Source organism: Acinetobacter sp. YH12046, assembly GCF_013419905.1.
GTDB lineage: Bacteria > Pseudomonadota > Gammaproteobacteria > Pseudomonadales > Moraxellaceae > Acinetobacter.
The window spans coordinates 1-47670 of the sequence record NZ_VOZF01000023.1; the positions used below are offsets into that span (position 1 = coordinate 1).

The window sequence follows — 47670 nt, forward strand, 5'->3', positions numbered from 1 at the left end:
GCCTATTTAAGTGATGTGCTGAAAAGGTTGCCGACACATAAAGTGACTCAGATTGAAGAATTGCTACCACACCGCTGGAAACCTAAATCGAATTAAAAAATAGGCATGGGGTTCAGCGGACGCTTACGTGCTACAGCTCTATCTTGTCAATCAATGGTCAGCTGCAGAAAAACCTCAATTGCTTTTAAAGGCTTTGCAGCATTCTCATAGTCTGGTGACGGCACGTATCAACGGTCGGCTGGTCGGCTTGGGAAATGCGATTTCAGATGGTTATCTGGTGGTGTATTTCCCACATTTATTGGTTCACCCGGAGGTGCAGCGACAGGGTATTGGTCGTCTGATCATGCAAGAAATGCTGCAACGTTATTCAGGATTTCATCAGAAAATTCTGGTGGCTGATCAGCATGCCACTGAATTTTATAAAGCTCTAGGTTTTGAGCGTGCAGGGCATACACAAGCGATGTGGATTTATCAAGGAACGGATCATTGAGTTGTCTTGCCAATAATACCGTCCATATTTTTTCTAGCTTTTAATAGATTTTATCATAGCCTTCAGGACGGGTCTTAAAGCGACGGTGGAACCACATATATTGCGTCGGTGCAATGCGCAACTGGCGTTCAATAATCAGATTTACCCGGGTTGCATCATCGACTTCATCCGCACTTGGCAGGTTCTCTACCGCAGGCTCGATCAACACACAGTAGCATGGATCTTTAATATCACCAGTTCGATAAAAATAGAGTGGAATGGCAGCGGCTTTGGTCATTTTTAATAAGCGACGATGTGCAGTGACTGTGGCTGCAGGTACTCCAAAAAAGGGTGCCATCACACCCTGTTTTAAACCAAAATCCTGATCCGGACTGTACCAGATAGCATGGCCATTTTTCAGGTTACGCACCAGACCGCGCATATCATCATGGTCAATCTGGTTGGCATAAATGGTGGCACGGCAGCGGTAAATCAGCATATCGAGCAAGGGATTATTTTGTGGTCGATACACCACGTCCGGCTCAAAATACTGTGCACATAAATAACCACCAGCATCCAGCAAAGTCGAGTGGGTACCGAGCAATAAAGCCCCTTTACCTTCTGCCTGAGCCTGCTGGATATGTTCCAGCCCTTCAATCTGTACCCGGCCTTTAAACCATTTTGGACAGTACCAGGCATTCAAGGTCTCAAATACACCGAGCATCTGGTCAATAAAGACCATACGAGCATTGTCCTGAACTTCTTGAGCTGACCATTCAGGGAAACAAACTTCCAGATTGCGAAGCGTGGTTTCACGGCGAGATTTCAAATATTTAAATGCCATCTGGCCAAGTAGACGTGCCAGACGATGCTGAATCGCCCAAGGTAAGATGGCCAGAATCATCAGAAATACAATACCCACCCAGATACCCCAGTATTGCGGCAACAGGAATGACCATTGAAATTCACCGGGTTTGTATTCTGGCGTTCGACTCATAAATTCAATATTTGAAATCAAAGATGTCAGCAGTGTAGCAGAAGAGCTTTTTGAAATAAAAAACTGCAAAATAAAAAAGCACCTGTACGAATACAGATGCTTAGTGACTAGGCGATTTAAAGATTAGCCTTTGGTCATATTTTCCAGTTGGTCCCAACGTTCCATTTTTTCCAGCAAAATCTCATCAATTTCGCCTAAACGTTCAGAGGCCTTGGTCGCTGCTGCTGCATCTGTGACAAACCACGAGCCATCCGCCAGTTTGTCAGAAAGTTCAGCTTGTTCTTTTTCCAGTGCTTCAATTTCAGCCGGTAACATTTCCAGTTCACGCTGATCTTTGTAGCTGAGTTTTTTCTTCGGAGCCGATGCTACAGGTGTAACTGCTGCTTCAGCTTTGGCCTGAGCTTTTTTGACAGCCATTTTCTGGTCAACCACAGTTTGATCTGGACGTTGTTCCAGATAATCCTGATAGCCACCGACATATTCATCAATATTGCCTTTGCCATCAAAGACCCAGGTTGATGTGACGACATTGTCCATAAAAGCACGGTCATGCGAGATCAGTAGCAGGGTGCCTTTGTATTCCGCCAGCATTTCTTCCAGCAGTTCTAGCGTCACCATATCCAGATCGTTGGTCGGTTCGTCCATCACGATCAGGTTGGATGGTTTCAGTAATAGTTTGGCGAGCAGAATACGGTTGCGTTCACCACCTGAAAGGGCTTTAACTGGCGTACGGGCACGTTCTGGGGAGAACAGGAAGTCTTGTAAATAGCTATAGATATGACGACGTTGGCCATTCACATCGACATGATCTGAACCTTCCGAAACGTTATCTTTAACTGATTTTTCCAGATCCAGCACATTACGTAGCTGGTCAAAATAAGCAATTTCCAACTGGGTACCGGTTTTGACTGTACCGCCATGCTCGATTTCTCCCAGAATGGCTTTGATTAGTGTAGTTTTACCGACACCATTATCACCCACCAGACCAATACGGTCACCACGCATTACCAGCGCCGAGAAGTCATTGATGATCGGTGCATTGTCACTAAACTTCACGCTCAGATGTTCAATCTCGAACACCACTTTGCCTGAACGCTGTGCTTCCTGAGTCGACATGTTGACTTTGCCTTGCTGGAAGCGGCGTGCTTTAGACTCTTCACGCAATTCTTTCAGAGCACGGACACGACCTTCGTTACGGGTACGACGTGCTTTAATGCCTTGACGAATCCAGGCTTCTTCTTCAGCGAGTTTTTTCTCGAACAGGGCATTCTGTTTTTCTTCTGCTTCCAGCTGCTGAGCTTTTAGGTCGAGGTAACGTGAATAGTTGCCTTCATAGCTACGCAAAATACCACGGTCCAGCTCGACAATACGGGTCGCAATACTGTCCACAAAGGCACGGTCATGCGAAATAAACAGTAAGGTCAGGTTGTTCTGCTCGAGCAGGAATTTTTCCAGCCACTCGATACTTTCGACATCCAGATGGTTGGTCGGTTCGTCGAGTAACAGCACATCAGGTTGGGTGAGCAGGGCACGTGCCAACAGGACACGGCGTTTACGACCGCCAGATAAATCGGCCAGATCCGCTTCAGGATCCAGTCCCATTTTACTTAGGATTGAATTAACCTTAGTTTCTAAAGCCCAGCCATCCAGCTGATCCATCTGATGCTGCAAATGTCCCATGCGGTCACAGGCTTCCATATCACCGAGCACGCAAGCTTCACTGGCTTCATGGTAAGCACGCAACACTTCTGAAGCTTCACCAGCGCCGTCGGCAACAATATCTGCAACCTTGCCGGAATCCATTGGCACGTCTTGGGCCAGCATGGAAATGGTGATGCCATTTTGTAACGAAACTTCACCACTATCCGGGAGTAAACTTCCTTCAATCAGTTTAAGTAAGGTAGACTTACCCTCACCATTACGGCCAATCAAACATACTCGTTCACCGCGTTCCAAATTAAAGTTGGCGCCGTCGAGCAAGGCAGGTCCGCCAAATGCCAGTTGGACATCCCTTAAAGTAATATAGGCCATAATGTTAATGTTTCCTGAAATCCCAAATGAGGACTTAAAATGACTAAACAACAAAATCTAAATGATCAGGCGTCATTTTCCGCACCCATTGAAGATTTGCAAGTGCGAATTGCATTTTTAGATGATTTAGTTGAACAGCTGAATCAGCAGGTCACTCGCCAGAATCTGGAAATTGCCGATTTAAAAAAACAAATGCAGTTGTTATATCAACGTGTTGAGTCTGCAGATTTGTCCGAAGGGATTGATGCTTTTGATCCGGTCACCAACCGTCCACCGCATTATTAATTTACAAATAATTTTTAAAAAGAAAACAAAAAGAAAGCCCTCCAGTCGTGAGGGTTTTCTTTTAAGTAGGTGAAGCTCGATAAACCTAAACCAAGTCGCCACTTTTACTTCGTCCAAGATGATCTTTAAAATCTAAATATCGTCATGGAAGGAGGAAACTATTTGACCTTTCACACACTTCCTACTCTAATAGTATTTTTCTAGCTCAGTTTTTAATCTTGCCTTATGCGCCAAAAAGTTGTCCTTCTTGATCTCGAAAATAACTTTCCTACAGCCAAACTGTTACGTGACATTGTTGAACATTATCCGACCTTGTATTTGTTTAACTGTGCCGGAAAATTCGAGTTTGCTCTAGAAGAACTGACTGAGTTGGCGAGCTGGATCAGCAGTGGACAAATTATCATTCTGGATGTCCCGGAAGCAGAGCATAAGGAATATGAATATGCCGTGATTGTGGGCCAGTTGATGGCTTTGCTGGAAGCAGATACTCAGGTCGAGCTGATCTCTGCGATGGATAGCAGTGAAATGCTAATGCAGATGCTACAGGCTTCAGATATTGATTGCAGCCTGATTCAGGTGTTGCCAGAGGATGCATCAACAGAGACTCAAGATAAACCCAAAATCCAGTTGCCAAGTATTGAAGCCATTAAAGCTAAACCGGCTTTGCAGCTGGTGAAAAAATATTGTGATGCGCTCGGCAAGATGAGTGGTAAACCGACCACGCTCGAAACCTTAAAAAATTCTGTCACCAATATTCTGCAAGTTTTACCAGGCAAAGCCCAGCATGTAGTTGGCATGCTGATTAATCTGAAAATAGTCAAACGTTATGACGAGCAAATCAGTTTCCGTAAAAAAGTGCTGAAACAGTGGGTGCAGCTGGATCTCAATGAACATGTACCCATTGAAAAACCAGCTTTGAATCAGGTGGTCTCGAAGCTTAATCCTGAAGAGCCTGTTGTTGAACCTGCTCAATCTCTAATCCAGTCTGCCCAGCAAGGCCTGTTCAAAAACTTTAATAAAATTGATCCGGTACAGCTCGAAGTTGCACGCAAGCTGCGCGAATTACAGGGAAATAAGCCTAAAGATATTTATGAATTACGTGATTTGCTCGAGCAGTTATTTCCAAAATCCGATGTCCGTCTTTTACTTAAAGAGTTGATTGAAAAAGGATATATTTATTGGAATGGTCACGAAGTGTTATATAGTCATGAGATGTTTCTAAATTAGAATAATCTCATGAGGGCATATGAAAAAAATACTGTTATTGGATATTGAAAACTTACCTAAAACTGAAACAGAGCTCCTTCAATATCTTGCCCAATATCAATATGTTTATCTGGTCTATGCCAAAACGCCCATGGGGTTTAGTCTGGATGGTGTCGTCAGGCTTGCACCTGCAATCAGTGCAGGAAAACTAAAAGTCCTGAAGATGCCTAAAATAGGTAAAGACGCTGCTGATTTTGGCCTATGTTTTATTGCTGGACAGCTTTCTACCCAATATAAAAGCTCTGAAGTTTGCTTCGAGATTATGTCGAATGACTTTTCTATGGAATATGTGGCGGACTTACTTAAAATTGCCAAATTTCAGGCTAAAGTTATTTCAGCTAAACCATTAGTCAATCCAAATATTGCTCAGCAAATAAAAGCAGAAATAGACATTCAAAAACTGATTTTTCAATACTGCTCCAATTTAGTGAGAAGTAACTTTTCTAAGCCTGCAAAAGTAGAAACTTTAATCAACTCGCTTAAAGCCAATTTAAAAGTGGAAGAAAAATATGCTCAGCTTTTAGTAGATGAATTAATTAGAATAAAAATTATTAAAAATCAGTCTGGTAAGCTTCAATATCAGACTGCAGCAATTGAAAAATTTTATAAACAGCATTTAGCTACCGTCGAAACCGTCGAAACCGTCGAAACCGTCGAAACCGTCGAAACCGTCGAAACCGTCGAAACCGTCGAAACCGTCGAAACCGTCGAAACCGTCGAAACCGTCGAAACCGTCGAAACCGTCGAAACTCAAGATGAAGTGACTGAAAGAAAATTAAGTCATTTACGTCTGCGCCTGATGCCTTATCTCAATGTTTTTGCAGAACGTCGGCCTAAATTTATTGCCAGTTTCGAGGCGTTACTAGAGCGATGCGTGCCTAAGGAAGAGGTACGAGAATCACTCGATTTACTCATCAAACATCAGCTAATACAGTTAAATAAACGGGAAATTATTTATAGTCCGCAGCTGCTGGGAAATTAAATTTATCCAGCGGTGCTTGCCTTTTATAGCGGGCTTATGCAAATCTAATATAAGAACATAAAGGTTGAACTATGGAAAATACCGGAATCTGGGTGGCAGTTGTCATCATCGTTTTCGTACTGGGGTCTATTTTTGGTCTGCGTGTGAGTCCTAGAGAAAAGGCATTAGGACTTATGCGTGATAAAGCCCGCAAGATGGGCTTACATCCACGTCTGGTGGTTGCACCGGACTGGACCAACATTCCCAAGGCGACTGAAAGTCGTGCCAGTATGGTGGCCTATTATAGTGTGCTGCTTCCAGATGCCCGTTTACCGCTGATGCGTGCCCGCGTGGTTGATAACAAACTTGAACTGGTGTATGGGGATGACAAATTTAAAGATTTTCCCATTGCATTAAAGGGCATTTATGCTATTGATATGCAGGCAAACTGTGTAGGACTCTATTGGGATGAAGAATCTGATCTTAGAGCCACACAACTTGATGACATCAAGGCACTATTACATTCTTTGGCTGAACTTTAATTTTAGAAATAAACAGGATTAAACGGTTAATATGGCGAACGCTCCTCGGTCCACATCAAAAAGCAGCACGGCGAAGTCTTCCGACGCTGGAAGTAAACGTGCCTTGGTGATTGTGGAGTCGCCTGCAAAAGCGAAAACAATCAACAAGTATCTCGGTTCAAACTACATCGTGAAATCCTCGGTGGGTCATGTGCGTGACTTGCCAACGGGCGGCTCTGCGAAAACTGCAGAGAAAAAACCGGTGACCCGAACCAAGCTGACTGAAGCAGAAAAAGCGGAAAAATCACAGCAGGCGTTGATTAACCGGATGGGTGTCGATCCAGAACATGACTGGAAAGCCAAATATGAAGTCCTTCCGGGCAAGGAAGGCGTAGTCGCTGAACTGAAAAAACTGGCATCGCAAGTCGATGAAGTGTATCTCGCAACGGATTTGGACCGTGAAGGGGAAGCGATTGCCTGGCATTTAAAAGAAGTGATCGGCGGCGATGATTCACGCTATCAACGTGTGGTCTTTAACGAAATTACCAAAAATGCCATTCAGGAAGCGTTTAAACAGCCCTCACGTCTAGATACCAATAAGGTCAATGCCCAGCAGGCACGCCGTTTCCTGGATCGTGTCGTCGGCTTCATGATTTCGCCACTGCTATGGGAAAAAATTGCCCGTGGTCTGTCTGCGGGGCGTGTACAGTCTGTCGCTGTAAAGCTGGTCGTGGAACGCGAACGTGAAATTCGTAAGTTCATTCCTGAAGAATACTGGCAGGTTTTTGCAGATACCAAATCCAAGAAAGATGATATTCGTCTGGAAGCGGTCAAGCAAAATGGCAAGACTTTAAAGCTGCATAATAAAGCTGAAACAGATGCTTTACTGAATCTGATTAAAGACGCTGAATATAAAGTTATTAGCCGTGAAGATAAGCCGACCAAGGTGAATCCAAGTGCGCCGTATATCACGTCTACCTTGCAACAGGCCGCAAGTACCCGTCTAGGTTTCTCGGTAAAGAAAACCATGATGCTGGCACAGCGCCTGTATGAAGCTGGTTTCATTACCTATATGCGTACTGACTCCACCTTCCTGAGTGATGATGCAGTCAATATGGTGCGTGGTCATATCGAGTCTGAATATGGCGAGAAATATCTGCCAGCCAAGCCGAACCGTTATGGTAATAAAGCTGGTGCGCAGGAAGCCCATGAGGCCATTCGTCCATCCAATGTGGCATTGAAAGGCGATAGTCTGGCTGGAGTGGAACGTGATGCACAGCGTCTGTATGACCTGATCTGGCGTCAATTTGTAGCTTGTCAGATGACACCAGCAGAATATTTATCATCGACTATTTTAGTGGATGCGAATGGTGTTGAACTGAAAGCCAAAGGTCGTACTCTGGTATTTGATGGTTTCACCAAAGTTCGTGGCCAGAACAAATCTGATGATGATGTACTGTTGCCTGCTGTGAAAGTTGGTGAAGTGCTGAAGCTGGAAAAACTAGATCCATCTCAACATTTTACCAAACCACCGGCACGTTTTACTGAAGCATCATTGGTAAAAGAGCTTGAGAAAAAAGGTATTGGTCGTCCTTCGACTTATGCTGCCATTATCTCGACCATTCAGGATCGTGGTTACGTAAAACTGGAGAACCGTCGTCTCTTTGCTGAGAAGATGGGTGAGATCGTCACCGATCGTCTGGATGAAAGCTTCAATAACCTGATGAACTATGACTTTACTGCAGACCTTGAAGGTCAGCTGGATAAAGTGGCAGATGGTGAGCGTAACTGGAAAGATCTGTTAGACAGCTTCTATGGTGACTTCAAAAAACGTCTGACCAATGCTCAGGGTGAAAACGGCATGCGCCGCAATCAGCCTGTCGAAGTTGAAGCAGTCCATTGTAAAGAATGTGACCGTCCGATGCAGATCCGTACCGGAACAACGGGTGTATTCCTGGGCTGTTCAGGTTATAACCTGCCACCGAAAGAACGTTGCAAAGGTACATTGAACCTGACTCCGGTTGAATCTCTGGCTGCACTGTCTGATGATGATGCAGCAGAAACTGCTGACCTGATGTCGAAAAAACGTTGTCCAGTCTGTGGCACTGCAATGGACAGCTATGTGATTGATGGCGGCCGTAAACTGCATATCTGTGGTAATAACCCGGACTGTACAGGTTATGAGCTGGAAGAAGGCGAATTCAAGATTAAGGGTTATGATGGCCCAACCATTCCATGTGATAAATGTGATGGTGAAATGCAGCTGAAAACTGGCCGTTTTGGTCCATATTTTGCCTGTACCAGCTGTGAGAATACCCGTAAAGTCTTGAAGAATGGTCAACCTGCGCCTCCGCGTGTTGATCCGATCAAGATGGAACACTTACGTTCAACCAAGCATGATGATTTCTTTGTTCTGCGTGATGGTGCCGCCGGTCTGTTCCTGGCCGCGAGCAAGTTCCCGAAAGTCCGTGAAACTCGCGCACCGAAGGTTGCAGAACTGCGTACTGTGGCGGATCAGCTAGATCCAAAATATCAGTTTATTTTGCAGGCACCAGATGTGGATCCTGAAGGAAATCCAACCTTAGTGAAATTCAGCCGTAAGAACCAGTCTCAATATATTGGTTCGGAAACCCCTGAAGGCAAGCAAACCAAATGGTCGCTGGTCTATCAGGATGGCAAATGGGTTGAGGCCTAAGCTATAAGACATCAAGAAAATGCTGACGAAAGTCGGCATTTTTTTATGACGGACTATTTTTGATCAATATAGTTCTAGGATATTCTAGGCGTTAAATAATAAAAGATTAAAGTAGGAATCATGCATGACTTGGCTAGATAAATTCCTGTTCTTAAGTATTGGATTAGGATCTATCCTCTATTTCATGCTTGGAAAGATTAATGAAATGGGTATTCCTATGGATCGGGGAATGCTGATGATTCTGGTGATTATTATGTCACTGGTTAGTTTGAGCTGTGTTTTATATCTGCGCTCTGAAGATCAAAAAACGAAACAAAAATAAAATTTAAATTAACTCTCTATTGGCGTGTTCATATGTGGAAAAAGATCCGAATCCTGATTTTATTGATGATTTTGTTTGTGGTGGCAGTAAATGCTTATCGAGATCAGAATCAGGACTGGAACAAACCAATCTTTGTTCTGTTGCATCCGATCAATGCAGATGGATTGGCGACCACACAGCAATATATCCAGCAATTGTCTGTTCAGGATCTAAAAGGAACACAAGAATATCTGGAAAAAGCGGCCCAGCAGTACCGTGGACAGCCCACTTATTTTTATTTTAATCTGGGGCGTGAACTTAAAGAATTGCCGCCTAAAGTGCCGGAGCAGGCCTCACTCATCGATACCGTTTTATGGAGTTTGAAATTCCGTTTTTATGCCTGGAAACAGCATCAAAGTACTGATGGTTCACCTAGTGTGACTTTATATTTAAATTATTATGATCCTGCACAAACCAAGCAATTAAGGCATTCAACTGCCTTGCAAAAAGGCCGGATTGGATCAGTCAATTTATTTGCCTCCAAAAAACAGGCTGAACAGAATAAAATTGTCTTGGTACATGAGTTGCTGCATGCTTTTGGGGCCTCGGACAAATATGATTTAGCGACAGGACAGCCGCTTTATCCGGTGGGTTATGCATTTCCAGATCAGCAACCTTTGTTTCCGCAAGCCAAAGCAGAGCTGATGGCAGGTCATATTCCCACTTCTCAAACGACCAGCAAAATGCCAGATGCTTTAGAGCAGACATTAATTAATGCGATCACAGCCATTGAACTTGGGTGGAAAGAATAACAACCTCCTTGTCACTGACCCCATAGCTGTTGCCAGCTTGAAGTCATGACATGAAAGTTGCATTTTTTATACAGTATGGTCAATTAAATCGCTTAAGATAAATTAAACGAACAGCATCAAGAAGAATAAAAATGAAAACAGTAGGTAATGACCTTGTATTCGATTCCTTACATCGAAACCGGAAATGGTATCTGCTCTTTGGTATCTTGCTGGTTATTTTTGGTTTGATCTTATTGGCGACCTTACCTGTGGCAACCTTATCTGCAGTATTTATATTTGGCGTGCTGATGATGGTCGGTGGGGTCTTACATATTATCGCATCCTTCAAGATTTTTGAGGGCGGTATGCGCTGGTTCTGGGCCTTATTTGGCCTGCTGTATTTAGTCGCCGGATATTTTGCTTTTACCACACCCGTGCAAACCGCGATCGTTCTAACCAATGTTCTGGCCATTATCCTGATTATTGCAGGAGTCATCCGCTTAATAAATGCCTTTGTATTCCGGCCAATGGCGGGATGGGGCTGGATCCTGTTTTCCGGCATACTGACTCTCCTGGCCGGAATCATGATCTTGCGGACACCAGATGCTCCGTTCTGGGTGTTGGGCTTGTTTCTAGCCGTTGATATTTTATTTCAGGGTATTAACTACCTGATGCTTGCTTCCTATATTCGCCGTGAGGTTCCGAAAAGTTCATCTAAGGTTTAATCCTTTGTTTTAAGAGCATTATATACACTCTTTTTGATACTGTAGAGATACCAAAAAGAGTGATCGTCGCTATATGTCAAAAATCTTTGTTCTTGCACCAGATGCCTTTAAAGAAAGTATGAGTGCTCAACAGGCATGTGGAGCAATGCAGCGGGGTATCCAGAAAGTCATTCCGGATGCCTGTATCATACAGGTACCGATGGCTGATGGTGGTGAAGGAACTGTCGATGCGCTAATTTCAAGCCTAAGGGGACAGCAAATTCCATGTGAAGTGACCGGGCCACTGTTTGAGCAACGTATTCATACCTATTGGGGTTTAATGGACGCAGGTCAAACCGCCGTGATTGAAATGGCCAAGGCCAATGGCATTCATTTATTACCACCTTCACAGCGTAATCCGATGTTCACGTCAACCTATGGCACAGGAGAGATGATTAAACAGGCATTGGATCTGGGAGTGAAAAAAATCATCATTGGGCTGGGTGGCAGTATTACCAATGATGCTGGTGCAGGGATGGCTCAGGCACTGGGCGTGCGGTTTTTAAATCATGTAGGTGAGCCAATTCAGGTCTGTGGTGGAAACTTAGATCTGGTCAAATCAATGGATTTATCTGGACTGGATCCACGTTTAGCAGATACTGAAATAATCATTGCATCAGATGTCAATAATCCGCTGTGTGGACCACATGGTGCATCGATAATCTTTGGCCCACAGAAAGGGGCAATGCCGGAAATGGTCAAGCAACTGGATCAAAACCTTGGTCATTTTGCCGATGTAGCCGCTAGGCAGATTGGCCATGATCATCGTCATGTTGCAGGTGCGGGTGCAGCCGGTGGACTGGGTTTTGGTTTAATGGCATTCACCGCTGCCTCTATTCGTTCCGGGGTGGAACTGATGATTGAACAGGTTCAATTGAGCGAGAAAATAGCTCAGGCAGATTATGTCCTGACTGGTGAAGGTAAAATTGATTTTCAAACCAAATTCGGTAAAACACCATTTGGGGTGGCACAAGTGGCCAAACAATTGAATAAACCTGTGATTGCTTTTGCGGGTCTAGTCGGTGAAGGAATTGAGGATCTGTTTGAATCAGGATTTAGCCAGATTATTGGTATTAATCCACCAGATTGTCCTTTAGAAGAAGCCTTAAAAAATGCAGAAGTAAATCTGCAATTAGCAGTTTCGAAAGTTTGTGCTGATTTGGATTTAGTACAATAGGTTTAAAAGCTAGACATCATAGTCATTATAGACCTTGTTCTAAATAACGCTGTGCAAGTTGAATTTCGGCACTATATTCAGCTTGGTTTTGTGGTTTTGGTAGTTTGATGGCTGGCGGGATGCCAACGCCGTCAATTTCTTTACCTGCAGGGCGGTGAATATAGGTTGATGCATAGTAAATTTGAAGTTGCTTGGAAGGCGAGGTCTTTTCCATCACATTTGAGGCATCAAGAGCGCCATAGGTTGGCCGCCCCATCGTGACCACACGAGGATTTTGCTGCGCAGTTAATACAAATTGTTCGCATGAGCTACCGCAATTTTTATCGATCAAGATTACCACCTTTTGCGGTGTTGCTAAAATATCTTTGCTTGTAACCACCTCTTGCGATTCTTTGTATGAACTCATACTGACCCATTGATTTTGCTGTTCACGCATTTTTTTAATTGTTTTATTGAGATGAGTCAGTGAATCTTCATCTGTTAAAAAGCTTTTGTATGCTTCCCATCCGTCAATATTGGTAGAGGAGGCATAAATTTGTGGAGAGGTATTCCAGTACTTCGCTTCCCCTAAAATCTTATATAATACTTCAGCTGTTTGGTCACTGCCGCCATCATTGTTACGCAAGTCAATAATCAAATACGGTGCTTTTAAAAGATTATCTTGATTACTGGATACCACCTGCTGAATTTTTTCATACAGAGCATAGTCAAAAGATAAAATGGTTAGTAAGGTGGTGGAATCAGATAGTTTTTTTGTGGTAACTCTCTCAGCTTTATTTTCTGTTATCACTTCAATTGGTACTTGCGTGTCTGAAGATTGCTGTTGTGCTGCTTGTGCATCTGGATGAATACTAATACCTAAATGACCATTTCGAATGGATTTCATGAAAGGTCGAATAATTTTTTGACACTCCACAACGGTTTTTACACCCTGAAGTTTTTCTTTTTGTTGATTGAAAATCTGTTGAATCTGTTCAGGGTAGGTGGTCCATCTTTTGGCAATAATCCCTGCATCATTTTCAAGGATGAGGTGGGCGGTATATTCAAGGTCTTTTAAGCAGACTTCGGGTGTCATTTCTATAGAAACTGTTTCTGCATGTAAATTTGAATACATGCCAAAGCTCATGATCAAAGCGCTGAGTGTTTTATAGGTTGTATGCAAGTTGCAGCATCCTTGTTTTTATTAAAAAATACGAGATTTATTGAGCAATTTTTATACCAATATTTAACTTATAAAATCAAATGTAAAACATCAACTTAGTTGTATTTAAATGCATGAAACAAAAAAAGAGTTCTACAATAAATCAAAAGGAAAATAACAGCAGAACACCCAGAATCTAGCCTGCTCTGTTAAACTATCTTTCTCCCTAGTACATTGAGACACTATGAGTTTAGCCTCCCTGATAGATGAATTAAATCCGCAACAAAAGCAAGCTGCGACAACAGAAGCAAAGCACAGTTTGGTTTTGGCTGGGGCAGGCTGTGGCAAGACCAAGACCATCGTGGCACGTGCAGCTTACTTGATTGAACAGGGCGTACCAGCGAATCAAATTCAGATTCTGACCTTTACACGTCGTGCGGCGAGTGAAATCGTGGCACGGGTGGAACTGGCACTCGGTGAACAGGCCAAAGGCTTACGTGCATCAACGTTTCATACCTTCTGTATGTATCTGCTGCGCCGGATTCCAAAGGCTTTTGGACTGGAACAGTTTTCGATTATTGATCGTGATGATCAGCTGATGATGTTCCGCCTGATTCGCGGTCGTGATGACAAGAAGAACCCCAATCATTTGCCTAAGCCTCAGGAATTATGTGATTTGTATTCCTTTGCTCGGAACACCCGGCAGAAACTGAGTCTGGCTTTGGAAAAGCAGATGCCAGAATATCTGGCACTCAAAGACCAGATTGCCGACATTATGAAGGAATATGAAGCGCGTAAGTGTGCGCGTAGCTTTCTGGATTATGATGATATCCTCGCTGTGGTGGCGACTGCTTTGGCACAGTCTGAAGGGCTAGTGGAATATGTGTCCTCAATTTGTCGGCATATGCTGGTGGATGAAATGCAGGATACTAATCCATTGCAATGGGCATTGCTGGAACCGCTAAAAGATCAGATCAGTCTGTTTTGTGTTGGCGATGATGCACAGTCGATTTATGGTTTCCGTGGTGCTGATTTTGAAAATATTCACCATTTCAAGGAACGGGTACCGGATGCAAAAATTTTTAAACTAGAAAAGAATTACCGCTCAACTCAGGAAATTCTGGATCTATCTAACTGGCTGCTGGATCAGTCCGAAATCAAATATGACAAGCGTCTGGATGCGCATCGTGGTGAAGGTATCAAGCCAAAGATGCATATTTTCCCGAACGAGTTTGATGAAGCGAAATGGATCGCGATTGATATAAAAGAGCGCCATTATCTGCAAGGCAGCAAATGGTCCGATCATATGGTGCTGGTACGTTCCAGTTATGCAGCGCGACATATTGAAGCAGCCTGCATCGCGGCCAATGTTCCGTATCGATTCATCGGCGGGATGAAACTGTTAGAAACTGCACATGTGAAAGATCTGCTCAGCCTGTTGCGTGTGGTGGCGAATCCTCTGGATGATATTGCCTGGATGCGTTTTTTAACGTTGTGGAATGGTGTGGGTGATGTCGGAGCGAGTAAGCTGTCTCAGCAGCTTTTAGCTGAGCCAGAGATGGATATCATTGCCGACAAGCTAGAAAAATTTGGCAAGATTCCACTGGAAACCATTCTGATTATGAAGCAAATGGCGGTACTCAAAACCGAAGTACAGGCCTGTGTTGGTCTGGCAGTCCAAGCCATTGAAGCACAACTGGCCGAGAACTATAAAAAAGACTGGAATCGCCGTCAGGGAGATTTTGAATTGGTAAAACAGCTAGCTTCTAAACATGCTCAAGTGAGTGAATTTCTGGAAGAGTATGTGCTCGATCCGGTCTCTATTTCTGAAATTGAACGCCAGTCGGATACGGATGTAGTGACCCTCATTACCATTCACTCGGCCAAGGGTACGGAACAGAAAGTCTGTTATGTGGCCAATGTCACGCCGGGACAATATCCGCATGCACGGGCGCAAGGGGATTTCGATGATGTCGAGGAAGAGCGTCGTGTGCTGTATGTAGCGTTGACTCGTGCACAGAATGAGCTGATTCTGACCAAACAAAACCTGAATCACTGGGCGCGTGAAACGGTAGATGAGCAGGGGCGTAAAATTGAAAGCTATTTTCTCAATGATTTGACCCGCAATTTATGTGTCACAGAAACCCATTACAAAACCCGTCAACAGACTGTGAAAAGTGCTTTAATTGAACGCCAATCGATTAATTTAGATTTTGGGATTGATCTCGATTAAACTATCCCTTCTGGGTTTGACGCAAAAAGTAGAGTAGGCACGTGCTTTTTGATTATTTTTGCCTATCTTCTTAAGGTTATCCGATGAAAATTTTAGTTCGTAACTTGGCGCGCACTGTAACAGAAGCTGAATTGCTGACCCTGTTTCAGCAATATGGTACTGTTGAGTCTTGTACGCTGGTCATGGATGCAGAAACAGGCAAGTCTAAAGGTTTTGCCTTTGTAGAAATGCCACATGGCCGTGAAGCTGTTAAAGCGATTAAAGGTTTAAATACACTGCGCCTGCATGGTCAGGGGATTCGTGTGAAGCAAGCTGAAGAAAAGCCACAGGCTTAAATAACAGCTGATAAAAAAGAGCATGTATGATGCTCTTTTTTTTGCCTTTAAAAAGGCCTAGATTTTTACTGAAGGGTTAATATCAGCAGTCTGAAGTATCAAGATCATGCAGAATAGATCGACAGCGTAGACAATCTTGCATTGCGTAATGCGAGCGGACGTTTTACTTTATAAGAGCCAAAATTTGTTTTAATGCTTAGGAAATCTCGATGACACGAGTTGCTCGCTATCATGCGGACCGTACCAATCAAAAACTTTATTTCGCCCGTATGGCCTGTCAGCAGGCTGAACAGACTGATCATGTGCAGCAGGCACAAGCTCATCGTGAAGCTGCCGTATTCCATCTGCATGGGGCGCTGCTGGCCTTTTTGCAGGAACTGGTACGCTATTACCGTCTGAATGACCTGAGCCCGACGCTGAAATCGATTGAAGAGCTTATGGCGGCTAAGGGGCAGGTATCACCTGAAGTGACCGTATTACAGCATTTATCCAAAGATGGTTTTTTGGCTGAACTGAAACGTGCTTACCGTCTCTGCCAATATGCGCCAGAGCCAAGTTCGCCACAACCCGAAGACGAAACTTCTTCAAATCTCATCATTAAAGTCACACAGACACCACAAGCCTGGTTACCTGATACTGCTATATTACGAGAATGGCATCGTGACCTGACGCAGCTTATTGATGGTTTTCGTAATGAGATGGTTGAATTTTAATCTGATCAGCTGTACTTGAAATTGCGATTATTAACCCTATATCAATTACTCTAATGATGCAAAGTGCAATCGCTCTTTGCCACCATGTTGAACATGGAGGATATATGTCTATAGAACAGTTGAAAGATTTATTTGGTAATCAAGACGCGATTTTGGAACTCGTTCAACTTGAAGGTGGCGCGTTGGCATTACGAAATGCGGGCTCAAAAAAACAGCCATTAGTCATGATTCAGTTTAATGACGAGGTGAAAGCCCTGTTGGGTGATCAAACGCCTGTGATTGCACAACACATGATTCAGGCCGCTTTATATGGTTTGCTGGAACAGCAGGTCAATGAATGGCAAGCTGAAGTTGTGGATGAAGAGCCCAAATATATGAGTTAAATTGCCTACCCTGGCGAGCAGGAAAGCACACTTGAAGTGTGCTTTTTTTGTGTTTCTAAAATGAGAAAAATAGAGAATAAGAGAAAAATTAAGTCGGTTAGATTAGAGACGCAATTTGAAATTTTATGGTTTAGCGATCTGATAAATTCCAGTTCAATCAAAAAAAAGAAGTTGCCAATTCTGACAACTTCTTTAAGAAATCAGCCTGAATAATGCGTAGGCGGATGGTTATGCGCAATCTCGATCTGGTTCAAAATATGATTGCTCATATTTCTCGCCATTTCCTCTTTGGCATAGTACACCTCGCCAATATTGTCACGGCGAATCACTTCGGCTTCTTCCTTGCTTTCCGCACATAGCAGGATCTGAATAGCAGGGTTTAGGGTCTTGGCAATATCCACGATTTTATGGATATCAATAATATCCATCGGTGAGATCACCAATAGACGTGCATGCTGAATGTGAGCCTGAATCAACACACCGGGTTCAGTTGCGACACCAGAAACTGCCGCAATGCCTTTTTTACGCAAATTCTCTACGATCTCACGGTTTTCTTCGGCAATGACTACCTTAATATCTTGCTCCATTAGAGATAAGGTAATTCGACGACCGACTTCACCATGACCCACAATCACCACCTGATCACGCAGATAGTCCTGCGAGACCTCATCCGGTAGCATGGCAAGCGGATCACCACTACGCTCCAATAAGCGCGCCAGAGACGAACGTTCGCGGATCCATTTTTGTACCGGTTCTACTGCTGAGAAAATAAACGAGTTCAGGGTAATCGAAATCAGGGCACCCGCTAGAATCAGGTTTTGTCCATCGAGTGACAATAGATTTAGCGATACACCAAGTGCGGCCAGAATAAAAGAGAATTCACCGATTTGTGCCAGAGATGCACCGACGGTGAGTGCCGTATTGATTGGGTAACGGAAGAACAGCACCAGTGCCATCGCTGCGATGGTTTTACCAATCATGATAATACCGAGCACCGCCAACACATGAAGTGGCTGATCCATCAGGATACGCGGATCAAACAGCATACCGACGGACACAAAGAACAGAATCGAGAAGATTTCACGCAGTGGTAAAGTTTCTTCCTCGGCACGGTGGCTGAAGTCAGACTCTTTCACTACCATCCCGGCAAAGAACGCACCGAGTGCCATGGATACGCCAAAGACCTTATAAGCCCCAAAGGCAATCGATACGGCTGCAGCTACGACGGTTAAGGTAAATAGCTCACGTGAGCCTAAACGTGCCACCACCTGCATGATCATTGGCACTAAACGTTTACCAATAATCAGCATGAAAGCAATAAAGCCGGCTACTTTGAGCAAGGTAATGCCTAAGGTGATCCAGACATTCTGATCGCTACTACTACCTTCCAGTGCCTGACCACCGAGAAGTACTGCAGTTGCGGGTAATAATACCAGTGCCAGCACCATGACCAGATCTTCAACCAGAAGCCAGCCGACTGCAATTTTCCCGTTAATGGATTCGAGCAGGCCACGATCCCCTAGGGCTTTGAGAAGCACGACGGTACTGGCACAGGACAGGCTTAAACCAAAGATCAGGGCAGAGCCAAAATTCCAGCCCCAGAGCATGGAGACCCCGACCCCGAGCAGTGTCGCGACTGCAATCTGCAAGACTGCACCCGGCAAGGCAATACGCCTGACCTGCATCAGGTCATTCAGAGAAAAGTGCATCCCGACACCAAACATCAGGAACATGACGCCAAGTTCGGCCAGCTGGTTCGCCAGATGCACATCTCCAACCACGCCTGGGGTGTTCGGGCTAATCAGAATCCCGGCAACCAGATAACCAATCAGTGGGGGAAGGCGTAGACGTGCAGCGATATAGCCAAAAACCAGGGCCAAGCCAAAACCGACAGCTAACAGGATAATGAGCTCTACGTCATGTGGCACTAAACACTCCTTTAAAATAAATTTTATGAAATTTCAGTTTTTTATGGGAAATAAGCACAGAAAATGCCAGAAGAAACAGAAAGTTTATCAAGCCGCATAAAAAAAATGCAAAAAAAAACGACCGGGAAGGTCGCTTTTTTCAAAAAACTAAAATTATTTGATTTTAGCTTCTTTGAAGATTACGTGTTGACGGATTTTTGGATCAAATTTTTTGATTTCCATTTTTTCCGGCATAGTACGTTTGTTCTTAGTAGTGGTATAGAAATAACCTGTACCAGCTGAAGAAACTAAGCGAATCTTATCACGCATTGTCCTGACTCCTTACTTAGATCTTTTGACCTTGAGCACGAAGGTCAGCAACAACCTTTTCAATGCCCAATTTGTCGATAATACGCATACCTTTAGTGGTTAAACGAAGACGTACAAAACGTTTTTCGCTTTCTAACCAGAAACGGTGGTGGTGCAGGTTCGGCTCGAACCGGCGCTTAGTTTTGTTGTTGGCGTGTGAGACGTTGTTACCAACGACTGGACGCTTGCCGGTAACTTGGCAAACCTTAGACATGGTGTAACTCCATTGATTTAGCCAACAGCAAATCTGTATGGCCAGTCAAAAATAAACGGATTGAATTCATTCAAGGGGCGTTTTATATCAAAAATGCGCTTAAAAGACAAGCGATTTTGTCTAAAACGAAGCATGAGCCCGTGTGATAGCTCATGCCTTGATCATTTATCGAAGAAGTGTCTTCGAAATCAGCTTATGGATCGGCTTATTAAACGGAGGCAGAATGTATTTCAAGCTATACAGCTTAGGATTCGACATTACTGACCGTTCATGCGACAAACTGAAGAAGCCTTCTGGCCCATGATATTTACCCATACCGGAAGCACCGACACCACCAAATGGCAGGTCATCCTGTGCGACATGGGTTAATACAGTATTTTGCCCGAAATGCCCTGAATGGGTACGCTGTGCGACATAATCAGCACGCGCCTGATCAAAGTCGAAATAGTATAATGCAAGTGGACGCGGACGGCTATTAATAAAGTCGATAACGTCGTCAATTTGATCATATTCCATGATCGGCAGGAGCGGTCCAAAGATTTCATGCTGCATAATCTGCATGCTTGGCATGACATTGGTCACGATGGTCGGTGCAATTTTACGCAGGTCTGCTGGCGATTCATTACGCGGATTAATTTCAATAATCTGCGCGCCTTGCTCACGGGCATCATCCAGATAACCTTGCAAACGATTGTACTGCTTGTCATTGATAATCGAGGTGTAATCCTGATTATGGCTGATGTCCGGATACATGCTTTCGACACAGGCTTTAAAATGATCGATAAACTCGGCAGTTTTGCCACGTGGCAGGAACATATAATCCGGCGCTACGCAGGTCTGTCCGGCATTCCAGAGCTTGCCCACGGCAATACGCTGAGCCACATCACGCAGGTCAATCGATGGATGCACCAGTACAGGGGACTTGCCACCCAGTTCCAGAATTACCGGTACCAGATTTTCCGCAGCTGCTGCCATCACGGTTTTACCGACAGCAGTTGAACCAGTAAAGATCATCTTGTCAAAAGCCAGTCGGCAGAAGGCATCAGATACCGTACCGCCACCATTCACCACGGCAACCAGTTCTTTAGGGAAAGCTTCAGCTAAGGCTTTTTCCAGTACCTTGCCAAAAGCAGCCGATGAACTGGAAATCTTGATCATGGCATGGTTGCCCGCAGCCAACGCACAGATCAGAGGACCGATGGATAATAATAAAGGGTAGTTCCACGGTGCGATGATGCCGATCACACCTAGAGGTTGATACTGTACCCAGGCTTTTGCCGGCTGGTGAATAATACCGACATGACGCTTGGACGGTTTCATCCAGCCGGTCAGGTTTTTACTGTAATATTTAATATGTTCAAGACAAGTCATTAACTCGCCAATTTTGGTTTCCCCGACAGAGCGATTACCATAGTCCTGATTAATTGCATCGGCAAATTGATCTTGATACTTAACTAAGATACGCTTAAGCCGAGCTAAACGATCGATACGTTCCTTTGCAGTCGGCAGTGGGTAGCGTAAGTAGGCGTGTTTTTGTTGAGCCAGAATTTCATTGAGGTGCTGGCTATCAAGAAAATGTGGTGTCATTGAAGTTGTTTTTGTGTGACTGTTCATGCCGCACTACCATTATTCAAAATCGATTAATTAATTTTTAGAGCAAATACTCTAATTAGTCAAGTTACTTTATGTGTTAGCCTTACTAATGCATGAACTGAATGGTTATTTTAGGATGTCCCAAACCAAAACGTTAAAAACCAAAGAGCGTATCTTACAGCTCAGCTTGCAGTTGTTTAATGAACGTGGCGAACGATCTGTAACCACCAATCATATTGCTGCTGAACTCGGCATGAGTCCGGGTAATCTGTATTACCATTTCCGTAATAAAAATGAAATTATCAAGGAACTGATGGAGCAGTATCAGCATCAGACGCTGGAAATGCTGGCACTTCCAGAAGACCGTGCTCTAGATGCCAATGACAAGATTCATTATTTTCAGGTACTGAGCAGTCAGCTTTGGGCTTATCGTTTTCTGCACCGTGATGTTTATCATCTGGTCGAAAATAACGAAGATTTCCGCAAGCTTTATCCACGCTTTGCCGGACAGGTCATGCAGCAGGGACAAAAAATTTATAAAGCCTTCGTAAATGCCGGCCTGATGGAAATGACCGATTCAGAAATTGAAGCGCTGATCATTAACCTCTGGATCGTACTGACCAACTGGACCAACTTCCTGTATATGTCGGGTCATATTACCGATTCCAACACTCTGGAAGAAAAATGGGTCTGGCAGGCACTGCGTCAGATGGTGTTCCTGGAAGGTGCTTACCTGCGTGGTGAAAGCCGTCAGACGTATGAAAGCTTACTTAACTCATTCGGTTCTTCAGAGCTGTTTGCCAGTCTGTCGTCGCCTAAACCGCCCGAATCTGAACAAACTATTCAGAATATCCAAGAAACGCGTTAGAATACTCGGCTTATTTTTTTAATTTAACTAATTAGTGACCTTAACCAACATGAATATGACGACTGCTAATACCGCACGTTTATTGATTACTTGTGAAGACAAGCCGGGCATCGTGCAGGCTGTTTCAAGCTTCTTGTATCATCAGGGTGCCAACATTACGGCGCTTGATCAATACGCGACAGCAGCGCAGGGCGGACGTTACTTCATGCGTGTTGAGTTTGAACTGGACAATCTGCAAAGCCGTAAAGAAAGCCTGTTGCAGACTTTTGCTGCCAATGTTGCAGAGCGCTATGGCATGCACTGGCGTCTGGCACTGGTCAGTGATGTGAAAAAGGTCGGTATTCTGGTTTCTAAAGTCGACCATGCGTTGCTAGAGCTGTTATGGCGTCATGCACGCGGCGGTCTGCCATGTGAAATCACTAAAGTGGTATCTAACCACGAAACTCTACGTGAATCAGTAGAAAACTTTGGTATTCCGTTTGAAGTGGTTCCTGTGACCAAAGAGAACAAACGTGAGGCCTATGCACAGATTGATGAACTGATGCAGGGTAACGATCTGCTGGTCTTAGCCCGTTATATGCAGATTCTCGATGAAGAGTTCGTAAGTAAATGGGAAATGAAAGTGATCAATATTCACCATTCATTCCTGCCAGCGTTCGTGGGTGCTAATCCTTACAAACAGGCTTATGACAAAGGTGTAAAACTGATCGGTGCAACTGCACACTATGTGACAGCTGATCTGGATCAGGGTCCAATCATCGAGCAGGATGTAGAGCGTGTGAACCATGACTTTACTGTTGAACAGCTGCGTGAATTGGGTCAGGATGTTGAACGTAATGTGCTGGCACGTGCAGTGAGATGGCATCTGGAAGACCGTGTGATTGTCGACGGCAATAAAACTGTCGTGTTCCAATAAGCGCTTGCATCTCGGTTTAAAAAAGGCATACTTTAAGTATGCCTTTTTTGTTTGAAACAAAAATAATGGAGAAAAGTGGGATTAGTAGTTGAAAATGAAAACACTTCTCATTTATTATTGGCGTACTTTAATTGTGCTAACCGATGAGCTTGATAGTTTGTTTCGCATCATCTCTTCGAGGTAAATAGATTTAATGAGTCAAGTTGCTGCTCCCATGACACCACCACCGTCAAATCAGATGAAAAAGAAAGTCGTTTCTATTCTGGCGGCGGTTCTGGTTGGACACGTGGGTCTCTTATGGGCAGTCAGCCAGATGGAAGCACCTGAACTGAAACAGGTCGATAAAGAACCTTTAAAGGTTCGTTTTGTCAAACTTCAGGAAGCCCCAAAACCTTTACCACCCAAGCCAAAGCCGCCAGAGCCTAAACAAGAGCCACCAAAGCCGAAAGAAGTTAAAATTGTAGAAAAACCGCTGCCACCGCCACCCAAAAAAGTAGAAAAAATTGAGCAGGTGAAAAAAGCAGAAACGCCTAAACCTGTTACTGCACCGCCAGTTGAAGCCAAACCGGCACCAAGTCCAGTGGTTCCTGCGGTCGTGACTGAAACTAAAAAAGTGGCACCTGCGCCTGCACCGGTTGCGCCACCCGCACCTGTCGCACCGCCGACTCCACCTGCACCGCCAGCACCGAAAAGTGTTGCAATTGGCGGCGGCGTATCCTGGCAGCGTGCACCAAAAGTGTCGCTCTCGGCAGGAGAGTTAAAATCAGCCTGTTCATTGGTAGTGGATGTATCTGCAAATGAGCAGGGGAAAGTGGTCTCTGCGACCGCACGAAATTCGAGTTGTAGTCCGGCCGTTACGCGCAAAGTTGAATCAGCGGTACGTCGTGCACAACTGACCAAATATGTTGAAAATGGTGTGGCTTATCCAACCCGAGTGGAACAGCCTTTCGATTTTCAGATTACCAAATAACGGCTAACCCATTAGGAGTTCGAATATGAACTTTTCAGTTTATTGGCAACACGCTGATGCAGTCAGTAAAACACTGTATTTCGTGTTATTGGCAATGTCGATTGCGACATGGACCATTTTTGTGCTGCGTTTAATGGGCACTCGCCAACTTAAACAGATTGCCTATGCTCAATTATCTAACGCATTAGGGCAATTGAAAAATAAAATGACTCCTTTGGCATTTGAACAACGTAAAGCTGTAGCTGAGCAGGCTTTATTGCGTCAGATCGCATTAGAAAAAGGTAATGCGGAAAAAGGTGTATCTGTCTTGGGTACCATCGCTTCAATTTCACCCTTTGTCGGTCTGTTCGGTACAGTATGGGGGATCTTCCACGCACTGGTTGCCGTGGGTAAGAGCGGTCAGGCAGGTCTGGCACAAGTAGCCACTCCAGTGGGTGAAGCGCTGATCATGACCGGTCTGGGTCTGGCTGTGGCGATTCCTGCAGTACTTGCATATAACATCTGTGTACGTGTCAACCGTACTTTAAGCAATGAACTGCAAGACCATGCGCATAGCTTATTGATTGATACCATGTTGCAACAGGACTCTTCTGCAAAGAAGGCTGATGCAAAAGTAGCACAAGACAGTTTAGTTGGAGGTCAAGCTTAATGGCTTTTCAATTGGGTGAAGACAACGATACAGGCATGAATGAGATGAATCTCATTCCCCTGATCGACATTATGTTGGTATTGATGATCATCTTTCTGGTGACAGCGACCGTTGCGAACCCATCAATTCCATTAACCTTGCCGCAAACCACTGCAGAAATTATTGACCTGCCACCGGAAAATGTCACCATCAGCATCAATGCGAAAGGTGATGTAGCATGGAACGGCGATGTGCTGACCTTGGAACAACTTGAAACCCGTTTCAATGAGGCGAGCCAGGCACAGCGTCAACCGACCATCGTATTGAAAGCAGATAAAGAATCACGTTATGACACCGTTGCTCAAGTGATGTCACGCGCGAGTGGAGCCGGACTCAGCGATATTGCCTTTGCAACTGATAACTAATTTTTTACTCTCAATGAAAAAAGCGACTGAGATCAGTCGCTTTTTTATTGCCTTAATTTAAGAGGGCATTCAATTCAGCAGAACCAGTTTAATGGGTTTTAAGCAGCGTCATAAACTTATGTTGTAATTTGTTCAGCTTGGGCGGAATCGCGAAATTACAGTAGCCCTGATTCGGATTCTTGGCAAAGAAATTCTGATGATATTCTTCGGCAGGGTAGAAAGTCGGTGCAGGGCTAAGTTCAGTCACAATATTCAATCCTTCAGCTTTCAATGAGTCTATTGTGAGCTGTGCAGTTTCTTTCTGCTCATCATTAAAATAATAAATCACAGAACGATACTGCGTGCCGACATCATTGCCCTGACGGTTTAATGTCGTTGGATCATGGGTTGCGAAAAAGACTTCGAGCAACTGACTATACGTAATCTGATTTTCATCGAAATCGATCAGGATCACTTCGGCATGATTGGTATCACCGCCGCAGACTTGCTCATAGGTCGGATTAGGATTTTGTCCACCCGCATAGCCGCTGACGACCTTCTGTACGCCCTGAAGCTGTAAAAATACTGCTTCGGTACACCAAAAGCATCCACCACCAAATAGTGCTTGTTGCATGGTTAAGTCCTCATCATTGTAGAGTGCTGATTATTGAATGTTCATATGAGTATGAAAGATATAAAGCCTGCACGACACAGGTTTTTTGTAGTCAAAACTTAGCGAGGCTGTACTGCACTTTCTAACTGAATGAGTAAATTGCCATGACGGTCCATTAATTTCAGGGTTTTACCATAGACCTGATAATGAGTCACTTTGCTCAGTGTCTCCTTAAATTTCTGATCCAGACCTGCATTATCCAGACAAGCCATTTCGGTACTCGCCATCTGGCTTAAGTTAAGGGTGTCTTTGCCGGCAGTGTAGCTGCCCATTATACGGTTACAGCCATCTGCGCCAGACACGCGTTGAGTCGCTGCATCGAATTGCAGACTTGGAATATTGCGTGCTGTCGGTGCTGTAGTAATTTCGGTATTACCAATCTGGTTCACAATCCAGGTGCGATTTTGCAGGAGCTGTAAATTATTTTCAGTTTTGACTGATGAGGTACTCGGTACGGTTTCACAACCTGACATAGCAAAGACTGAACCTAAAATCATGATTGCTGTTAATTTTTTTAGCATGAGAGAGACTCTAATTCTGAGTTAGCTATTTGTATATAAACAAAAAAATGCAATATATGCCAGTTGATTTTGTATCTTTCTTTAAGTTGGATAGCTTAGAAAATTATCTGGAACTCGGCTCAGGTAGGCCCTGACGCAGGCGTTGTGAATACTCCTGACTGGAGATCTGACCGATATCTTTAACCCGTGGATTAACGTGTGCACGCTGATACCAGGTTTGTATATCCCAGCGCTGATCTAGCGCTTTTAAATCATATAGATAATCGGGTAAATATCCAGAAGCCAGCAGACGGTAATCTGAAGGAAGCTGTTGTTGAGATACTGCCTGAGCCATATCAAAGACCAGCGTCGTGCAGTTACTGCTCAAGGTGTTATACCATTTAGGTTCTTTGGCCAGTTCATCAGCCTTACGCAGATATTCTTTAAATAGGGCCTGAGCTTCTGCTTGCGGCATTTTGACCGGAAAAAAGTAAACCTGCTCACCACGAATATTGCTACGCGTATATACAATATCTTTCTCATCTGAGGCGACCAAACTCAGTTCATATTTTCGGAAGAAGCCACCAATAGCAGAAAATTTCTCATCCTTTTCTTTGCGAATTTCGATCGAGAAGGCGAGCGGTTTCTGATTGGCAAAATCAAAACTGACCAGCGTATGGGCAATTTTAGGTCCCATCCAGTAAGAGGTAATAATGTTTACCCCGGTAATGTCGTTTAGATCAAAACTCCGGCTTTCCCAGCGTTCGGTATATTGACCCTCTGCTTGCCAGTCAAAATTACGGATATTGTGCAAGGTGACTTGATTGCCTTGCTGCTCATAGGAGAGCAGTCGGGAAACTTCAGGATTCCAGTCACGATCCTGACGAGGTTCTATGCTTAAATAAGCCAGTAAGCTGACCAGAAAGGCTAGCAGATAAAGCACTGTATCCACCTGGCGGGAAATCAGATGCTTGGTGAAATAAATGCCCAAGACCACACAGGCAAATAGAAGCCAGAGACCGATCAGAATGATGCTGCCAATTTTACCCAAGGGTTGTTGCACCCAGAGCATCAGGCTCAGCCAAAGACTTGAACACAGGACAAATACACTAAACAGACTCCCTAATAACCACAGGCTCCAATGCTTTTCTGAATGATCTTGTCCTTGCATGTTCAATCTTTTATAGAAAATAGGCTTTATTTTCTGTATGTTGCGAACTCAAATGCAATACCGGTTTTGTCATCGATATGTTGTTCTGATGCAACTTTTTTGAACTGGGCCGGAATTTCCGGATAGTAGGCGTGACCTTGCACATCCAGTTCAACATGGGTCAGTTCCAGACGATCAGCGATCTCCAGAGTCTGTTTAAAGATTTCACCACCGCCAATAATAAAAATAGCATTCGGTTTTTCTGAAGTCTGCACATCGGCCACGGCTTGAGTCAAGGCATCTTCAATCGTATGCGCGACTTTGACGCCTTCAAAAGACCAGTCAGGATCGCGGGTAATCACCCAGTTCACACGTTTAGGCAACGCACGGCCCATCGACTCAAGCGTTTTACGACCCATGACAATCACGCCACCCTGGGTAATTTCCTTAAAGTGCTTGAGATCTGCTGAGATATGCCAAGGCAGATCATTGTCCTTACCAATACAGCGCTGCTGATCCATTGCCACGACATGAACGACTTCTAAATCCTGAAATGCCATACCCATACTCAAAAACAGATAAAAATTATTGCTATTAAAATGCAAAATCCCACTTTAAGCAAAGTGGGATTTGAATATTTTCCGGGGCTTAACCAGAATTAAACTGCAACTGGTGCCTTGATTCCTGGATGTGATTCATAACCCACAATTTCAATATCTTCAAATTTGAAATCAAACAGGTCTTTAACTTCAGGATTCAGTTTTAACTGGCACAGGCCTAAAGGCTCACGACTGAGTTGAAGTTTGGCCTGTTCAAAATGATTGGCATATAAATGCGTATCACCACCCGTCCAGACAAAATCACCGACATCCAGATCACACACCTGTGCAATCATATGAGTCAATAGAGCATAGCTAGCAATATTAAATGGAACGCCAAGAAATTTTATGCCCCCATTTTTATGCACACTGCGTTTAGACATAAGGGAATGGGTATCATTATGTCACTGTGCATTTTTTATTTTGCATATTCAGTCTATCTTAAACAAAATAATTGAGCCTAGAGATGGCTTCGAAAAAGTATAAAAATTGCTTCTGTGTTGAAAATTAGTGCCAAAGATTTACTGCTTTAAAATTAAATCGTCTATTACATTCGTCAGTAGTTGCTTGTTATGACGTTGAATTAAACGTGCATCCATTCCTAAAGAAATGGGTTTTTCAACATCTAAAACTGGATGATCTCCAATAAATAGCATTTCTGACATTTCACAGTTGAAATGGGTCTTAATAACTTCATAGATATAATCTTCAGGTTTTATAGCCCCAATCTCATAACTTAAAAAAAGTGCATCAAATACATGTGGAAGCAGCTTTTTAAGTTGCTCTCCGTAAGGCATGGCTAAATTAGAACATAGTGCAATTTTAAATCCATGCTCTTTTAATATTTGTAATGTGGATATCGTATCTTTATAAAGTTCAATTGTACTTAACTCAAATAGAAGATCATCGTTGATTTCGTGCAAAAGTTGAGTTGGAATATTTTCTCCAAAGAGCATAGCTAATTGTGCAATATCAACAGGATTAGACATAATAACACTTGCATCTTTGGTGCTTGGTTTTCTACCATTATCTTTTAGCCACTTCATTAACTTGCGATATGGAGATCGGCTTGTACCGATTTTTACAAGTGTACCGAAGGCATCAAAAATAATGACTTTAGGAAGGTGATTCATCATTCTTACTATGGATACTAAATTTATATTTTAAGTAGAAGAGTATGGAAAATGAAAAACTAATTTAGCTAAAGTTTTTAAATCTCTTATATTTTCAAACTTAGAAATTACTATCAGTTTTTCTTCAAAAATACTTCTAATTTCTGTTTCTTCAGAAACCAAATAAAAAGGTTTAAGATCTCCAAAATTATTCATAAAGACTCCCCATTTAAAGGCCCTTTTAAAGTCTTTCCATCCTCTTTTATTATCTACTAAAAGACTGATAATCATATAAGATTCTAAGAACTCTATCATCTTATTTGCTGCTGTATAACGTATTGTGTCGAAGGCGCTTCGCATATTTTCAAGAGATTGAGAATATTCTTTATGTTCAAATAGAAAGACTGCATCAACCCAATTTTTAAGCCATGGGCTGAGAGAGTCATTATTAACTCTATTGTATTGTTCTAACCACACTTCATAATTTGATTCCGAACCCTTTATAAGCTGATAACCATGAATCATATTCTCAATATTTTCTTCAAGGGGTTTCATTATTTTTTCAGCTTTTCCTGTTAACCCTAAGTACCGATGTATGCGTACAGTTGCTGAATGATAAGGTTTATCTTTAGGTATCCAAAGTTCTAATAATTGTCTAACAGTAAACTTTTCCTGCATTTCTAAAAGATTTTTATGACATCTCTGATCATAAGCAATAAGAAGCTCAGTCAAAAAAAACTCTTTTTCTTCTAAGCTCATTGAATTTAGTTCTTTAATAGGTTCCTCAAATAAAATGAGAAAATCTCTTTTTACTGCAGAATAAGCTTGTATGAATAAACCTATATATCGTGTTTTAAAAGAATCACCATATGTTGATGACAATATATTACTGCAATAGGTCAGGAATCTAGCGATTAAAAGAAATAGGGTATATGTATCTGCTAATTTAGTATTAATCCTTTGTTTTTTAAAAGCTCTATGGAAGGTGCTGAGAATTTGAGAGGTACTCGGCAGTTGAACTTTTCCAGTTAACCAATTTTTGACATTATTTAGGTCTTTATCAGTTTGATCTACATCATCAAGTTGATGAAATGTTTGATATGTAATTTTTTCGGAATCATAAATCCAAGTCATAGCATGGACTAAAGGATTTTTTTCTGAATTGTCTAACCAACCTAATAAGTCGGGTGCTTCAGGATACGAGTCATTTAATAGATATTTGTAGTAAATTTCTGAAGGGAAACATAGACGTGCAATATCAACAATGAATCTTTCAATAAGATTTTCTATATTTTGTTTTTTATTTAAAAACGTATGCTCTTGTAATATTATTCTTAAATAGCCTTTAAATAATTCAACTATTGGATTTACAATAATTTTTTTAAATTTTTCTTCCACAACAAGAGATGTAAGTGAAGAGAATATTTCCTCACTGTAATGATTAAAATTTTCTAAGAAGTTACATTCTTTTTCTTCTGCTAAACGCTTTAGATTTTTATGCAAGCTTTTAGGTTTAATAGAAATATCTAAAATCTCTTCACCTTTTGTCGGGATGAGACCAGTAGCATTATAAAAAAACTTTAATAAATCGCCTTGTGAAGGAAAAGCAACAGGTTTCATAATTTATTCAACTTCTTTAAAGGTTTTAGCTAGGTACTTTTAAGTACCTAGCTGACTTTTTACTTTTTAACTTGTGGATTTAGTTGTGTACCACGGTTACCTTGATTCTGATCATATGTACGATTAGTACCTGATGTTCCTTTATTTGCATTACTAATATCTGCATTGTGATTGCTAGTAGATTTTTTAGACATAATATTTACCAATTAAGTAATAGTGAGACTTGATAATAGGCAGATATCTAAAAAAAATTAAAAAAAAGTGGCGACATGTTTTTTTCGTTATATTTTTTACTAAATAATTATCAAGATCTTTGTGCAACACAGCCTATCTTGAGTATATTTTCTATTGTTTTAATTTTCACTTTGCAAAAATCAATTTGAGAAACAATCTCTTCTTTATATTTTTTAATTGAACTGCATAATTCTGGGTAAGATAAACTTAATTCATCAATGAATTCAGCCTGTTTTATTAGAAATTTTAACTCTTTGTTTAGTTGATTTTTTTGAATATTTAATGGATTTTTTTCTTCATTATTGATCAACTGTTTTCTCAATTCTTTTATTTTTTGAGTTTCACTATATAAGTAAGATTTTTTCTTAAATAGTGATCTTTGAGCAACCAAGTAGTCATTTTTCGATAATAATTTTATAGCTGCATACATATCTTCTCGTAAGCTTTTAACATTGGATGAATCCAACTGATCTGATTGTCTAATAATCTCCCAAAAACATTTGGCTTCCCAATCCTCAATTTCATAATTTTTTATTATTTCAAGAAATTGGTCAGCCAATGGAATATTAAACCTCATCATTTTGGACACCTTTAGAAAGTAAAAGAGGATTATAGTCCGTGGATGTTTAGTCCTCAATTAGTGATATTTCTTTTTTTTGAGCAGTTTGTTCCAAATGTCAGAATTATCAAAAGTAATTGGTTGTTCAATCCGCAACAAAAGAAAAGAGAAAAATATCACTCAAGAATCACTCGCATTGCAATGTGGAATTGATCGTAGTTATATGGGACGTATTGAACGTGGTGAGGTCAATATCACAGTAGAAAAACTATATGAAATAGCATCAGCTATGCAAATTCCGGCCAAAGATTTGATTCCCTAGTTTTATTCAAATATAAACTAGAAATCCAATCTAATTTTAAAAACTACCAACCTAAATTAGGTGTATCTATTTTATTTTTATTATTGCCTGAAGCTCTTTTCCTTATTTTTCCTCTTAGTTTTAAGAGCTCTATAGGAGATAAAGGAGGCTCGGGCAGAAATGAATCAATCTCATCTAAGATTTCCAAAGCCTGAAGAATAGCTATCAGATCAGCCAGTCGAACATTTCCTTTCTCTGCTTTTAGCACTGTCCTTTTTGAAACCCACGCCCTGTCTGCGACTTCTACTTGTGTCATGTCTCGGTTTAATCGTGCTCGCTTTAACCGTAGCCCAATTACTTCGGCAATGTAGGAGGGATTATCACTTTTATAAAATTTCATTTTTAAAATTTGAACTATTAATAAATTAACTTAAAGATATTCTTTCTACACCGAATCGCCAAATATCATGGAAGGTGACGTTAAGTGCCAAAATCTGTACTTAACAAAGATTTTTATAGGATTAAGTACAAGATATTGCACTTAATAGCACACCCCACATCCAAATTATTTTAGTAAAAATCTTAATTTACTTAAATTTTATTTAATCCAATAATGTAGAAGAAATACATAAAATCGAACATGGTAGTTGAAGGCATACGTTGTGTAGTTACCTGATGGTTTCAACCACCTTTTATATAGTCTGTTTGGGGCTTCTATGTCAGATATTGCAAAAGCAGTTCAGGAACGGGTAAAAGGATTTCGCCTTGGGTATGTCTTTTCTGTGGACGAGTTTGAACAGTATGGAAAGACTGAAGTGGTTTATCAGGAGCTTTATCGTTTAACTGAGCAAGGCGTGATTAATAGCATTCAGCACGGTATTTATTATAAACCTGAACCAAACCGTATGTTGAAGGGGCGATACCTGAGCCCTGATGTTTATGAGGTGGTCAAAGTGATTGCTGAAAAAAATGGTGAACTCATCCAGGTTCATGGAGGTATAGCCGCAAATCGGCTTAAATTAAGTACTCAAGTTCCAGTGATGGATGTGTTTTACACTTCAGGTAACTCTCGTGAATTTGAGATTGGCGGCACTCACGTAAGATTGCTGCATACTAAAAATAGTAAATTTTTCCAATATCCATTGGGCAGCCGTGTAGGAATGGCTATATCAGCATTACTCTTTTTGGGAAAAGAGATTGTTGATTTAAATACAGTTAAAAAGCTTGAAAAAACGCTTACATCTGAAGAATGGATATTACTTTATCAGTCCTCTTTGCCTGCATGGTTGCATAAGTTACTGGATGAGCAGAAGACAAAGTTTTACTTTTAAGCCCAGGTTATTTGCATTCCTTATCCATAGCTTTTTCTCTTAATTTCTCCCACAATACCCTCAAAGAAATTTGAGAGTCATCAGCGTGATTACAGGCGAGATTAAAAGCAAAATTGACCAGATTTGGAATGCATTTTGGAGTGGCGGTATTTCCAATCCTTTAGAAGTCATGGAGCAAATGACTTATTTGCTATTTATTCGCCGACTGGATGAAATTCAGATCACCAAAGAAAAGAAAGCCAACCGTTTAAAGAAGCCTGTAGAACATCCAATTTTCACGCCTGAACAAGATCATCTTCGTTGGTCAAAGTTTATTACTTTAGGCGATGCTGCAACTTTATATAATACCGTTGCCAATGAAGTCTTTCCTTTCATTAAAAACTTAGGTGCAGAAGACGAAACCACTTATAGCCATCACATGAAGGATGCGCGTTTTACCATTCCTACGCCTGCGCTTTTAACCAAAGTGGTGGATTTAGTTGCCGATGTGCCCATGGATGATAAAGACACCAAGGGCGATATTTACGAGTATATGCTCGGTAAAATTGCATCAGCTGGTCAAAACGGTCAGTTTCGTACGCCTCGCCATATCATCAAGATGATTGTGGAGCTGATGCAACCTAAGCCAACCGATACCATTTGTGATCCTGCTTGTGGTACAGCAGGCTTTTTAGTCGCTGCAAGTGAATATTTAAACGATCATTACAGTACTGAGATTTTTGCCAATCCTGAAGCAGCTAAACGCTTTAGTGAAGAAACTTTTTTTGGTTATGACTTTGATAGCACTATGCTTCGTATTGGTTCAATGAACATGATGCTGCACGGTGTTGAAAACCCACGTATTGAAAACCGTGATTCTTTGAGTGAAACGCATTCACATATTGCGGAAAAATACAGTCTGATTCTTGCCAATCCGCCATTTGCAGGAAGTTTGGACAATGAAAGCTGTGCCAAGAACATTCAAGCCGTAGTCAAAACCAAAAAGACCGAATTGCTATTTTTAGCCTTGTTCTTACGTCTACTTAAAACTGGCGGTCGTGCTGCGGTGATTGTGCCTGATGGTGTGTTATTTGGTTCATCGAAAGCGCATAAAGATTTGCGTCAAAAGATCGTAGAAGAGCAAAAGCTTGAAGCCATTATTTCGATGCCATCTGGTGTATTTAAGCCTTATGCTGGGGTTTCAACTGCCATTATGATTTTCACCAAAACCATGTCGGGCGGTACGGACAAAGTTTGGTTTTATGATATGCAGGCGGATGGTTATTCGCTTGATGATAAGCGCAATGAGCTAGATAGTTCAAAGCATGAAAATAACAACATTCCTGACATTATTGCTCGTTTTAAAAACTTAGAAGCAGAAAGCACTCGTAAAGCCAGAGAGCAAAGCTTTATGGTGGATAAAGCTGATATTGCTGCCAATGGTTATGACCTGTCGATTAACCGTTATAAGGAAGTAGTATATGAGCAAGTGGAATATGAAGCACCAAGCAAGATTTTGGCGGATTTAGAAGCACTTGAGCAGGATATTTTAAAAGGTATGGCTACGCTTAAGGAGTTGTTGAAATAATGACTCAAATTGTAAAAATTGGAGATATTTCTACTCAAATTCGTGGTGTTTCCTATTCAAAAAATGATGCTATTTCGAATATGCAAGAAGGATATTTACCTGTTTTAAGAGCTAATAATATTCAAGAACAAGGTCTGATTTTAGAAGATTTTGTTTATGTTCCTGAAAGTGAAATTTCCGAAAAGCAAAGAATCTTAGCAGGTGACGTACTTATTGCTGCATCAAGTGGAAGTATTAGTTTAGTGGGTAAGGCTGCTTCGGCAAAAGAAGACATCGATGCAGGATTTGGTGCATTTTGTAAGATACTTCGCCCAAATACTGAGTTAGTTGATCCAAGATATTTTGCTAATTATTTTCAGACTCAAAAATATCGTCAGATTATTTCTAATTTAGCTGCTGGTGCAAACATTAATAATCTAAAGAATGAGCATTTAGATGATTTAGAAATTCCACTCCCACCACTTACAGAACAACGCCGAATTGCATCTATTTTAGATCAAGCGGATGAGCTACGCCAAAAACGGCAGCAAGCGATTGAAAAGTTAGATCAGCTTTTACAATCCACCTTTATTGAAATGTTTGGCGATCCTGTCAGTAATCCTAAAGGATGGGAAAAGGTAGAAGTCGGCAAGGTGACAACATGTATAGTTCCTGGACGAGATAAGCCCAAAAGTTTCACGGGCTCTATTCCTTGGATTACTACAGATGACTTAAATTCTCTAGGTTATACATCTCAGTCAAAAAAACGAATGGGACTAACACAAACTGAAATAGATGATGTTCGAGCAAAAGTAATTCCATTTCAAAGTGTTGTGATGAGTTGTGTAGGAAATCTTGGAATTACAAGTATTGCAAACAATGAATTTGTGATGAATCAACAATTACATAGTTACCAATGTCTTGAGCAGATAACACCTGAATTTTTAATGTTCTGCTTACCATTTGAAAAGAATTATATGTTTTCTCGTGCGACATCAACTACTTTGCCGTATATGAATAAATCTGTTTGTAATAGTGTACCTGTAATTCTGCCACCGATAGATTTACAAGAAAAGTGGTCTAAAATTTTATTAAATATTGAAGAACACAAGCAAAGTCTTTATAAACAGCTAGATATGCAAAATCAATTGTTTAGCGCATTACAAAACCAAGCATTTAACGGCACTTTATAACATTTAATTAAAAATATGAGGGAATATATACATGAGCAACTTTCAGTTTTTAGAAGCTGGAAAGCCTGTGTATATCCCCTCTAAAATCTACTTAAAATAAATATAAAAATTTAATAGCGAGACAAATCTTGTCTATCAAATGCATTATGCTAAACCAAGTTCAAGAAATAAGCATAAAACTATGAATACAAAAGAATCTTTCGTATCCCAATTTTTTCGGATTTTAAATGTCTTTCAGGCATTACCGAAGTCGCCAAATCACCATATTTCTATCGAAGATTTACTAGAAAGCTTAAAAACAACCTATGAACCATTCCATGCTCCGCGTAAAACTCTGCAACGTGATTTAAAAACATTAAATGAAATTTTGCATCGAGGACATATAGATCAAGTCGTAGCAAGCGGTCGTCGTTCTGCTTGTTACCGCTTATCTCCAGATGCTCAACTCAATTTAAATAAACAAAATATTATTCAAGATGAGTTTCAATCACTTGCAACTATTCATAGTTACAACTTTTTAAAACCTTATTTCCCAGAATCTTGGCAAAAGACACTTTCTCAACAGTTTGAACAAGCTCAAAACGTTTTAGATCTAAAAAACAAAAATGTATGGCTGACAAAATTTGGCTTTGCGTTGGACGGGGCTTTTCAAACGCATCTCAATCCAAAAAATGAAATTAAAGAACTTATTTTTAAGTGCATTCACCAAGATAACTCATGGTTAGAAATTTTATATCACCCTGAAGCTTTTGAACGAGAAGCTACACGCTATACGATCAAGCCGCACGGAGTCATCGTGAGAGGCAGAAAGCAGTATCTCATCGCTTCTAAAATTAATCATAATCGTAAAATCCAGATTCGTACCTTTACCATGCATCGAATTTTACATGCAGAACCAACGCCAGAAAGTTTAAGCATCGATATACAAGATATTGATATGCAAAAAGCAATTGAACAATATGAGTTTGAAGGTTTCTACAATGATGATCAACCGAAAGAAATTCAGTTGAATTGCTCAAATGTTTTACTATCTGAGCTGAAATTTTCAGAAATTCATCCATCACAGCAAATATGGAATGATGATGCAGACGCTTATTTTACCTTAACCGCTGAAATGCCTATTACTCAATCTTTCCTTGAATGGTTGGTGCAAAAGGCTCAATGGATTGAGGTCGAATACCCCGAGGACTTAAGAGAAGAAGTCAAAAATAGAATTATAGAAATGGCACAAAACTATGCAATAGAAACAAATGAAGACAAGATGGAATGGGATGAAGATTTCGATGAATGTTTTGATGAAGAATGTGAGCTACAAACGCTTGAAAGCATTCTTGCTGAACCTGAAGCTGACAATCAACTAATCCTTCATAATTGTTTCGCACAAGCGATTCAATTAATTAGCAAACAAGAAACAATTAGTGCTGTCGAACTTCGACGAAAATTACCTATTTCTTACAACTCGGCGGTAGAAATCATAGATCAGATGTTACAACTAGGTTTTATCAAAAGTAACGAAGATACAGGCAAATACTCGGTTTTAATTAAAAAATAAGGAGAGACACATGATGGAAGATGCTCATGTGATACCACTAGATTTGCAGACCGCTCAGGGTAGTTTAGAGCAATTTAAACAACTGATTGAGGCATCGCCTTTAGATCAGGAAGAAGATTCATTTATACCTTTAAGTATTTATCGGGCCGAAAATGCAATTCAATCTTTTAAGAAGCTGCCTCTGACTAAAACACATCGCAAGTCCTTTATTGAAATAATGGGGCTAAGCCATTTAGAAAATGTAAGCTCAAAGACACTTGCATTTTTTATGGACAGCAAAGAAGAACATAACTTAAAAGACCTTGTAGTCAATGCGTTGTTTAGTGTGATGGGTGAAAGCTTTCCCTATCAGATCCATACTGAAAATATCATTCTTGAAGAAAGGACTGGACAAGGACGTATAGACCTTTGGATTGAAACTGACGAACACATCCTCGTGATTGAAAATAAGATTCACCATCATGCAAATAATAATCCGTTTGACGATTATGTTTCACATGCGCATGCCAACAATCCTAAGGATAAAAAACTAAAATTTATTCTATTAGTTATAAAAGAACCAGAAGCAGCACCTGAAAATTTTACCGTCATTACGCACTTTGAATTATCTAAACATATTTTAAAAGAGCTGGGACAAAAAAGCTTACAGGCAGATCAGTACTATCTTACCTATCTCATTGATTATATTTCAGCAATTGAAAAATTTAACCCACATTCGGAGTATGCAAAAATGCAAATGGACATCGTTAATTTTTACCGCAATAACCGTGAAGTTCTAGAAAGCATTCAAGATGAAAAAAATAAAGAGTCGGTATATCAGTATTATGAAAAAGAAGTACGCGATATTGTTGATTTGTTAAAAGATCGAGAGCTAGATTATTTCTCAGATGTTGCTGAGTTTGTAAAATATGAGGGAGATTTATCTTCTATAGGAGGCTCATTAAATAGTAAAACGTTGCATACGATACAAGATGATTATCAATTAGAATTCGAGATTTATAAAAGTACCGCATACACCAGTTTGTGGTGTCGTCGATTTAAAGCAAAATACATAAAAAAACAAGACTCACTTGAATTTCAAGCATTTTTAAAAAATGAGAACATTCCTTTTCTTGAACAAGATGAACACTATGATGTGCTCTTACTTGAAGAAAATGAATCTATCACTGCTGAAGAATTTGTAGAAAAAGCTTACCCTGTCATTAAAAAAATTCTGAATAAAAGCGGTGTAACTAACCATTAAAGTCTCCGACTTTTTATAGGCAAATGAGCTATACGGATTCTAAACATCCGTATAGTGCGTAAATTTTTAGCTTGAATGCACAGCTACAGACGGTTTTAAGGCTGCTACGAGTTGCCTGTATTTTATTTTTATAAAGCTATTATTGAAATTAACCTTATACTTTAGATAATTAGTTATTAAATCAAAAGGTTGATTCAGTTATAGTATGGAAATAAAGCATATTTAAAAAAAATATTTGAGGGAATGATGAGCAATTTTCAGTTTTTAGAATCAGACTTTCCAAGTTTGGCAGTCACAGCAAAAGAAGCTGAAAAGCTCGTGTATATCTCCCCACAATTTGCTCTCGCTGCGGCAAGAACATCGCTTGAAAACCTTGTTCTATGGCTGTATCAATACGATAAAAAGCTCACTCAGCCTTATGATGCTTCACTACACAACCTACTTAATGATCTAAAATTTAAAGACCTGATTCCACCCTATATTTGGGACAAAATGGATAATATCCGCATGGTCGGCAACAGTGCCGTACATGGGAAAAAGTTCAAACAACTCACCACTGAAGAAACGGTAAGACACATCAGCCATTTATTTTTGATGTATGTCTGGTTTGAACGTAACTATGGATCACCATCAAAAGATCGTTCGCAGCCGCATATCTTTAAAACTGAACTGATTCCAAACACTGACAACACCCAACAAATCACCGCCAACCAAGAACAACTACAGAAAGAAACCGAAGCCAAAGAAAAGCAATTTGCAGAGCAACACAAAGCGCTACGAGAACTCGAACAACGCCTGTTTGAACAATCTGCAAACTTAGAAGAACGTGAAAAACTATTAGCTAATATAGATGCTGAACTTGCACAAAAACGTGCAGACGTTGAACAAGCCAAGATTGCCAACAGCAAAATCGAAGACCCTACCGACTATAAAGAAGACGAAACTCGAAAACTTAAAATTGACCTCATGCTTGAAGAAGCAGGCTGGGAAATAGGTACATCGGTTCGAGAGGAAGTTGCTGTAACAGGTATGCCGAGTCCATCGGGTAAAGGTGCAGTGGATTATGTGCTGTATGATGCCAATGGCTTGCCTTTGGCTGTGGTTGAAGCAAAACGCACATCGACCGACCCTGATATTGGACAACAACAAGCCAAACTCTATGCAGACTGTTTAGAGCAACAAACAGGACAACGACCTGTCATATTCTATACCAATGGCTACAAAACCCGAATTTGGAATGATGTGCAAGGTGGCCCACCACGCTTAGTACATGGTTTTTATACGCAGGCAGAACTCAAGCGTCTGATCGAAAGACGTAAGAACAACCCTGATTTAAGTAGCTTCCCGATCAATGCGGACATTGTAGAGCGTTACTACCAAACTCGTGCCATCAAAGCCATGCTTGCAGCCTATCAACGTAAAGAACGTGCAGGCTTACTGATTATGGCAACAGGCACAGGTAAAACACGTACTGCCATTGCACTGGTCGATGTGCTGATGAAAGCCAATGTGGTGCAAAAAGCCTTATTCCTTGCAGACCGTACTTCATTGGTCAATCAGGCGCACAATGCCTTTAAAGCCAATTTAAAAGATGCTTCATTCGTCAATTTACTTGAGGATAAAAATCAAGTTGGTCGAGTGTATTTCTCGACCTATCAAACCATGATGGGTTTGATTGATGAAATGAATGCCGATGGCACACGTAAATTCGGTACAGGCATGTTTGACCTGATTATTATTGATGAAGCCCACCGCAGCGTTTATCAAAAATTTGGTGAGATTTTTAAATACTTCGATAGTTTGCTTGTTGGTTTAACCGCAACGCCACGAGATGAAGTAGATCGTGATACATACGCACTTTTTGGCTTAGAAAGCGGTGTCCCAACCGATTACTACGACCTCGATCAAGCCATTGCAGATGATTATCTCGTGCCACCTAAAGCTTATTCAGTTCCACTTAAATTCATGCGTGAAGGCGTGAAATATGACGAACTCTCTGAAGAAGAAAAACAACATTGGGATAGCCTAAATTGGGGCGATGAAGATGCACCTGAAGAAGTCTCAGCATCCAAGATTAATAAAGAGCTGTTTAATACAGGCACGATTGATTTAATGCTCAAGCACTTGATGGAAAATGGTATTAAAACCGAAGGCGGTGATCGTCTTGGTAAAACCATTATCTTTGCCGTAAATCAAAAACATGCCCAGTTTATTGCTGATCGCTTCAATGAAAACTATCCGCAATATGATGGCAAGTTTGCCCGTGTCATTACTCATGCCACTAAGTATCCACAAAGCTTAATTGATGACTTTAGCAAGAAAGATTTACCTGAGCCACAGATTGCGATTTCAGTGGATATGCTCGATACAGGCATTGATGTACCTGAAGTGGTCAACTTAGTATTCTTTAAAGCGGTACGCTCTAAAGTGAAATTTATGCAGATGATCGGGCGTGGTACTCGCTTGTGTAAGGACTTATTTGCTCCAGAGCATGACAAAACAGAATTCTATATTTTCGATTATTGTTCTAACTTTGAATACTTCAATGAGAACCCAGATGGTGCCCCTGTATCTACTACAGAACCATTGGGTCAACGCTTGTTTAAGGCTCGATTAAATATCCTAAGTTTGCTGAACACATCTGACTCTAAAGTAGAACAACAAGCAAATGAGTTGAACGTAGTGCGGAAAGAAATCCTGCAAGGATTACAAACAGAAGTGAAGTCCATGAACAAGGACAACTTCATCGTGAAATCTGAATTAGAGCATGTAGAGTATTTTCAAAAGGATGAAGCTTGGGACAGTTTAGATGACCTAGCTATTGGTACATTAAGAGAGCATGTTTCTAAACTTCCAAATGAACTAGAGTCCGAAGCACTAGAAGCTAAACTGTTTGACATGCTCTGCTATAACATTGAACTTGCCGTATTAAATAAGAACAACAAGGCCGCCGCTAGTTATGCAAACAAAGTCATCGAAATTGCTTCTAAGTTGGAAACTAAAGAAAATATCCCTGCAGTAGCATCACAGATTAACTTAATTCAAGAAATGCAAACTGAAGCGTACTGGGAAGGCATTACAGTTCTAATGCTAGAGTCGATGCGTAAACGTATCCGAGGCTTGGTGAAGCTGATTGAGAAATCTACATCAACGATTGTCTACTCGATGCTGGATGATGAGATTGGTGAAGCGACTGAAGTTGATATCCCCGTGGTTTCAAGCGGTGTAAACATTGCTCAATACCGAAAACGAGTTGAGAGCTTCATCAAAGCTCATGAAGATCATATTACTATTGCTAAGTTAAAGCGTGGTTTAGCACTAACACCAACTGATCTAAGTGAGCTAGAACGATTCGTTTTTGAAGCTCAGGAAGTTGAAAGCAAAGAGAAGTTCGAGCAGTGTTTTGGTACAGATAAACCTCTTCCTCTTTTCATTCGCTCTCTCGTTGGTTTAGATCGTCAAGCGGTTCAACAGGCGTTCTCTAAGTATTTACAAGGTTCAACTTATAACGAGAAGCAAATTCGTTTCATAGAAATGATTGTTGAACATTTAACTATTCGGGGAACTTTAGAATCATCACAACTTTATGAACCACCGTTTAATCAAATCCACTATGAAGGGATTGATGGTGTGTTTGGTGATGCAGAGGCTGACAACATATTTGGGGTTGTTGAAGCGTTTAATGAAAGTGCGGTGGCTTAGTTATATTATTTAGGAGGGGGATGTCTTGGGTATATTGTTAGATAAAGTCAGAATTTGTGGTTTTCGTGGTATTTCGAATATTGAAATGACATTATCCAAAGTCACGGTACTATTAGGGCAAAATAATGCTGGTAAAACTTCGGTAATTAAAGCACTTCAGTTAGCATTAGGAGATTATTCTCGCTATTTGTCAGATGAAGATTTTCATGTAAATCAATATATATATGATCAAAAGAAAATAATTATTGATGTAAGATTTGTCCCATTCGAAGAAGAGGAACAAAAAGAGATTTTTTCTGAAGAATGGCAGCAAGAGTTTGCAGATAAGATCCAATCACAAGTTGATGGTCAGCAATTTGTTGGTATTAGAACTATAGTAAAACCTGATTCAATTAAAGGGGGATATCTTGTTGAAAGATACCATTTAGATCATTGGCCAGAGTACGATAATTGGCAAAGTACAAACATAAATACGAATAATAAATTTAAGAAAAAATTAGATTGTGTACCATTTATTTCGATTGATGCACAACGTGATATTTATAGTGAATTAAAAGACAAATCTTCTTTTATCGGTCGTGTTCTTTCTAGCGTAGAGTATAGTCAAAACGATATTGCTTCGCTTGAGCAAATGGTAGCTGAGGTGAATCAGGCGGCTATTGAAAAGAGCGATCCATTAAAACAATTAAAGAATCATTTAGATACATTAAACCATTCTTTGAATTGTGATGGGCAAACCGAACTCACACCATTTCCTAAAAGAATTAGAGATCTTTCAAAAAGATTCAGTGTGCATTATGGAAGCTCGTCCGATAACTCATTTTCTATGGAATATCATGGAATGGGGACGAGAAGTTGGGCATCAATGTTGACTGTTAAAGCCTTTACAGAGCTATTAGTATCTAAACATGAACAAGAAATGGAACCTTTGTTTCCAATTATGGCAGCAGAAGAGCCTGAAGCACATTTACATCCAAATGCTCAAAGGACATTATATAAGCAACTAATTAATTCACATGGTCAAGTAATTATTAGTTCACATTCTCCTTATATTGCGGGGTTGGCAGAGGTTAATGAGATTAGATATTTAAAAATTATTGATGATTCGGTCAAAGTATTTCAATTAAGAGAAAATTTTGAGGGCGATGATTTAAGGAAAATAAAACGTGAGGTAATTCATTCTAGAGGTGAATTATTGTTTTCAAAAGCTATAGTGCTTTCTGAAGGAGAAACAGAAGAACAAGTTTTACCATTATTATTTGAGGCATATTCAGGGAAAACTGCTTTTGAATTGGGAATAAATTTCGTTGGAGTAAACGGTTCTGGAGCTAGATATCTTCCATTTTTAACGTTAGCTAAGGATCTAGATATTCCTGTTTTTATATTTTCTGATGGTGAGCCAGCGACTGTACAACAACTAAAGAAAAATTATGAGAAAGTCTTTGGAGAAGTGGATTTAGAGAACTGCAATAATATTATTATTCTAGATGGTACTGACTTTGAAGGATACTTACTAGATCAGAATTATACAGAGTTAATAGAAAATACTATTAGAGAAGTTAATGGTGAAGAGTATTTACAACATTGGATAGAGCTTAAGAATGGCACTCCATTAAGACAGGTTAAATCTAGTAAACCTCCATGCACAACATGCAACCAATTTATATTTGAATCTCAAATTAGAGACTACGATGGTGACGCTGGAAAAAAACGAGCGATCCTTGATATTTTGGATTCAAGTAAACCTCAGTATGCAAAAGCTATTGCTGAAAGTTTATTATCTTTACCTGTTGATAACTTACCACAAAAAGTAAAAGATCTTTTTCAACAAATAATTACTGGAACTTGATATGAATCTCTCAAAGGTACAGCTTCAGATTGTGAAAGCACCAGTTGATATAGCTATTCAAGTCCTTGCCTCTGCGGGAGCAGGAAAAACTAGGGTTCTCACAGAGCGTATTAAGTATATATTGGCATTGACTAAGAAGGATGGAGTTATTGCTTTCACATTTACAAATAAAGCTGCTGATGAAATGTTGATGAGACTTTCTCAAGAAGAAAATATTCAAGAGAGAACTTGGATTACTACTATTCATTCAGTTGCACAAAGAATTCTTGAGAAATATGGTCATACTGTTGGATTACCAACGGATCTTCATATTTACGAAAGAGATCAGGATAAAATGGAAATTTTCATGCAATCTTTACGTGAAGATGGCATTGATGTTGATGAATATTTAAATGTTACAGATACGAAAGAGCTGAGAAATAGGGAAAAGGCACTACAGAGATATTTAGAGATCTTTGCTCATATTAAAAGAGAGCTTCTTACGGAGTTTGAGGTCTTTGAACTCTATCAAAATAAAAATGTATGGAAAATATATCTAGATTATCAGGATTCAATGATTCGTAGTGGGGGAATTGATTATGATGATATTTTAGTATATGCGCATCGAATATTGATAACACATGATTGGATAGCCAAAATTTACAGAGCAAAATATAAACATATTTGTGTTGATGAGGCTCAAGATCTTAATAAAATACAGTATGAGTTTATCAAGGCTTTTTGTGGTGACACATTAAAAAGTATCTTTATGGTTGGTGATCCTAATCAAATGATTTATGGTTTTAATGGATCATCTAATAGATATCTATGTGATGAGTTTGTAAGGGATTTTTTACCAAAAAAATATGATTTAAAAGAGAACTACAGAAGTACAAGAGAAGTTATTCAAGTTGTGAATAAGCTAAAATCGGATTCTCAGGTTGTAAGTGAGTACGCTCTAGAGGGGCAAGTACATTTTAATGAGTATGAGAATGAGATAGAGGAAGCTAAAGGGGTCGTAGCTCAGATACAAAATTTACTTCAAATGAGAATACATTATGAGATTGAGGGTGAAATCACACTTGATAAGATGGTGGTTATCGCTAGAAATCGTTTTGTATTTAATAGCTTGGAGAAAGTCCTTAGAGATAATAATATTGCCTATTCTCTGAAGAAAGGAGAAAGACTGCTTGAACCTTCGACTAAATTTGCTAAGACCTTAGATTTTTCTATTCGAATTAAGCTGAATCCAAAGGATTGGGTGAGTGGTAAAAAATTATGTCAACTACTCCAATTAAAGGAACCTTTAAATTGGAATAATGAAGCGTTGTTAGAATTAGCGGATAAAATAAATATTTCTAGTGATCCCAATCGTCAACTGTTATCAGAATTATTAATCGCTGTTTATAAATTGGAGATCGATGATCCCAAAATACCAAAATTAATCAAAGATTTTCGTGAGAAATTTACTATTTTGGTTGAAAAACAATCAAATGTTTCAGATGCCAAATATGAAGATATTAGATTAAGTATCCAAGAGCTAGATGAATTTAATCACACATGGACAATCTTTAAAAGAAAAGGAGTAGGAGACTCTTTAACGGCCTTTAGGAATGCATTAGTGTTAGGGCAGCTTTCTGAAAGTAATTCCGACAAAGGTTTAACTTTAAGTACAGTTCATACTATGAAGGGTTTAGAGAAAGATATTGTTTTCTTAATAGGTATGTGTGAAGGGGTATTCCCAGATTATCGGGCACTTTCAAAAGAGCAATTCGAAGATGAACGAAATAGTGCATTTGTTGCAGTAACTAGGGCAAAAAGATGGTTATATGTTTCTTATCCTAAGCAAAGGAAAATGCCTTGGGGTGATATAAAAAAACAGAAAAAATCTAGATTTATGATTGAAATGGAAAGGGGTCATGAAGCACGCCTTTGAGGTCTGTGCAACAAACACTTAACATTCTATAATATCGAATTAGCTCATTAATGTTAGATTTCATGGTTATTACAAAGCAATGAAAAATAATATTTTTTGGGAAAACTTGACCAATATTTTGTCTGAATATTACATAAATGTGATATTGGTGGAATCTTGGTTGGTAATATTTAGGTGGTTAAATGAAGCAATATCTAGATTTGTGTCAACGCATAGTTGATGAAGGCGTGTGGGTTGAAAATGAACGGACTGGAAAGCGTTGTTTAACCGTTATTAATGCTGATCTAGAGTACAACGTAGGGGCGAATGAATTCCCCTTAGTCACCACTCGAAAAAGTTATTGGAAAGCAGCAATTGCAGAATTATTAGGCTACCTACGTGGTTATGATAATGCTGCTCAGTTTAGAGCTATTGGCTGTAATACTTGGAATGCAAATGCTAACGAAAATGGAGCTTGGTTAGCTAACCCTCATCGTAAAGGTGAAGACGATATGGGGCGAGTATACGGAGTCCAAGGGCGCCATTGGCGTAACTCTGAAGGTAAAGAGTTTGACCAGCTTCGTAAGATCTATGATGACTTACGCGAAGGTATTGATGACCGTGGTGAAATTCTGACTTTCTATAACCCAGGGGAGTTTGATATGGGTTGCCTACGACCTTGTATGCATACTCATACCTTCTCTTTGGTAGGGGATACACTTTACTTAACATCATCACAACGTTCGTGTGATGTACCTTTGGGCCAAAATTTTAACCAAATTCAGGTTTTTACTCTGTTAGCTCTGATGGCTCAAATTACAGGACATAAAGCTGGAAAGGCTTATCACAAGATTGTGAATGCGCATATTTATGAGGATCAGTTAGAACTCATGCGTGATGTTCAGCTTAAACGTGAACCTTATCCTGCGCCAAAACTCCATATCAACCCTGAAATTAAAACGCTTGAAGATATTGAAACATGGGTGACATTAGATGACTTTGAAGTTGAAGGTTATCAATATCATGAACCTATTGCTTATCCGTTTTCAGTCTAAATAAGTTTATTTGAAGATAAAAATATTTCTGTTGGGCAAAAGTTTAAAAACTTTATCTCAACAGAAAACCTTATTTTCATATTAATGTTTTAGAGGACTGATATAAATACCCTCAAATTTTAATAATTCTTTTAATTTCTTAATTTCTTTTTCAGCCTCTAAGAGTAAATTTTGATCGGTTTTGTATAATTTTTTATAATAATCTTTGGATTGTTTCATTTCTTTATACTGAAGCTCGAAATGATCACATTGATTTTTCATATTCTGATATTCATTAAACCAGTAGATAAGTTCAGCTCTTGCTTGTATTAACAACTTCTCTGGTGACATTTCATTCTCAGCACTATTTAAAGCCAGTTTTTCTTTTTTCTGTTTTGCTTTCTTTATTCGTGCCTCTTTAATTTCTTTAAGTTTCTCGATAGGTTCGAATCGGTTTCTAATAGTATTCCGATGAATTCCTGTAAGTTTACATAATTGTGCAATAGTTGCTTTTAGTTTGTAAGCGTCCGCTGAACACACCTTATGAATTCATCCTATAAGCCTTAATTTAGTCCCCACTTAAAAACAAGTGGGGACTAAAATTTATGACTACAAATCATCAGACATCCATCGCATCTCTTGCGAA

General features: G+C 40.4%; 47 protein-coding genes and 1 pseudogene. 30 read left to right on the top strand and 18 right to left on the bottom strand.

Annotation, left to right across the window (positions count from 1 at the left end; all coding sequences use genetic code 11):
- A partial coding sequence (locus tag FTU03_RS11985; protein ID WP_179992416.1) for a transposase domain-containing protein occupies positions 1 to 96 on the top strand: 96 nt, incomplete at its 5' end.
- A gap of 31 nt (positions 97 to 127) precedes the next feature.
- Positions 128 to 490, top strand: a complete 363-nt coding sequence (locus tag FTU03_RS11990) for a GNAT family N-acetyltransferase (RefSeq protein ID WP_179993126.1) — start codon at positions 128 to 130, stop codon at positions 488 to 490.
- 40 nt (positions 491 to 530) lie between these two features.
- On the opposite strand, the gene FTU03_RS11995 is transcribed toward FTU03_RS11990, so the two are convergent.
- Both FTU03_RS11995 and FTU03_RS12000 read right to left on the bottom strand, forming a co-directional pair.
- On the bottom strand, positions 531 to 1466 hold the full coding sequence (locus tag FTU03_RS11995; protein ID WP_179993125.1) for a lauroyl acyltransferase: 936 nt from the start codon (positions 1464 to 1466) through the stop codon (positions 531 to 533).
- A gap of 123 nt (positions 1467 to 1589) precedes the next feature.
- Complete coding sequence (locus FTU03_RS12000; RefSeq protein WP_179993124.1) at positions 1590 to 3497, bottom strand: ATP-binding cassette domain-containing protein; 1908 nt, start codon at positions 3495 to 3497, stop codon at positions 1590 to 1592.
- 39 nt (positions 3498 to 3536) lie between these two features.
- Here FTU03_RS12000 and FTU03_RS12005 point away from each other — a divergent pair, with 39 nt between their 5' ends.
- From FTU03_RS12005 to FTU03_RS12045, 9 genes are all read left to right on the top strand, one after another.
- The gene (locus FTU03_RS12005; RefSeq protein ID WP_004781873.1) at positions 3537 to 3782 is read left to right on the top strand and encodes a SlyX family protein; all 246 of its coding nucleotides are present in this window, start codon (positions 3537 to 3539) and stop codon (positions 3780 to 3782) included.
- A gap of 225 nt (positions 3783 to 4007) precedes the next feature.
- On the top strand, positions 4008 to 5009 hold the full coding sequence (locus FTU03_RS12010) for a hypothetical protein (RefSeq protein ID WP_179993123.1): 1002 nt from the start codon (positions 4008 to 4010) through the stop codon (positions 5007 to 5009).
- A gap of 19 nt (positions 5010 to 5028) precedes the next feature.
- Positions 5029 to 6030, top strand: coding sequence for a PIN domain-containing protein (locus FTU03_RS12015; RefSeq protein ID WP_179993122.1), 1002 nt, complete (start codon positions 5029 to 5031; stop codon positions 6028 to 6030).
- Positions 6031 to 6101: 71 nt separating this feature from the next.
- A complete protein-coding gene (locus tag FTU03_RS12020) occupies positions 6102 to 6551 on the top strand; it encodes an ammonium transporter (protein WP_179993121.1) in 450 nt (149 codons plus the stop codon).
- Positions 6552 to 6582: 31 nt separating this feature from the next.
- Positions 6583 to 9225: a type I DNA topoisomerase gene (gene topA / locus FTU03_RS12025; protein WP_005232311.1), complete on the top strand. Its 2643-nt coding sequence runs from the start codon at positions 6583 to 6585 to the stop codon at positions 9223 to 9225.
- Between the two features lie 124 nt (positions 9226 to 9349).
- The gene (locus FTU03_RS12030; protein ID WP_159123625.1) at positions 9350 to 9547 is read left to right on the top strand and encodes a hypothetical protein; all 198 of its coding nucleotides are present in this window, start codon (positions 9350 to 9352) and stop codon (positions 9545 to 9547) included.
- A gap of 32 nt (positions 9548 to 9579) precedes the next feature.
- Positions 9580 to 10338 (top strand): hypothetical protein, encoded by a 759-nt coding sequence (locus FTU03_RS12035; protein ID WP_179993120.1) that lies wholly within the window; start codon positions 9580 to 9582, stop codon positions 10336 to 10338.
- A gap of 131 nt (positions 10339 to 10469) precedes the next feature.
- Positions 10470 to 11042, top strand: a complete 573-nt coding sequence (locus FTU03_RS12040; RefSeq protein WP_179993119.1) for an HdeD family acid-resistance protein — start codon at positions 10470 to 10472, stop codon at positions 11040 to 11042.
- Positions 11043 to 11115: 73 nt separating this feature from the next.
- On the top strand, positions 11116 to 12258 hold the full coding sequence (locus FTU03_RS12045) for a glycerate kinase (protein WP_179993118.1): 1143 nt from the start codon (positions 11116 to 11118) through the stop codon (positions 12256 to 12258).
- A 25-nt stretch (positions 12259 to 12283) separates the two neighbouring features.
- Here the strand turns inward: FTU03_RS12045 and FTU03_RS12050 are convergent, their stop codons facing one another.
- Positions 12284 to 13420 carry a S41 family peptidase gene (locus FTU03_RS12050; protein WP_179993117.1) on the bottom strand — a complete coding sequence of 379 codons (1137 nt, stop codon included), beginning with the start codon at positions 13418 to 13420 and terminating at the stop codon, positions 12284 to 12286.
- A 223-nt stretch (positions 13421 to 13643) separates the two neighbouring features.
- On the opposite strand from FTU03_RS12050, the gene FTU03_RS12055 reads away from it, so the two are divergent.
- The 4 genes from FTU03_RS12055 to FTU03_RS12070 all read left to right on the top strand — a co-directional run bounded on the left by FTU03_RS12055 (position 13644) and on the right by FTU03_RS12070 (position 17063).
- Complete coding sequence (locus FTU03_RS12055; protein ID WP_179993116.1) at positions 13644 to 15632, top strand: ATP-dependent helicase; 1989 nt, start codon at positions 13644 to 13646, stop codon at positions 15630 to 15632.
- Between the two features lie 83 nt (positions 15633 to 15715).
- Complete coding sequence (locus FTU03_RS12060; protein ID WP_004781890.1) at positions 15716 to 15967, top strand: RNA-binding protein; 252 nt, start codon at positions 15716 to 15718, stop codon at positions 15965 to 15967.
- A 209-nt stretch (positions 15968 to 16176) separates the two neighbouring features.
- Positions 16177 to 16680 carry a DUF6586 family protein gene (locus FTU03_RS12065; protein WP_159123620.1) on the top strand — a complete coding sequence of 168 codons (504 nt, stop codon included), beginning with the start codon at positions 16177 to 16179 and terminating at the stop codon, positions 16678 to 16680.
- Between the two features lie 104 nt (positions 16681 to 16784).
- Positions 16785 to 17063, top strand: a complete 279-nt coding sequence (locus FTU03_RS12070) for a hypothetical protein (RefSeq protein WP_004781893.1) — start codon at positions 16785 to 16787, stop codon at positions 17061 to 17063.
- 200 nt (positions 17064 to 17263) lie between these two features.
- On the opposite strand, the gene FTU03_RS12075 is transcribed toward FTU03_RS12070, so the two are convergent.
- From FTU03_RS12075 to FTU03_RS12090, 4 genes are all read right to left on the bottom strand, one after another.
- The gene (locus FTU03_RS12075) at positions 17264 to 18991 is read right to left on the bottom strand and encodes a cation:proton antiporter (protein WP_159123619.1); all 1728 of its coding nucleotides are present in this window, start codon (positions 18989 to 18991) and stop codon (positions 17264 to 17266) included.
- Positions 18992 to 19144: 153 nt separating this feature from the next.
- Positions 19145 to 19300 (bottom strand): 50S ribosomal protein L33, encoded by a 156-nt coding sequence (rpmG, locus tag FTU03_RS12080; RefSeq protein ID WP_001205031.1) that lies wholly within the window; start codon positions 19298 to 19300, stop codon positions 19145 to 19147.
- 16 nt (positions 19301 to 19316) lie between these two features.
- Positions 19317 to 19553 (bottom strand): 50S ribosomal protein L28, encoded by a 237-nt coding sequence (gene rpmB / locus FTU03_RS12085; protein WP_000048256.1) that lies wholly within the window; start codon positions 19551 to 19553, stop codon positions 19317 to 19319.
- 165 nt (positions 19554 to 19718) lie between these two features.
- Positions 19719 to 21167 (bottom strand): coniferyl aldehyde dehydrogenase, encoded by a 1449-nt coding sequence (locus FTU03_RS12090; protein WP_179993115.1) that lies wholly within the window; start codon positions 21165 to 21167, stop codon positions 19719 to 19721.
- Between the two features lie 115 nt (positions 21168 to 21282).
- On the opposite strand from FTU03_RS12090, the gene FTU03_RS12095 reads away from it, so the two are divergent.
- The 5 genes from FTU03_RS12095 (at position 21283) to FTU03_RS12115 (ending at position 24953) form a co-directional block, all read left to right on the top strand.
- On the top strand, positions 21283 to 22014 hold the full coding sequence (locus FTU03_RS12095; RefSeq protein ID WP_034169873.1) for a TetR/AcrR family transcriptional regulator: 732 nt from the start codon (positions 21283 to 21285) through the stop codon (positions 22012 to 22014).
- A 49-nt stretch (positions 22015 to 22063) separates the two neighbouring features.
- Positions 22064 to 22930 carry a formyltetrahydrofolate deformylase gene (gene purU, locus FTU03_RS12100; protein ID WP_005232297.1) on the top strand — a complete coding sequence of 289 codons (867 nt, stop codon included), beginning with the start codon at positions 22064 to 22066 and terminating at the stop codon, positions 22928 to 22930.
- A gap of 193 nt (positions 22931 to 23123) precedes the next feature.
- Positions 23124 to 23900: a TonB-dependent receptor gene (locus tag FTU03_RS12105; protein WP_179993114.1), complete on the top strand. Its 777-nt coding sequence runs from the start codon at positions 23124 to 23126 to the stop codon at positions 23898 to 23900.
- Positions 23901 to 23925: 25 nt separating this feature from the next.
- Positions 23926 to 24549 carry a MotA/TolQ/ExbB proton channel family protein gene (locus FTU03_RS12110; protein ID WP_179993113.1) on the top strand — a complete coding sequence of 208 codons (624 nt, stop codon included), beginning with the start codon at positions 23926 to 23928 and terminating at the stop codon, positions 24547 to 24549.
- Entirely contained in the window at positions 24549 to 24953 is a 405-nt protein-coding gene (locus FTU03_RS12115) for a biopolymer transporter ExbD (protein WP_159123616.1), read from the top strand. Before FTU03_RS12110 ends, FTU03_RS12115 begins: the two co-directional genes overlap by 1 nt.
- A gap of 88 nt (positions 24954 to 25041) precedes the next feature.
- Here the strand turns inward: FTU03_RS12115 and msrA are convergent, their stop codons facing one another.
- From msrA to FTU03_RS12155, 9 genes and pseudogenes are all read right to left on the bottom strand, one after another.
- The gene (msrA, locus tag FTU03_RS12120; RefSeq protein WP_004781907.1) at positions 25042 to 25566 is read right to left on the bottom strand and encodes a peptide-methionine (S)-S-oxide reductase MsrA; all 525 of its coding nucleotides are present in this window, start codon (positions 25564 to 25566) and stop codon (positions 25042 to 25044) included.
- Positions 25567 to 25664: 98 nt separating this feature from the next.
- Positions 25665 to 26126, bottom strand: a complete 462-nt coding sequence (locus FTU03_RS12125) for an META domain-containing protein (protein WP_179993112.1) — start codon at positions 26124 to 26126, stop codon at positions 25665 to 25667.
- Positions 26127 to 26229: 103 nt separating this feature from the next.
- The gene (locus FTU03_RS12130; protein ID WP_166136267.1) at positions 26230 to 27276 is read right to left on the bottom strand and encodes a DUF4105 domain-containing protein; all 1047 of its coding nucleotides are present in this window, start codon (positions 27274 to 27276) and stop codon (positions 26230 to 26232) included.
- Positions 27277 to 27302: 26 nt separating this feature from the next.
- Complete coding sequence (gene dfrA40, locus FTU03_RS12135; protein ID WP_179993111.1) at positions 27303 to 27815, bottom strand: trimethoprim-resistant dihydrofolate reductase DfrA40; 513 nt, start codon at positions 27813 to 27815, stop codon at positions 27303 to 27305.
- Positions 27816 to 27913: 98 nt separating this feature from the next.
- Positions 27914 to 28198: pseudogene (gene thyA, locus FTU03_RS12140) on the bottom strand (thymidylate synthase); the annotation flags it as partial.
- A gap of 177 nt (positions 28199 to 28375) precedes the next feature.
- Entirely contained in the window at positions 28376 to 28987 is a 612-nt protein-coding gene (locus tag FTU03_RS12145) for an HAD family hydrolase (RefSeq protein WP_179993110.1), read from the bottom strand.
- Positions 28988 to 29017: 30 nt separating this feature from the next.
- Positions 29018 to 30586 (bottom strand): hypothetical protein, encoded by a 1569-nt coding sequence (locus tag FTU03_RS12150; protein ID WP_179993109.1) that lies wholly within the window; start codon positions 30584 to 30586, stop codon positions 29018 to 29020.
- Positions 30587 to 30645: 59 nt separating this feature from the next.
- On the bottom strand, positions 30646 to 30780 hold the full coding sequence (locus tag FTU03_RS16250; protein ID WP_257219750.1) for a hypothetical protein: 135 nt from the start codon (positions 30778 to 30780) through the stop codon (positions 30646 to 30648).
- 110 nt (positions 30781 to 30890) lie between these two features.
- Positions 30891 to 31400, bottom strand: coding sequence for a hypothetical protein (locus FTU03_RS12155; protein ID WP_005103068.1), 510 nt, complete (start codon positions 31398 to 31400; stop codon positions 30891 to 30893).
- Between the two features lie 94 nt (positions 31401 to 31494).
- On the opposite strand from FTU03_RS12155, the gene FTU03_RS12160 reads away from it, so the two are divergent.
- On the top strand, positions 31495 to 31701 hold the full coding sequence (locus FTU03_RS12160) for a helix-turn-helix domain-containing protein (RefSeq protein ID WP_005103069.1): 207 nt from the start codon (positions 31495 to 31497) through the stop codon (positions 31699 to 31701).
- A gap of 43 nt (positions 31702 to 31744) precedes the next feature.
- Here FTU03_RS12160 and FTU03_RS12165 read toward each other — a convergent pair whose 3' ends face one another.
- Positions 31745 to 32080: a helix-turn-helix domain-containing protein gene (locus tag FTU03_RS12165; RefSeq protein ID WP_005103071.1), complete on the bottom strand. Its 336-nt coding sequence runs from the start codon at positions 32078 to 32080 to the stop codon at positions 31745 to 31747.
- A 316-nt stretch (positions 32081 to 32396) separates the two neighbouring features.
- Here FTU03_RS12165 and FTU03_RS12170 point away from each other — a divergent pair, with 316 nt between their 5' ends.
- The 9 genes from FTU03_RS12170 to FTU03_RS12210 all read left to right on the top strand — a co-directional run bounded on the left by FTU03_RS12170 (position 32397) and on the right by FTU03_RS12210 (position 47045).
- Positions 32397 to 33011: a DUF6088 family protein gene (locus FTU03_RS12170; RefSeq protein WP_179993108.1), complete on the top strand. Its 615-nt coding sequence runs from the start codon at positions 32397 to 32399 to the stop codon at positions 33009 to 33011.
- Positions 33012 to 33096: 85 nt separating this feature from the next.
- A complete protein-coding gene (locus tag FTU03_RS12175; RefSeq protein ID WP_179993107.1) occupies positions 33097 to 34578 on the top strand; it encodes a class I SAM-dependent DNA methyltransferase in 1482 nt (493 codons plus the stop codon).
- Positions 34578 to 35750 (top strand): restriction endonuclease subunit S, encoded by a 1173-nt coding sequence (locus FTU03_RS12180; RefSeq protein ID WP_179993106.1) that lies wholly within the window; start codon positions 34578 to 34580, stop codon positions 35748 to 35750. The genes FTU03_RS12175 and FTU03_RS12180 overlap by 1 nt, the downstream gene beginning before the upstream one ends.
- A 181-nt stretch (positions 35751 to 35931) precedes the next feature.
- Complete coding sequence (locus FTU03_RS12185; protein WP_179993105.1) at positions 35932 to 37302, top strand: WYL domain-containing protein; 1371 nt, start codon at positions 35932 to 35934, stop codon at positions 37300 to 37302.
- A gap of 10 nt (positions 37303 to 37312) precedes the next feature.
- A complete protein-coding gene (locus tag FTU03_RS12190) occupies positions 37313 to 38545 on the top strand; it encodes a PD-(D/E)XK nuclease family protein (RefSeq protein WP_179993104.1) in 1233 nt (410 codons plus the stop codon).
- 246 nt (positions 38546 to 38791) lie between these two features.
- Positions 38792 to 42247 (top strand): DEAD/DEAH box helicase family protein, encoded by a 3456-nt coding sequence (locus FTU03_RS12195; protein ID WP_179993103.1) that lies wholly within the window; start codon positions 38792 to 38794, stop codon positions 42245 to 42247.
- A 25-nt stretch (positions 42248 to 42272) separates the two neighbouring features.
- Positions 42273 to 44096 carry an ATP-dependent endonuclease gene (locus tag FTU03_RS12200; protein ID WP_100355639.1) on the top strand — a complete coding sequence of 608 codons (1824 nt, stop codon included), beginning with the start codon at positions 42273 to 42275 and terminating at the stop codon, positions 44094 to 44096.
- Between the two features lies 1 nt (position 44097).
- A complete protein-coding gene (locus FTU03_RS12205) occupies positions 44098 to 46011 on the top strand; it encodes an ATP-dependent helicase (protein ID WP_179993102.1) in 1914 nt (637 codons plus the stop codon).
- A gap of 182 nt (positions 46012 to 46193) precedes the next feature.
- Positions 46194 to 47045 carry a thymidylate synthase gene (locus FTU03_RS12210; protein ID WP_179993101.1) on the top strand — a complete coding sequence of 284 codons (852 nt, stop codon included), beginning with the start codon at positions 46194 to 46196 and terminating at the stop codon, positions 47043 to 47045.
- Positions 47046 to 47126: 81 nt separating this feature from the next.
- Here FTU03_RS12210 and FTU03_RS12215 read toward each other — a convergent pair whose 3' ends face one another.
- Positions 47127 to 47564 carry a hypothetical protein gene (locus tag FTU03_RS12215; RefSeq protein WP_179993100.1) on the bottom strand — a complete coding sequence of 146 codons (438 nt, stop codon included), beginning with the start codon at positions 47562 to 47564 and terminating at the stop codon, positions 47127 to 47129.
- Between the last annotated feature and the right edge of the window lie 106 nt (positions 47565 to 47670).

What these genes read in the sequence shown, in the direction of transcription:
- FTU03_RS11995 (WP_179993125.1), bottom strand. Translation starts at nt 1,466, where the DNA reads ATGAGTCGAACGCCAGAATACAAACCCGGTGAATTTCAATGGTCATTC.
- FTU03_RS12000 (WP_179993124.1), bottom strand. Translation starts at nt 3,497, where the DNA reads ATGGCCTATATTACTTTAAGGGATGTCCAACTGGCATTTGGCGGACCT.
- FTU03_RS12005 (WP_004781873.1), top strand. Translation starts at nt 3,537, where the DNA reads ATGACTAAACAACAAAATCTAAATGATCAGGCGTCATTTTCCGCACCC.
- FTU03_RS12010 (WP_179993123.1), top strand. Translation starts at nt 4,008, where the DNA reads ATGCGCCAAAAAGTTGTCCTTCTTGATCTCGAAAATAACTTTCCTACA.
- FTU03_RS12015 (WP_179993122.1), top strand. Translation starts at nt 5,029, where the DNA reads ATGAAAAAAATACTGTTATTGGATATTGAAAACTTACCTAAAACTGAA.
- FTU03_RS12020 (WP_179993121.1), top strand. Translation starts at nt 6,102, where the DNA reads ATGGAAAATACCGGAATCTGGGTGGCAGTTGTCATCATCGTTTTCGTA.
- topA (WP_005232311.1), top strand. Translation starts at nt 6,583, where the DNA reads ATGGCGAACGCTCCTCGGTCCACATCAAAAAGCAGCACGGCGAAGTCT.
- FTU03_RS12030 (WP_159123625.1), top strand. Translation starts at nt 9,350, where the DNA reads ATGACTTGGCTAGATAAATTCCTGTTCTTAAGTATTGGATTAGGATCT.
- FTU03_RS12035 (WP_179993120.1), top strand. Translation starts at nt 9,580, where the DNA reads ATGTGGAAAAAGATCCGAATCCTGATTTTATTGATGATTTTGTTTGTG.
- FTU03_RS12040 (WP_179993119.1), top strand. Translation starts at nt 10,470, where the DNA reads ATGAAAACAGTAGGTAATGACCTTGTATTCGATTCCTTACATCGAAAC.
- FTU03_RS12045 (WP_179993118.1), top strand. Translation starts at nt 11,116, where the DNA reads ATGTCAAAAATCTTTGTTCTTGCACCAGATGCCTTTAAAGAAAGTATG.
- FTU03_RS12055 (WP_179993116.1), top strand. Translation starts at nt 13,644, where the DNA reads ATGAGTTTAGCCTCCCTGATAGATGAATTAAATCCGCAACAAAAGCAA.
- FTU03_RS12060 (WP_004781890.1), top strand. Translation starts at nt 15,716, where the DNA reads ATGAAAATTTTAGTTCGTAACTTGGCGCGCACTGTAACAGAAGCTGAA.
- FTU03_RS12065 (WP_159123620.1), top strand. Translation starts at nt 16,177, where the DNA reads ATGACACGAGTTGCTCGCTATCATGCGGACCGTACCAATCAAAAACTT.
- FTU03_RS12070 (WP_004781893.1), top strand. Translation starts at nt 16,785, where the DNA reads ATGTCTATAGAACAGTTGAAAGATTTATTTGGTAATCAAGACGCGATT.
- rpmG (WP_001205031.1), bottom strand. Translation starts at nt 19,300, where the DNA reads ATGCGTGATAAGATTCGCTTAGTTTCTTCAGCTGGTACAGGTTATTTC.
- rpmB (WP_000048256.1), bottom strand. Translation starts at nt 19,553, where the DNA reads ATGTCTAAGGTTTGCCAAGTTACCGGCAAGCGTCCAGTCGTTGGTAAC.
- FTU03_RS12090 (WP_179993115.1), bottom strand. Translation starts at nt 21,167, where the DNA reads ATGAACAGTCACACAAAAACAACTTCAATGACACCACATTTTCTTGAT.
- FTU03_RS12095 (WP_034169873.1), top strand. Translation starts at nt 21,283, where the DNA reads ATGTCCCAAACCAAAACGTTAAAAACCAAAGAGCGTATCTTACAGCTC.
- purU (WP_005232297.1), top strand. Translation starts at nt 22,064, where the DNA reads ATGAATATGACGACTGCTAATACCGCACGTTTATTGATTACTTGTGAA.
- FTU03_RS12105 (WP_179993114.1), top strand. Translation starts at nt 23,124, where the DNA reads ATGAGTCAAGTTGCTGCTCCCATGACACCACCACCGTCAAATCAGATG.
- FTU03_RS12110 (WP_179993113.1), top strand. Translation starts at nt 23,926, where the DNA reads ATGAACTTTTCAGTTTATTGGCAACACGCTGATGCAGTCAGTAAAACA.
- FTU03_RS12115 (WP_159123616.1), top strand. Translation starts at nt 24,549, where the DNA reads ATGGCTTTTCAATTGGGTGAAGACAACGATACAGGCATGAATGAGATG.
- msrA (WP_004781907.1), bottom strand. Translation starts at nt 25,566, where the DNA reads ATGCAACAAGCACTATTTGGTGGTGGATGCTTTTGGTGTACCGAAGCA.
- FTU03_RS12125 (WP_179993112.1), bottom strand. Translation starts at nt 26,126, where the DNA reads ATGCTAAAAAAATTAACAGCAATCATGATTTTAGGTTCAGTCTTTGCT.
- FTU03_RS12130 (WP_166136267.1), bottom strand. Translation starts at nt 27,276, where the DNA reads ATGCAAGGACAAGATCATTCAGAAAAGCATTGGAGCCTGTGGTTATTA.
- dfrA40 (WP_179993111.1), bottom strand. Translation starts at nt 27,815, where the DNA reads ATGGCATTTCAGGATTTAGAAGTCGTTCATGTCGTGGCAATGGATCAG.
- FTU03_RS12145 (WP_179993110.1), bottom strand. Translation starts at nt 28,987, where the DNA reads ATGAATCACCTTCCTAAAGTCATTATTTTTGATGCCTTCGGTACACTT.
- FTU03_RS12150 (WP_179993109.1), bottom strand. Translation starts at nt 30,586, where the DNA reads ATGAAACCTGTTGCTTTTCCTTCACAAGGCGATTTATTAAAGTTTTTT.
- FTU03_RS16250 (WP_257219750.1), bottom strand. Translation starts at nt 30,780, where the DNA reads ATGTCTAAAAAATCTACTAGCAATCACAATGCAGATATTAGTAATGCA.
- FTU03_RS12155 (WP_005103068.1), bottom strand. Translation starts at nt 31,400, where the DNA reads ATGATGAGGTTTAATATTCCATTGGCTGACCAATTTCTTGAAATAATA.
- FTU03_RS12160 (WP_005103069.1), top strand. Translation starts at nt 31,495, where the DNA reads ATGTCAGAATTATCAAAAGTAATTGGTTGTTCAATCCGCAACAAAAGA.
- FTU03_RS12165 (WP_005103071.1), bottom strand. Translation starts at nt 32,080, where the DNA reads ATGAAATTTTATAAAAGTGATAATCCCTCCTACATTGCCGAAGTAATT.
- FTU03_RS12170 (WP_179993108.1), top strand. Translation starts at nt 32,397, where the DNA reads ATGTCAGATATTGCAAAAGCAGTTCAGGAACGGGTAAAAGGATTTCGC.
- FTU03_RS12180 (WP_179993106.1), top strand. Translation starts at nt 34,578, where the DNA reads ATGACTCAAATTGTAAAAATTGGAGATATTTCTACTCAAATTCGTGGT.
- FTU03_RS12185 (WP_179993105.1), top strand. Translation starts at nt 35,932, where the DNA reads ATGAATACAAAAGAATCTTTCGTATCCCAATTTTTTCGGATTTTAAAT.
- FTU03_RS12190 (WP_179993104.1), top strand. Translation starts at nt 37,313, where the DNA reads ATGATGGAAGATGCTCATGTGATACCACTAGATTTGCAGACCGCTCAG.
- FTU03_RS12195 (WP_179993103.1), top strand. Translation starts at nt 38,792, where the DNA reads ATGAGCAATTTTCAGTTTTTAGAATCAGACTTTCCAAGTTTGGCAGTC.
- FTU03_RS12205 (WP_179993102.1), top strand. Translation starts at nt 44,098, where the DNA reads ATGAATCTCTCAAAGGTACAGCTTCAGATTGTGAAAGCACCAGTTGAT.
- FTU03_RS12210 (WP_179993101.1), top strand. Translation starts at nt 46,194, where the DNA reads ATGAAGCAATATCTAGATTTGTGTCAACGCATAGTTGATGAAGGCGTG.